This is a genomic window from Methylobacterium sp. D53M (assembly GCF_053345625.1).
In genome coordinates, this window is sequence record NZ_JBKFAL010000029.1 from 1 (window position 1) to 56,922 (window position 56,922).

49 protein-coding genes (1 of these 49 only partly in view) are annotated in these 56,922 nt (G+C 71.2%); 29 read left to right on the forward strand and 20 right to left on the reverse strand.

The genetic code is table 11. The features are described from left to right. Positions 1-179 precede the first annotated feature (179 nt). The 3 genes from ACLBYG_RS26910 (at position 180) to ACLBYG_RS26920 (ending at position 3,704) form a co-directional block, all read left to right on the forward strand. Positions 180-1,166 carry an NAD(P)H-binding protein gene (locus ACLBYG_RS26910; RefSeq protein ID WP_447683522.1) on the forward strand — a complete coding sequence of 329 codons (987 nt, stop codon included), beginning with the start codon at positions 180-182 and terminating at the stop codon, positions 1,164-1,166. 314 nt (positions 1,167-1,480) lie between these two features. Beyond that, on the forward strand, positions 1,481-2,104 hold the full coding sequence (locus ACLBYG_RS26915) for a glutathione S-transferase family protein (RefSeq protein WP_447683489.1): 624 nt from the start codon (positions 1,481-1,483) through the stop codon (positions 2,102-2,104). Positions 2,105-2,693: 589 nt separating this feature from the next. Then, a complete protein-coding gene (locus tag ACLBYG_RS26920) occupies positions 2,694-3,704 on the forward strand; it encodes a glycosyltransferase (RefSeq protein WP_447683490.1) in 1,011 nt (336 codons plus the stop codon). A 323-nt stretch (positions 3,705-4,027) separates the two neighbouring features. Here ACLBYG_RS26920 and gcvA read toward each other — a convergent pair whose 3' ends face one another. Next, the gene (gene gcvA, locus ACLBYG_RS26925; RefSeq protein WP_447683491.1) at positions 4,028-4,918 is read right to left on the reverse strand and encodes a transcriptional regulator GcvA; all 891 of its coding nucleotides are present in this window, start codon (positions 4,916-4,918) and stop codon (positions 4,028-4,030) included. A 95-nt stretch (positions 4,919-5,013) separates the two neighbouring features. Here gcvA and ACLBYG_RS26930 point away from each other — a divergent pair, with 95 nt between their 5' ends. Beyond that, positions 5,014-5,970, forward strand: a complete 957-nt coding sequence (locus ACLBYG_RS26930; RefSeq protein ID WP_447683492.1) for a zinc-dependent alcohol dehydrogenase family protein — start codon at positions 5,014-5,016, stop codon at positions 5,968-5,970. Positions 5,971-6,378: 408 nt separating this feature from the next. Here ACLBYG_RS26930 and ACLBYG_RS26935 read toward each other — a convergent pair whose 3' ends face one another. After that, positions 6,379-6,543, reverse strand: coding sequence for a hypothetical protein (locus ACLBYG_RS26935; RefSeq protein ID WP_165923078.1), 165 nt, complete (start codon positions 6,541-6,543; stop codon positions 6,379-6,381). Positions 6,544-6,801: 258 nt separating this feature from the next. On the opposite strand from ACLBYG_RS26935, the gene ACLBYG_RS26940 reads away from it, so the two are divergent. Continuing rightward, the gene (locus tag ACLBYG_RS26940; RefSeq protein WP_056527789.1) at positions 6,802-7,929 is read left to right on the forward strand and encodes a Gfo/Idh/MocA family protein; all 1,128 of its coding nucleotides are present in this window, start codon (positions 6,802-6,804) and stop codon (positions 7,927-7,929) included. Positions 7,930-7,931: 2 nt separating this feature from the next. After that, complete coding sequence (locus tag ACLBYG_RS26945; protein ID WP_447683493.1) at positions 7,932-9,014, forward strand: Gfo/Idh/MocA family protein; 1,083 nt, start codon at positions 7,932-7,934, stop codon at positions 9,012-9,014. An 80-nt stretch (positions 9,015-9,094) separates the two neighbouring features. Here the strand turns inward: ACLBYG_RS26945 and ACLBYG_RS26950 are convergent, their stop codons facing one another. Next, entirely contained in the window at positions 9,095-9,238 is a 144-nt protein-coding gene (locus ACLBYG_RS26950) for a hypothetical protein (protein WP_020095037.1), read from the reverse strand. A gap of 570 nt (positions 9,239-9,808) precedes the next feature. On the opposite strand from ACLBYG_RS26950, the gene ACLBYG_RS26955 reads away from it, so the two are divergent. Continuing rightward, entirely contained in the window at positions 9,809-10,240 is a 432-nt protein-coding gene (locus ACLBYG_RS26955; RefSeq protein WP_447683494.1) for a helix-turn-helix domain-containing protein, read from the forward strand. Between the two features lie 166 nt (positions 10,241-10,406). Beyond that, positions 10,407-12,014 carry a putative bifunctional diguanylate cyclase/phosphodiesterase gene (locus ACLBYG_RS26960; protein ID WP_447683495.1) on the forward strand — a complete coding sequence of 536 codons (1,608 nt, stop codon included), beginning with the start codon at positions 10,407-10,409 and terminating at the stop codon, positions 12,012-12,014. Between the two features lie 37 nt (positions 12,015-12,051). Here ACLBYG_RS26960 and ACLBYG_RS26965 read toward each other — a convergent pair whose 3' ends face one another. After that, positions 12,052-12,954, reverse strand: coding sequence for an MBL fold metallo-hydrolase (locus ACLBYG_RS26965; RefSeq protein WP_447683496.1), 903 nt, complete (start codon positions 12,952-12,954; stop codon positions 12,052-12,054). Between the two features lie 243 nt (positions 12,955-13,197). On the opposite strand from ACLBYG_RS26965, the gene ACLBYG_RS26970 reads away from it, so the two are divergent. From ACLBYG_RS26970 to ACLBYG_RS26985, 4 genes are all read left to right on the forward strand, one after another. Then, positions 13,198-13,863, forward strand: a complete 666-nt coding sequence (locus ACLBYG_RS26970; protein ID WP_020095041.1) for an SCO family protein — start codon at positions 13,198-13,200, stop codon at positions 13,861-13,863. Between the two features lie 87 nt (positions 13,864-13,950). Continuing rightward, entirely contained in the window at positions 13,951-15,540 is a 1,590-nt protein-coding gene (locus tag ACLBYG_RS26975; protein ID WP_447683497.1) for a glucan biosynthesis protein, read from the forward strand. Between the two features lie 92 nt (positions 15,541-15,632). Further along, positions 15,633-15,863, forward strand: coding sequence for a hypothetical protein (locus ACLBYG_RS26980; protein WP_091976355.1), 231 nt, complete (start codon positions 15,633-15,635; stop codon positions 15,861-15,863). A 4-nt stretch (positions 15,864-15,867) separates the two neighbouring features. Beyond that, the gene (locus ACLBYG_RS26985; protein WP_447683498.1) at positions 15,868-16,233 is read left to right on the forward strand and encodes a hypothetical protein; all 366 of its coding nucleotides are present in this window, start codon (positions 15,868-15,870) and stop codon (positions 16,231-16,233) included. Positions 16,234-16,242: 9 nt separating this feature from the next. Here the strand turns inward: ACLBYG_RS26985 and ACLBYG_RS26990 are convergent, their stop codons facing one another. Continuing rightward, positions 16,243-16,509: a DUF6894 family protein gene (locus tag ACLBYG_RS26990; protein ID WP_447683499.1), complete on the reverse strand. Its 267-nt coding sequence runs from the start codon at positions 16,507-16,509 to the stop codon at positions 16,243-16,245. A 368-nt stretch (positions 16,510-16,877) separates the two neighbouring features. On the opposite strand from ACLBYG_RS26990, the gene ACLBYG_RS26995 reads away from it, so the two are divergent. Beyond that, positions 16,878-17,231, forward strand: coding sequence for a DUF6894 family protein (locus ACLBYG_RS26995; protein WP_447683500.1), 354 nt, complete (start codon positions 16,878-16,880; stop codon positions 17,229-17,231). On the opposite strand, the gene ACLBYG_RS27000 is transcribed toward ACLBYG_RS26995, so the two are convergent. Then, positions 17,213-17,932, reverse strand: coding sequence for a Crp/Fnr family transcriptional regulator (locus tag ACLBYG_RS27000; protein WP_447683501.1), 720 nt, complete (start codon positions 17,930-17,932; stop codon positions 17,213-17,215). The genes ACLBYG_RS26995 and ACLBYG_RS27000 overlap by 19 nt on opposite strands. A gap of 449 nt (positions 17,933-18,381) precedes the next feature. On the opposite strand from ACLBYG_RS27000, the gene rpoN reads away from it, so the two are divergent. The 4 genes from rpoN to ACLBYG_RS27020 all read left to right on the forward strand — a co-directional run bounded on the left by rpoN (position 18,382) and on the right by ACLBYG_RS27020 (position 24,701). Next, positions 18,382-19,956, forward strand: coding sequence for an RNA polymerase factor sigma-54 (gene rpoN, locus ACLBYG_RS27005; protein ID WP_447683502.1), 1,575 nt, complete (start codon positions 18,382-18,384; stop codon positions 19,954-19,956). A gap of 75 nt (positions 19,957-20,031) precedes the next feature. Next, a complete protein-coding gene (gene glmU / locus ACLBYG_RS27010; protein WP_447683503.1) occupies positions 20,032-21,408 on the forward strand; it encodes a bifunctional UDP-N-acetylglucosamine diphosphorylase/glucosamine-1-phosphate N-acetyltransferase GlmU in 1,377 nt (458 codons plus the stop codon). A gap of 146 nt (positions 21,409-21,554) precedes the next feature. After that, on the forward strand, positions 21,555-23,381 hold the full coding sequence (glmS, locus tag ACLBYG_RS27015; protein ID WP_056527748.1) for a glutamine--fructose-6-phosphate transaminase (isomerizing): 1,827 nt from the start codon (positions 21,555-21,557) through the stop codon (positions 23,379-23,381). A gap of 168 nt (positions 23,382-23,549) precedes the next feature. Further along, positions 23,550-24,701, forward strand: coding sequence for a M20 family metallopeptidase (locus ACLBYG_RS27020; protein WP_447683504.1), 1,152 nt, complete (start codon positions 23,550-23,552; stop codon positions 24,699-24,701). Positions 24,702-24,705: 4 nt separating this feature from the next. Here ACLBYG_RS27020 and ACLBYG_RS27025 read toward each other — a convergent pair whose 3' ends face one another. Then, positions 24,706-25,701 (reverse strand): aldo/keto reductase, encoded by a 996-nt coding sequence (locus tag ACLBYG_RS27025; RefSeq protein ID WP_427509035.1) that lies wholly within the window; start codon positions 25,699-25,701, stop codon positions 24,706-24,708. Between the two features lie 93 nt (positions 25,702-25,794). Here ACLBYG_RS27025 and ACLBYG_RS27030 point away from each other — a divergent pair, with 93 nt between their 5' ends. Beyond that, positions 25,795-26,682, forward strand: coding sequence for a LysR family transcriptional regulator (locus ACLBYG_RS27030; RefSeq protein WP_447683505.1), 888 nt, complete (start codon positions 25,795-25,797; stop codon positions 26,680-26,682). 14 nt (positions 26,683-26,696) lie between these two features. Here ACLBYG_RS27030 and ACLBYG_RS27035 read toward each other — a convergent pair whose 3' ends face one another. The 5 genes from ACLBYG_RS27035 to ACLBYG_RS27055 form a co-directional block, all read right to left on the reverse strand. Then, positions 26,697-27,827, reverse strand: a complete 1,131-nt coding sequence (locus ACLBYG_RS27035) for a serine hydrolase domain-containing protein (protein ID WP_447683506.1) — start codon at positions 27,825-27,827, stop codon at positions 26,697-26,699. A gap of 144 nt (positions 27,828-27,971) precedes the next feature. Beyond that, positions 27,972-28,949, reverse strand: coding sequence for an FAD:protein FMN transferase (locus ACLBYG_RS27040; RefSeq protein ID WP_091676569.1), 978 nt, complete (start codon positions 28,947-28,949; stop codon positions 27,972-27,974). Further along, positions 28,946-31,045 carry a 4Fe-4S binding protein gene (locus ACLBYG_RS27045; RefSeq protein ID WP_447683523.1) on the reverse strand — a complete coding sequence of 700 codons (2,100 nt, stop codon included), beginning with the start codon at positions 31,043-31,045 and terminating at the stop codon, positions 28,946-28,948. The genes ACLBYG_RS27040 and ACLBYG_RS27045 overlap by 4 nt, the downstream gene beginning before the upstream one ends. A 317-nt stretch (positions 31,046-31,362) precedes the next feature. After that, a complete protein-coding gene (locus ACLBYG_RS27050) occupies positions 31,363-32,370 on the reverse strand; it encodes a YVTN family beta-propeller repeat protein (RefSeq protein ID WP_447683507.1) in 1,008 nt (335 codons plus the stop codon). After that, entirely contained in the window at positions 32,367-33,620 is a 1,254-nt protein-coding gene (locus ACLBYG_RS27055; RefSeq protein ID WP_447683508.1) for an ABC transporter substrate-binding protein, read from the reverse strand. Before ACLBYG_RS27055 ends, ACLBYG_RS27050 begins: the two co-directional genes overlap by 4 nt. Positions 33,621-33,837: 217 nt before the next feature. Here ACLBYG_RS27055 and pedF point away from each other — a divergent pair, with 217 nt between their 5' ends. The 9 genes from pedF (at position 33,838) to ACLBYG_RS27100 (ending at position 41,995) form a co-directional block, all read left to right on the forward strand. After that, complete coding sequence (gene pedF, locus ACLBYG_RS27060) at positions 33,838-34,266, forward strand: cytochrome c-550 PedF (RefSeq protein ID WP_244526752.1); 429 nt, start codon at positions 33,838-33,840, stop codon at positions 34,264-34,266. After that, complete coding sequence (locus tag ACLBYG_RS27065; RefSeq protein WP_447683509.1) at positions 34,256-35,116, forward strand: substrate-binding periplasmic protein; 861 nt, start codon at positions 34,256-34,258, stop codon at positions 35,114-35,116. Before pedF ends, ACLBYG_RS27065 begins: the two co-directional genes overlap by 11 nt. A gap of 347 nt (positions 35,117-35,463) precedes the next feature. Next, positions 35,464-37,233, forward strand: coding sequence for a PQQ-dependent methanol/ethanol family dehydrogenase (locus tag ACLBYG_RS27070; RefSeq protein ID WP_056527719.1), 1,770 nt, complete (start codon positions 35,464-35,466; stop codon positions 37,231-37,233). 174 nt (positions 37,234-37,407) lie between these two features. Beyond that, entirely contained in the window at positions 37,408-38,067 is a 660-nt protein-coding gene (locus ACLBYG_RS27075) for a response regulator (protein ID WP_091676553.1), read from the forward strand. Between the two features lie 258 nt (positions 38,068-38,325). After that, complete coding sequence (locus ACLBYG_RS27080; protein WP_280141651.1) at positions 38,326-38,457, forward strand: hypothetical protein; 132 nt, start codon at positions 38,326-38,328, stop codon at positions 38,455-38,457. Continuing rightward, a complete protein-coding gene (locus ACLBYG_RS27085) occupies positions 38,454-40,502 on the forward strand; it encodes an FUSC family protein (protein ID WP_447683510.1) in 2,049 nt (682 codons plus the stop codon). Before ACLBYG_RS27080 ends, ACLBYG_RS27085 begins: the two co-directional genes overlap by 4 nt. Continuing rightward, complete coding sequence (locus tag ACLBYG_RS27090) at positions 40,499-40,708, forward strand: DUF1656 domain-containing protein (RefSeq protein ID WP_026605231.1); 210 nt, start codon at positions 40,499-40,501, stop codon at positions 40,706-40,708. Before ACLBYG_RS27085 ends, ACLBYG_RS27090 begins: the two co-directional genes overlap by 4 nt. Continuing rightward, positions 40,705-41,631 (forward strand): efflux RND transporter periplasmic adaptor subunit, encoded by a 927-nt coding sequence (locus ACLBYG_RS27095; protein ID WP_447683511.1) that lies wholly within the window; start codon positions 40,705-40,707, stop codon positions 41,629-41,631. The genes ACLBYG_RS27090 and ACLBYG_RS27095 overlap by 4 nt, the downstream gene beginning before the upstream one ends. Before the next feature lie 73 nt (positions 41,632-41,704). Then, positions 41,705-41,995, forward strand: a complete 291-nt coding sequence (locus ACLBYG_RS27100) for a hypothetical protein (protein WP_427509022.1) — start codon at positions 41,705-41,707, stop codon at positions 41,993-41,995. Between the two features lie 82 nt (positions 41,996-42,077). Here ACLBYG_RS27100 and ACLBYG_RS27105 read toward each other — a convergent pair whose 3' ends face one another. The 6 genes from ACLBYG_RS27105 to ACLBYG_RS27130 form a co-directional block, all read right to left on the reverse strand. Continuing rightward, entirely contained in the window at positions 42,078-43,550 is a 1,473-nt protein-coding gene (locus ACLBYG_RS27105) for an NAD-dependent succinate-semialdehyde dehydrogenase (protein ID WP_447683512.1), read from the reverse strand. Next, positions 43,543-45,555: an acyl CoA:acetate/3-ketoacid CoA transferase gene (locus ACLBYG_RS27110; RefSeq protein WP_447683513.1), complete on the reverse strand. Its 2,013-nt coding sequence runs from the start codon at positions 45,553-45,555 to the stop codon at positions 43,543-43,545. Before ACLBYG_RS27110 ends, ACLBYG_RS27105 begins: the two co-directional genes overlap by 8 nt. A 363-nt stretch (positions 45,556-45,918) precedes the next feature. Beyond that, positions 45,919-47,049, reverse strand: coding sequence for a class III poly(R)-hydroxyalkanoic acid synthase subunit PhaC (gene phaC / locus ACLBYG_RS27115; protein WP_447683514.1), 1,131 nt, complete (start codon positions 47,047-47,049; stop codon positions 45,919-45,921). Beyond that, positions 47,042-47,872 (reverse strand): poly(R)-hydroxyalkanoic acid synthase subunit PhaE, encoded by an 831-nt coding sequence (locus ACLBYG_RS27120; RefSeq protein WP_447683515.1) that lies wholly within the window; start codon positions 47,870-47,872, stop codon positions 47,042-47,044. Before ACLBYG_RS27120 ends, phaC begins: the two co-directional genes overlap by 8 nt. A gap of 151 nt (positions 47,873-48,023) precedes the next feature. Beyond that, positions 48,024-49,199 carry an iron-containing alcohol dehydrogenase gene (locus tag ACLBYG_RS27125; RefSeq protein ID WP_447683516.1) on the reverse strand — a complete coding sequence of 392 codons (1,176 nt, stop codon included), beginning with the start codon at positions 49,197-49,199 and terminating at the stop codon, positions 48,024-48,026. Between the two features lie 43 nt (positions 49,200-49,242). Further along, a complete protein-coding gene (locus ACLBYG_RS27130) occupies positions 49,243-50,895 on the reverse strand; it encodes an acetolactate synthase large subunit (protein ID WP_020095074.1) in 1,653 nt (550 codons plus the stop codon). Positions 50,896-51,159: 264 nt separating this feature from the next. Here ACLBYG_RS27130 and ACLBYG_RS27135 point away from each other — a divergent pair, with 264 nt between their 5' ends. Continuing rightward, complete coding sequence (locus ACLBYG_RS27135; RefSeq protein ID WP_447683517.1) at positions 51,160-52,647, forward strand: DUF2252 domain-containing protein; 1,488 nt, start codon at positions 51,160-51,162, stop codon at positions 52,645-52,647. A 174-nt stretch (positions 52,648-52,821) separates the two neighbouring features. On the opposite strand, the gene ACLBYG_RS27140 is transcribed toward ACLBYG_RS27135, so the two are convergent. Then, complete coding sequence (locus tag ACLBYG_RS27140; protein ID WP_056527693.1) at positions 52,822-53,760, reverse strand: LysR family transcriptional regulator; 939 nt, start codon at positions 53,758-53,760, stop codon at positions 52,822-52,824. Positions 53,761-54,694: 934 nt separating this feature from the next. After that, positions 54,695-56,338 carry a GMC oxidoreductase gene (locus tag ACLBYG_RS27145; RefSeq protein ID WP_447683518.1) on the reverse strand — a complete coding sequence of 548 codons (1,644 nt, stop codon included), beginning with the start codon at positions 56,336-56,338 and terminating at the stop codon, positions 54,695-54,697. Between the two features lie 222 nt (positions 56,339-56,560). Between ACLBYG_RS27145 and ACLBYG_RS27150 the strand changes: the two genes are divergently transcribed. Then, positions 56,561-56,922: the start of an ATP-binding protein gene (locus ACLBYG_RS27150; protein ID WP_447683519.1), read on the forward strand. 1,669 nt of this gene lie beyond the right edge of the window; the window shows 362 of its 2,031 coding nt (coding positions 1-362); its start codon is at positions 56,561-56,563; its stop codon lies off the right edge, out of view.

Here is a 56,922-nt window from a genome sequence, read left to right on the forward strand (position 1 = left end):
AGAGCGGAAGCCACCTCAGGCCAAGGGTCGACACTGGACAGGCGGTCTCGCGCAGCTGAACGTCAAGATTGACGCGGATCATTCTGCGGATCCCGTCGTATCTTCGCTTTCGCCGTTCGACGGGGCAGCGCAAGCGCCGCCGTCGCGCTAGGATGGTTGAACGTCGTGATGAAGCGATCATGAAAGCGGATCGACCGGACGGTGTGAGGCCGCGCCGTGTCCTCTTCCTGGGAGCGACCGGCACAATCGGCCGGGCAACGGTTCGGGCACTGGTCTCGCGCGGCCACGAGGTCGTCTGCCTCGTCAGGCGCCCTGCCGAAACCGCGATCCCGTCAGGCGCTACCGCGCGCATCGTGGATCTGACCGACACGGTGTCGCTGGCGCGCGACGGTGTCCGCGGCGAACGCTTCGACGCCCTGGTGTCGTGCCTCGCCTCGCGCACGGGGCTGCCCGACGATGCCTGGGCGATCGATTACGGCGCGCAGGTCGAGGCCTTGCACGCGGGTCGGACGGCCGGCGTCACGCATGTCGTGCTTCTGTCGGCGATCTGCGTCCAGAAGCCGATCCTCGCTTTTCAGCGCGCCAAGCGCGCCTTCGAGGCAGAGCTGATCGCATCGGGGCTCGACTACACGATCGTTCGGCCCACCGCCTTCTTCAAATCGCTCTCGGGACAGATCGAACGCGTGAAACGCGGCAAGCCATTTCTGGTGTTCGGGGACGGGACCTTGACGGCCTGCAAGCCGATCAGCGACGACGACCTTGGCCGCTATCTCGCGGACTGCCTCGACGATGGGGACCGCCGCAATCGCGTTCTGCCGATCGGCGGCCCGGGCGAGGCGATCACGCCGCGCGCGCAGGGCGAGCGGCTCTTCGCCCTTCTGGGGCGCGAACCGCGCTTCACGCACATTCCGGTCGTGCTGCTGGACGCGATCGTCGCCGTTCTGACGACGATGGGCCGATGGGTACCGGCCCTGGCCGCCAAGGCCGAACTCGCGCGGATCGGGCGCTACTACGCGACGGAGTCCATGCTCGTCCTGGACCCGGCGACCGGGCGATACGATGCCCAGGCCACTCCGTCGACGGGATCGGAGACGCTCTTCGACTACTATGCGCGCGTGGTCCGTGGCGAGGCGGTCGCCGAGCGCGGCGACCACGCGGTGTTCTGACGACGTGCGACAGGAGGTGTCGACTTTTCCGGCAGTTTCACTCCGGAGCAGACCGGCATCTTTCGGCCAGCTTCTGCCGCGGCGCATGGCTCTCCCCAACGTCTTAGATGGATGGTTCCCTGCCCGACCGCATCTGGATTGTGGACGCATCGAAGCGGGCGTAGCCGTGGACATCGCTCGAGATCCTCTCGAGGTCGCTCGCTGCATCCGCTTTGCGCACCTGAGACAAGGGCGGTTAACTCCGCGGGTGGAAGATGCAACCACGCCCTCTGTGGTCGTCTCTTCATCATTCCAGCGTTGGCTAACCCGCTCCCATGATCCGCATTCTCGGCAAGGCCAGTTCGATCAATGTTCGCAAGGTGCTTTGGACCTGTGCCGAGATCGGATTGGATTACGATCGCCAGGACTACGGCAGCGATTTCCAAGCAACGGATACCCCGGAATTTCTGGCTCGCAACCCGAACGGCCTCGTGCCCGTGATTGAAGACGCGGCAGGGGCCTTGTGGGAGTCAAATACGATCTGCCGCTACCTCGCTGCGAGCGCCACTCGGACGGATCTGCTCCCTGCTGACCCACGTGGACGCGCTCTGGTTGAACAATGGATGGACTGGCAAGCGACCGAGTTGAACGCGTCTTGGCGGGCGGCTTTCCTCGGCCTCGTTCGTCGTGATCCGGCCTACGCCGATCCAGACCGGATAGTGGCGGGGGTCGAGGCCTGGAACGCGAATATGGGGATCCTTGACCACCATCTCTCCTCAACCGGAGCTTATGTGACCGGAGGAGCCTTCACGTTGGCGGATGTCGTTCTCGGCTTGTCCGTAAACCGTTGGCGCATGACGCCAATGGAGCGCCCGAGCTATCCCGCCGTCTCGGCCTATCATGATCGCCTTCTCGCTCGATCCGGCTACCGAGACCACGGGGCGAATGGGATTCCTTAGTGGGATGCCAACCGCGCCTTCAATCCGAGGTTGCTGGACGATCGATAAGTGGCGGCTTTCGGCAGGCAACGACCGCTCTCCGAACGCCTGGGTTGGGTAGCTTGCGAGTCGGCAACGTGGCGTGGATTCCCGCCGGTCAGCTTCGGCGTCGCAGATCTGTCGGAGCGCACGCCGTCATCCGGCCGCGTCGATATCCCTTCCGGCCCCCGGCGGGTACAGGTCAATGATCGGAACGTGCAGAACAAGAACTTCATTAGCGCTCTTGCTTTTTGTGGCGAAGGCTATAGACAGTACCGACGACTAAGATGATAAATCAACAGCCTCCGCGTCGGCGCAAAGCGCCACTCTCGAGTTCAAGAAAGACGTTCTTGGTCGGCATCTTACCAAGAGAATGGAGCAAAATATCTGCTTCGGCCGCCACAGCTCCGTTCATTTATTTGCATCCAAGTCCGTTCGATTAAGACTGTGGCCCCAAATGAATACGCGCTCACTCGATAGCAAGAACTCGAGAGGCCACCCGTGACCGAGAGATGGTCTGATTGTTGCTCCGACCGCAGAAGATAGCAATCCGTTTCGTCAGGACATCATCATGCGATATGAACATGGTGTTTCTGTTGTTCTTGCCACGCATAACGGATCGAGATTTATCCGCGAACAGCTCGAAACTCTCGTCGGACAAACAGTACATCCTCTTGAGATCATCGTTTCCGACGACGCATCTACGGATAACACGCTGGAAATTGTCCGAAATTTCTCTTGCGGCAGCGCAATCGAGTTCAAAATCCATGAGAACGTGCCCGCGCTCGGCTTTCGAAGCAATTTCTTGAGAGCCGCTCGGTTGGCGCGTGGAAAATTCGTCGCCTTCTGCGATCAGGACGATATCTGGGACACGAAGAAGATCGAGTTTTGCTCGCCCTATCTGGACGATCGCAGCGTCTCGATGATCGCCCATACGGCCATCACTATCGACTCCAGCAATCGCGAGCTTGGCGTCTTTCGGCAAGGCATTCATCGTACCGGCCTCAGAAAACCGCTCACCTACGATCCGTGGTTGACGTTCTTCGGATTTTCGATCGTCTTTCGACGGGAACTCTTGGATCTGTGGGATGTCGATGACCGTTTTATCGATTTCATTGTCCCCAGCGAGATGATCGCTCACGACCGTTGGGTAATGTTCCTGGCGCAAGTCGTCGGTCAGACCGTCGAGATCGATGTACCCCTGGTCCGCTATCGGCAGCACGCCCATAATCTGTTCGGACACGGTGAGCGCGAGCGGAGCGCGGGTCGGAGGACGGTAGCTGGGGGCTTGGATCCCTACAGGGAAGCCACGACCGCCATGATCGATATCGTCGAACGGCTTCCGGAAGCGACGGCTGAGCATTTTCCACTCTTCGATCGGGCAAGGGCGGCCGCTTTCTTTCGCAGCGCGCTTGACCAGCTCGAGAAGCGCGAAGCGATCTATCGAACTGAGACGCGCCTAGAGGCGCTCCAGGGCCTGTCGGCACGTGTCGCCGGCGGAACCTATCGGGCGGTTCACAACGGCCGTCCACGATGGCGATCGATCGCGAAAGATCTCAGATTCGCACTCCTTCGTCGTTGACTGCCTTGACGGGCTTGCAACAGGCCCCGTCGAACGTCTTCATGCAAGCCTTTACGACACAGCATCGCCTGTCCTTCCGACTTAAGCTTCGGTTTTACCGGACACTGGATTTAGGCTTGCTATGCCGCCGAGATTTACCGGCGATCGGCGAAAATTTCGCTCCACGACGAGCACTGCGATCGAGCGGGGAGTTTGGGCCAACGCTTCGGACGGTCGCCGCATCATTGTCGAGATGCCGGGTCCCGCCCCGAACAAAGATTGCCGAACCGCCGGCGGATGGCCGCTCGCGAACCTTCATACAGACCTCGCCACATGGTCCCGCGTCAACGGATGGCTGCGTTGCGCAGCCAGTCGATCAGCACCCCGATGCGTCCCGCCTGGGCCGGATGTCGCGGGTGGACGACCCAGTAGGGGTGCGCGTCGAGGACGGGCCCGAAGGGTTGAATCAGCGTGCCGCTCGCCAGGTCGTCGGCGGTCAGTACGACCGAGACCAGCGCTATACCCTGACCGGCGATCGCGGCCTGGATGACGTGGCCTTCGTCGCTGAAGCGAATGCCCGCACCGCCATCGATATCGGTGATCCCGGCCTTCCGCAGCCAAGCCGGCCAGGTCGGCGTCTCGTCGGTCAGGTCGGGCCACTCGAAGTGCAGCAGGGGGTGGCGGGCCAGATCGCTCTTGGATCGAATGGCGAGACGCGGACTGCAAGCGGGTGCGACTCGGTCGACCACCAGCCTGTGCGCGTCGAGGCCGGGATAGGGACCGGGCCCGTATCGGACGGCGACGTCCACGCCGTCGCGGGCGAAGTCGAGCAGGCTGTCGGACGCGTGCAGTCGCAGATCGCAATCGGGATGCGCGGCCCGGAAGTCGGCAAGCCGAGGCACGAGCCACTTCGCGACGAAGGCGGTCGGGGCCGAGAGCGTGAGAACGCCGGCCGCGTGCCGGCCGCGGATCTCTTCGATGGCTCGGGCGAACGCGTCGAAACCGTCGCGCAGCACGGGCAGCAGAACGGTGCCCTCAACGGTCAGCCGGACCCGGCGCGTCTCGCGGTGGAAGAGACGCAGCCCCAGGGTCTGCTCGAGAAGCCGGATCTGATGACTGATGGCGGTCGCCGTGACACCCAGCTCGTCGGCGGCAGCGCGGAAGCTCAGGCGGCGCCCGGCCGCCTCGAAGGCCCGGAGCGCCGCGAGCGGGGGAAGCGATCTCCGCATCGTCATGGCTGAACGTAGCTCATCGACCCCTTGAGGAGAACGCGTTCGTCATCCCGCAGCCCGGCTGACACAAGGTTGGCCGGTCAGGACGGGAGGCTCTCTTGAAGGCGATGGTGTTGACGAAGTTCGGGGGGCCGGACAGCTTCGAGCTCCGGGAGCTGCCGGACCCTCGGCCGGGACCCCGGCAGGTCCGCGTGGCCGTGCATGCCACGTCGATCAACCCGCTCGACTGCCAGATCCGCCGCGGCGACTACGCCGATCAGGTCGCGCTGCCGGCCATCATCGGGCACGACGTGTCCGGCGTCGTCGACCAGGTCGGATCCGACGTGACCGAGTTCCGCGCGGGGGATGAGGTCTATTACACGCCGCGGATCTTCGACGGTCCGGGATCGTACGCCGAGTACCACGTGGCGGATGCCGGCATCGTCGCGCGCAAGCCGGTCAACCTCACCCATTCCGAGGCCGCGAGCGTCAGCCTCGTCGGCGTGACCGTCTGGGAAGGGCTGGTCGAGCGGGCCCGATTGCAGGTCACAGAGACCGTCCTCGTCCACGGCGGTGCCGGGGGCGTCGGGGCGATCGCCGTCCAGGTCGCGAAGGCCATTGGGGCACGGGTCCTGGCGACGGCGCGCGGCAGCGACGTGGCGCGCGTCGAGCGGCTCGGCGCCTCCGCCGTCATCGATTTCGAGCGCGAGGACTATGTGGACGCCGTCGATCGCCTGACCGAGGGCAGGGGCGTCGACGTCGTCCTGGACACGATCGGCCGCGACACGCTCGCGCGCTCCCCACGCATCCTCCGCGAGGACGGGCGCGTCGTCACCCTGGTCGACACCGCGACGCCTCAGAACCTCATCGGCGCCTGGGGCCGGAACGCCACCTACCACTTCGTCTTCTCGCGCCAGGACGGCCGCAAGCTCGACGCCGTAACGCGCCTCCTCGAGCGCGGCCTCGTGGTGCCGCGAGTCGGCCTGGAGTTTCCCCTCGACGAGGTCGCCAGCGCCCACGCGCGCTCCGAGGAGGGTCGGCTCGGAGGCAAGATCGTGCTCCGGGTGAGATCGTGAGGCGGCCGGACCTCGATCGCTGTCCCTGACCTGACACCGGCAGCGTCCGGCGCCGCGAAGGGAAGCGGCTCACCTGAGATCGAACCCGCGGAAACGGTGATGTCGCACCGTGGCAAGCCCGACCGGTCGGCGGGTCGAGCGGCACCCGGAGGCACGCGATCCTGCCGTCGACGACCTCGGTTACGTCGGTTCCGGTGACCGCGACCGGCCCGATCCCGACCCGCCTTCCATCGCAGGGATCCCAGGCGGTGGTGCCCGACGGCTACGTCGACCGGGGTGAACCGGTTGAGGGTCAGGGATCCTCGCGCGACCTGGGCACGACGGATCTTCCCGGCGGGAACCCGATCCGACCGCGAACTTAAAGATCTGAGACGCCGGACACTCCGCCGGTGCCGGTCGAATGCCGACCTACGCGCGCCCGAAGTGACGGAGCACGAGGGGCTCGGTCCGGGTAAGCTTGAGGCCGCGCGGCTGCGAGCGGCCGCTCCGGCCGGCGACGACGGCCAGGCCGACGAGGCCGACCGATCCTGTCAAAGCCACGGCCACACACCACCAGAAGGCGACATCGAGCATGGCTGTCCACGGGGCTCCGGTTGCACCGGAACTGTCGGACCGTACGGTAAACGGAGCGTTAAACGCGCGTTCGACCGAACAGTGTCAGCGCCTGCGGCCCGAGCGCCGTGTACTGCCGAGACATGGGCGCCGAATTCGGGCTCCGGAGAGCGTCGCTGAGCTCTCGGCGCGTCGATCCTACGCCCAATTGATGAAGGCGCGGAACGGAGCGCTGCCGCTACGACCCGAATCCGGTGCGGATGACCTTCAGGGACAGAGATGCAGATCGGGATCGTCGGCTGCGGTTACGTCGCCGACTTCTACATGACGACCCTCGTGAACCACCCCGAACTGCGCCTCGCCGGCGTCTACGACCGGGACCCGGAGCGGCGCGCCGTCTTCTGCCGTCACTACAACGCCCGCGCCTTCGACAGCCTCGAGGCCCTGCTCGCCGAGCCGGAGATCGGCCTCATCCTGAACCTGACCAATCCGCACAGTCACTACGTCGTGACCAAGGCCGCCCTGGAGGCCGGCAAGCACGTCTACTCCGAGAAGCCGCTCGCCATGGAGTACGCCCAGGCCGAAGCGCTGGTGGAACTCGCCGAGGCGAAGGGCCTCTCGCTGAGCGGCGCGCCCGCGAGCATCCTGGGCGAGGCGGGCGCGACCGTGCGGGAGGCCGTCGCGTCCGGCCAGGTCGGGTCGGTCCGGCTCGTCTACGCCGAACTGGAGGACGGGCCGGTGTTCCGGGAGCCGGTGCATGAATGGCGGAGCGTGACCGGCGCCCCCTGGCCGGCCGAGGACGAGTACCGGGTCGGCTGCACCCTGGAGCACGCCGGCTACTACCTGACCTGGATGAGCCTGATGTTCGGCCCGGTCGAGCGCATGACCGCCTTCGCGTCGCGCCTGTACCCGGACAAGGGCACCGGCCAGCCCCCGGACTCGGTCGCCAACGACTTCTCGACGGCGTGCCTGGAGTTCCGATCCGGCGTCGTCGCGCGGATCACCTGCGGCCTCGTCGCGCCGCAGGACCGATCCCTGCACATCATCGGCGACCGGGGCGTCCTGACCGTGACCGATTCGTGGGCCAGCCAGGGCCCGGTCTATCTCCGTTCGCCGAGCGGCGAGGCGCCCGGGCGGCTCGGCCGGCTGCTGCACCGGATCCAGCGCTACCTGCCCGGGCGGATCTTCCTCGGTCGGAAGCTGCCGACTCCCCGCTTCGGCGGCAAGCTGCCCAGCTACCCGTCGCAGATGGATTTCGCCCGCGGACCCGCGGCCCAGGCCGCGGCGATCCGGGCAGGCGTTCCGGCGCCGCTCCCGGCGCGGTTCGTGCTGCACATCACCGAGATCGCGCTCGCCATGCAGAATGCCGGCGGCGGCGCCGTGATCCAGCTGAGATCCAGGTTCTAGCCATGGCACAGACCGTCTCGTGGGGCGTCCTCGGCACCGGGGTCATCGCCCAGCGCTTCGTCAGCGACCTTCTCGGGCGGCCGGACGCGCGCCTCACCGCCGTCGGGGCGCGGAGCACCGGGAGCGCCCAGGCCTTCGCCGCGGCCTTCCCCCAGGCGTCCGGCGCGCCGGCCGCCGTCGCCGGCGTCGAGGCCCTGGCCGCGCGGCCGGATATCGACGTCGTCTACATCGCCACGCCCAACAGCGACCACATGGACAGCGCGCTGGCCTGCATCGAGGCCGGCAAGTCGGTCCTGATCGAGAAGCCGATCGCGCTCTCGGGCGGGCAGGCGCGGCGCATCGCGGAGGCGGCGCGGCGGAAGGGCGTCTTCTGCATGGAGGCGATGTGGATGCGCTTCACGCCCGGCGTCGTGCGGGCCAAGGCGATGCTGGAGGCGGGCGAGATCGGCGATCCCCTGCATCTCGACGCCCGCCTGTTCTTCCCCCGCGCGCCGAACCCGCCCGGACGGACGGACGTTCCGGCCGAAGGCGGGGTGATCCTCGATCTCGGAGTCTACCCCGTGTCGCTGGCGCTCCACCTGTTCGGCGCACCCACCGAGGTCTCGGGCGTCGGCCTCGATCGGGGCGGTGCGGCGCCGCAGCAGGCCGCGCTCGCGCTCGGCTGGAACGCCAGGACCGCGACCCTGAGCTGCGGCTCGACCGGAGAGGCCGACAACGCCGCCGTGATCGTCGGCACGCGCGGCCGCATCCACCTGCACCGGCAGTTCCTGTGCCCGCCCTTCCTCACGCGCGTGCGCACCGCGGCCGCGCCGGCGCCCGCCGACCGTGCCCCGCCGCGCCGCCAGGCCATCGGCCGACTGGCCTTCGCGAAACGCCTCCTGCAGCCGCTGGACTTCCGCCGCGTCGCGCTGATCCCGACGCCGTACCTCGGGTTCGGGCTGCGGCATCAGATCGACGAGGTGCATCGCTGCCTGCTCGCCGGCGCCCGCGAGAGCCCGATCATGCCGCTCGCGGACAGCATCCGCACCCTCGACATCCTTGATCGCGTCCGCGCCCGGCCGCAGCCGCTTGAGGCCGTCGCCTAGGAGGGGTGTCCGGACCGGGCGCCCGTCCCGAGCGGATGATCCGTCCGGGCAGGTCGCGGCGCCGTTCCCGGCGGTCGAGGTCAGGTCGTCTTCGTCGCCTTGGCGGGAGGCAGCCTGCGCAGAATCCGCGCGATATGCGCGCGCAGGGCCGACGTCTCGGATCCCGGCCCGGCCTGCCCGGCGGGTTCGGCTGGCTCCTGGAGGGTGACGAGAAGGTCGGTCATCGACGAGGGCGCTGTGATGGGAGCCCGACTCTACCGTCGAGCCTGGCCGGTGAATACATCATTTCATAGATTTTCTCGACCGGGACTTAAAGTGTTTAGGCCGGCGATAGACGCGGCCCGATGTCGGAAACAGGGGTGCGTGTCCCGCCGGCCGCGACATTCGCGCCGGTGAATTGCATCGCCGATGTCTTGATGGAGACCCGCGGCCGCAGTCCCACCACAATGCCGGCCGCATCACATATCCGTCACCGTCCGCCACGACGATCGGAGGCCTCGGTACTTTACCACCCCTTCGACCGATCTCCGATGTATCGTCGCGCACGGCGACTGAGAGGCTGCCGTAGCCGGCGAAGACAGGCGCAGGAGGGAAACCGTCTGTGCGCTGCGTGACGGATACAGTTGACCATTGCGGTTTCACCGTCCCTGGGCGTACAACCAACAGCCAAGCCATGCGTCCAGTGCAACTAGGAATTGCGCAACTTATTGGTGCGCTAAGCAGTTTTCGGTTGTGTTTTTTTCCGCGACTCTGGGTAAGTGCCACTCATCCAGCATGCTGAAGGTTTCCGTTCGATGTCGTCCTCCCCGAAGCCCAAGTCCGCCACCGAGACCGATCGCTCGATCGGCGGCCGCATCGCGGCGCTCCGCGTGGCACAGGGCCTGAGCCAGACCGATCTCGGTCAGGCCATCGGCGTCAGCTTCCAGCAGGTTCAGAAGTACGAGAAGGGGCGCAACCGCATCGGCGCAGGGCGTCTTCAGGCCATCGCCGACCTGCTGAGGGTGCCGGTGGACACGTTCTTCGCGGATCCGCGGGACAACGGCGGCGGACGCGTCGGACCCGCGGCCCTGTTCGAGGATCCGAAGGTCATGGAACTCGTCCTGGCCTTCACCAGCATCACCGACGAGACGACCCGCGGCGGGATCCTGTCGATCGTCAAGGCCGCCGCCACCCTCCAGGAGAGCCGCGCGGCCGCGCAGCGTCCGAACGCCGTCGACGAGGCGTGACGGCGCGGCCCTGTCCATCTCTTCCCGCGACGGGACATACCGGCGCCCCCGAGCCGCGCGCAGCGTGGCGGCGCGATTTAATCCAAATTAAACCAAGACAAAGACCCGTAAAGATGTAGAGAAGCTGCCGCGTCCGGAGCTGATCTACAGCGCATGAGCGGACGGCATGCTTCGCTCTGACGTTGGAAACCGGGTCCTGACCATGCCGATCGAGACGTCGAGAGCCTGGGGCCGCGGCGAGCTGTACGAGACCCTGTGCCTCCTCGTGATCGGCGTCGGGATCTGGTTCGTCGGCGTCACGCTCGGGACCTTCGCGTATCTGAACAGCGTCGTCGCCACCTACAACCTCACGGACCTGCTGCTGCTCGCCGCCTGCATGGGCGTGGCGCAGTGGGGCGCCAGCATCCGCAAATCGATCATCCTCCGGCGGCTCATGCTCGAGCGCGCTGCCGCCGCCGCACAGGCCGAGGCGATCGCCCGGCACGACGGGTTGACCGGTCTGGCGAACCGTCGCCGCTTCATCGACACCGTGGAGCGAGCGCACGCGCCGGGCGCCGCGGACGCGGCGGTGCTCCTCATCGACCTCGACCGGTTCAAGCCGGTCAACGACCTCTACGGCCACGCGGCCGGGAACGCGGTCCTGTGCGCCGTGGCCGAGCGTCTCCAGCAGCTCGTGCCGTCGGGCGGCCTGGCGGCCCGTCTGGGCGGCGACGAGTTCGCCATGCTGGTCCCGCTCCGCTACGAGAGCGAGGCGCTGCGGCGCCTCGCCCAGGCGGTCATCGCGCGCATCGCCGAGCCGGTGACGTGGAACCAGAACGACCTGAAGGTCGGGGCCACGGTCGGCGTCGCCGCGGTGTCGGCCGAGCACGGGGACGCCGACGCGATCCTGCACGCGGCCGACCTCGCCATGTACCAGGGCAAGAAGGACGGGCGCGGCAATGTCCGCTTCTTCCGCAGCGCCATGGACGCGGAGCTGCGCGCCCGCGCCCGCATGGAGACGGAACTTCGCCTCGCCATCGAGACGGGCGCGATTGAGCCCTTCTACCAGCCGGTGGTGTCGCTCCCCGAGAAGGAGATCGTCGGGGTCGAGGTCCTGGCGCGCTGGCGCCACCCGACGCGCGGGGTGGTGGGCCCGAGCGAGTTCATCCCGGTGGCCGAGGAGACCGGGATGATCGCGGATCTCAGCTACAGCCTGATCCGCCGCGCCTGCCTGGATGCCCGGGCCTGGCCGCCGCACCTGATCCTCGCGGTGAACATCGCCCCGCAGCAGTTCCAGGACGCGTGGCTCGCCCAGCGCATCCTCGGGATCCTGACCGAGACCGGCTTCCCGCCGCAGCGCCTGGAGGTCGAGATCACCGAGAGCGCCCTGATCCAGGACCTGGAGGCGACCCGGACGACCCTGCTGTCGCTGCGCGAACTCGGCGTGCGCATCGCGCTGGACGATTTCGGAACCGGCTATTCCAGCCTGTACCACCTGCGCGAACTGAAGTTCGACAAGCTGAAGATCGACCGCAGCTACGTCGACGCCATCACGATGAGCGACGAGCGGGCGAAGCTCGTCGACGCCATCATCAAGCTCGGGGCGAGCCTCGGCCTCTCCACCACCGCCGAGGGGATCGAGACCGACGCCAGCCTCGACTGGCTCTCCGAACAGGGCTGCCATTTCGGCCAGGGCTACCTGTTCGGCCACGCCATGCCGAAGGCCGAGATGGACGGCGTGCTCGCCGCCGCGCGATCCCCGGCCCCGTTCCAGGATCTCGCGCGGGCCTCGTGAGGCGCGGGATTCCGCCCGCGCGGCCGCATCGCGCCGGTCAGCGCGGCGCCCTGTAGGCGGAGCCGTCGGCGGCCCCGAGCGGGTTCTCCACGAACCGGCCCGTCTCCGGCACCGCGACCCGGTCGAAATCCGCCGCCAGGGCGTCGAGGGCGCGGCGCATCTCGGCGCCCTGGAGCGGCCGGCCGTGTCCGGTGATAACCCGCTCCGGGGCGAGCGCGGCGAGCGCCCGCACCGACGCGCGCGCCGCCGGCCAGTCGATCGTCAGGTACATCGGCGGCCCGTGCAACTCCGGCGCCTGCGTCGCGACCGCGTAGGCGGATTCCTGCGCCGTGGTGATGAAGGCGTCGCCCGCGATCAGCGTCCGGTCGGATTCGCGCCAGAGCGAGACGTGGCCCGGCGCGTGGCCGGGCGTGTGGATCCAGCGCCAGCCGGGCAGGGGCGGCACCGAACCGTCCTCCGGCAGGAGGCGGAGCCGCCCGGAGACGTCGACCGGGCTCGTCGGGAACAGCGGCGACAGACGGCCGAGGAGTCCGCCGCCGACGCTCGGATCCGGCGTCGGGTAGGCGGCGCTGCCGTCGAGATAGGGCCGCTCCAGGGCGTGCACGTAGACCGGGACGTCCCAGTCCTCCGCGAGGTCCTCCAGGACGCCGACATGGTCGAAATGGCCGTGGGTCAGGACGATCGCGGCCGGCCGGGCGCCTTCGCCGAAGCGGGCCCGGGCCGCGGCCTCGATCCCGCGCTTGGCGCCGATCACGCCGGCATCGATCAGGACCCAGCCCCGGTCGCCCGCGCCGGGGGGCCCCACGAACACGACGTTGACCAGGACGTGGCGCTGATAGGCGACGTCGTCGGCGATGGCGTGGGTGGCGTCGTCCCGCTCGGCGTCGCGGCGGGGATCGTCGGCCCGGGCCTGCGGGTCGACGGGGATCTGCTGGGCCATCTGGGGCGGCTCCCGTGCACGGTCGCGGAGGGGACGGTCGGGCCCGCGGCCCGGGTGTCCCGGCGCCGGATGGCGCGAGCGCCCGTACCCTGGCCAACCGGCCGCTCCCGGGCGTGTTCCTGACGTCGTCGCCTCTCCAGGTCCGGCCCCGCACGGGGCGCCGCGGCCTCACACCTGTCGACACGGACCCCATATTGGCGGCATCGATACCGGCCACCCCGACGCGCCGTCGCAGGTCACAGCATGGCACCGAGCCCTCTCGCCCTCATCGCCTCCGCCGCCCTCGTCGCCGTGATCGCCACCGGCACCGGGGCGATCGTCCTCCAGCAGGGATCGCGGTTCAGCCATTCCCGGAAGGTCGGCGGCCCGTTCACGATGGCGGATCTCGACGGCCGCCCGGTGACCCAGGCCGATCTCCGCGGCAAGCCGTCCGTCCTGTTCTTCGGCTTCACCCACTGCCCGGATGTCTGCCCGACCACGCTCGCGACCCTGGCGTCGGCCCTCGGCCGAATGGGCCGCGACGCGGACCGCCTCAACGTCGTCTTCGTCACCCTCGACCCGGAGCGGGACACGCCCGACACCCTGCGGGCGTACCTGGCCTCGTTCGACCCGCGGATCCGCGGCTTCGTCGGCACGCCGCAGCAGGTCGCCCGCATGGCCGATGCCTACCACGTCGCCTACAAGCGCGTGCCGACTAAGGACGGCGACTACACGATGGAGCATTCCGCCACCGTGGCGCTGTTCGACAGGACCGGCCGCATGGTCGGCGAGATCGGCTACGGCGAGGACGAGGCCAACACCTTCGCGAAGCTGATCACCCTGGCGCTGCCGGGGCAGTGCCCGCCGGGGGGCGGCGCCAACCTCTGGACGACCGACGGCAGCACCGGCAACTGCGGTCCGCGGAGCTGAGCCGCGGCCGGGAAATTGCGCCGCCGCGCCGGCGTGGCTAGAGGGCGGCGCGGGTCGCGAGGCCCGACCGAATCCGGGGGTTCCAGCTTGATCACGCGCCGCGTCCTGACCGCCATCGGGCTCCTCGCCCTCGCGCCGTATCCCGGCCTCGCCCGGGCCGCCGGCGGCGGGCCGCGCCTCGCACCGCCCGAGCCCATGGACCTCGACCGGCTGAAGGATCTCGCCCGGACGCTGCGCGACCGGCCCTACGCGCCGCCCCCGGAGGCGCCCGCCTCGGCGGCCCTCGACGCCCTGACCTACGGGCCGCTCCAGGAGATCCGCTACCCGCCGGGCCACGCCCTGTTCGCCGACAGCCCGTACCCGGTGACCTTCTTCCACCTCGGCAACTTCTTCCGCCATCCCGTGAAGGTCTACGCCCTGGAGGGCGGGCAGGCCCACGAGGTGCTCTACAGCCACGACCTGTTCACCTACCCGCCGGGCAACCCGGCCAAGGACGTTCCGGACGGGGCGGGCTTCGCGGGGTTCCGGTTCCAGAAGGCGCCCGCCGGGCAGCCGGGCGACGACGGCGACTGGCTGGCCTTCCTGGGCGCGTCGTACTTCCGCGCCGCCGGGGACGGAGCCCAGTACGGGGCCTCGGCCCGGGGCATCGCGATCGACACGGCGCCCGGGCCCGGGAAGACCGAGGAGTTCCCGGTCTTCACGCGCTTCTACGTCAGCCCGGCCGCGGACGGCGCCGTGACCGTGCTGGCGCTCCTCGAGGGCCGGAGCCTCACCGGCGCCTACCGCTTCGTCGCCCGGAAGGAGCCGCACGTCGTCATCGACGTCGCCTGCACGGTCTACATGCGCAAGGCGGTCGAGCGGTTCGGCATGGCGCCCCTGACCTCGATGCTGTGGTACTCGGAGGGCATGAGCCGCTTCCTCGCGAGCGACTGGCGGCCCGAGGTGCACGATTCCGACGGGCTGCTGATGCAGACCGGCGCCGGCGAGCTGATCTGGCGGCCGCTCAACAACCCGCCCCGCCTCAGCGTCAGCGTCTTCGCGGACCGGTCGCCGAAGGGCTTCGGCCTGCTCCAGCGCGACCGCGCCTACGAGAACTACATCGACGACGGCTTCGAGGAGAACCGTCCCGACATCTGGGTCGAGCCGCAGGGCGACTGGGGCCGCGGCAGCGTCCAGCTCGTGGAGATCCCGACCCATCAGGAGACCGACGACAACATCGTCGCTCTCTGGGTGCCGGACGACGCGCCGCAGGCCGGGTCGGACCGCAGCTTCGCCTACCGGCTGCGCTGGACCGTCAAGGAGCCGGTCGCCACCGACCTCGCCCGGTGCGTCGCGACCCGGGCCACCAAGGCCGCGTGGCTCGCGGATGCCGACAGACGCCCGAGCCGGGCCAACCTCGTGCGGCAGTTCGTGCTGGAATTCGAGGGCGCGGCCCTGTCGGGCCTCGATCCCGAGAAGGCCACGGTCGCGCTCACCCTGTCGCGCGGCAGCGTCGAGGAAGTCGGCGCCACCTGGGCGCCCTACGGCAAGCCGAGCCCCTGGCGGGTCTTTCTCAAGGTCTACGCCGAGGGTCCGGATCCGGTGGAGATGCGTCTGCAGCTGAGATCCGGGGATCGGCTGCTGTCCGAGACCTGGGCCTACCAGTACTACCCGCAGGCACCCGGCACGGTGCTGTGAGCGGCACTGCCGCCGGATCTCGGGTCACCCGGACAGGTCCGGCGCCGGGCGGGCGCGACCCGGCCCGGGCCATCGTCGTATCGGAGACCGCCATGACCGGCGAGACACCGCCCGGCCCGCACCTCCCGGAGGTGCTGACGCGGCTCCTCAAGGCGCCCCGGGCGGCGATCTGGCCGACTCCGGAGGACCGGAATCGCCTGCGGCCCGGCCGGTCAAGACCGCGGCAACCGAGCCGCGCCGTCCTGGGTGTCTGGATCTGGGCGATCCTCTACAACGTTCTCGGCTTCGCGATCCTCGCGGCCCTGTGGTGGACGATGCGCTGACCCGATGAGCCGACACGCCCTGATCCCCGGCCGAGCGCTTCTCGCGGCAATCCTCCTGCTCGGCCTCGCCCCCTCCGCGGCGCAGAGCCAGGGGGACGCGCTCAATGCCGACGACGGAACCGGGGCGGTCAAAGTCTGCTCGCCCGTGGCGATGCCGCGCTGGCGGTCCATGACCCCGGTGCCGAAGACCTGGACCTTCCTGGACTGCATGGGCTTCGCGGGCGAGATGGGCGCGACCCACTTCCAGCTCGGCTGCCTCTTCGCCAACGTCACGCCCCACGCCCAGAAATACGCCTGGGGCGCGATGGTGCCGATCGAGAAGTCGGCCATGGCCAAGGCGCAGCCGCCGATCCCCAATTGCGGCTGGTAGGGCCCGCGCTCAGCCGTCGGCGGGCTGCCAGTCCAGGTCGAGGGTGAGGCGGGCGCGGAAGACCGTGCTGCCGGTCGCGTCGCGGACCCGCGCCTCCAGCACCAGGCCCGCATCTCCGGGGGCCGGCCGGTCCGCCCGGACGCGGAGCCGGTCATGCACGGCCTCGATCAGGGCCTCGGTCGCGGACAGACACGCCTCGTGACGATCGGCGAAGGGCAGCCCCTCTTCGTCGAGGGACAGGCCGCGGTCGTCGGTGAAATCGGTGAAGTAGCGCATGGCGCAGAACCTCACGGCCAGCTGAGGAGCGTGCGCCGCGACCTGAGCGGTGTCGTTAACCTGTGTGTGGGCGCCGCACGGCCTCGCGCGACGGGCCGCCGGATCCTCGTGCCGCGGCGACCGCGCGGAGAACGCGGCCGCGCGGGCCGCGATCCACCCGCCCTCAGAAAAATGTATGAGTGTGGACAGACGCCGCGCGTGCGGCCGGACTGATCCGGCCCCGAACCCTCTGCACGAAAGTACGATATGGCCGGCGCGGTCGGCCCGGTACCCGTCGGTGCGCGAACTGCCGCAGCCGCCCTCGCGCGGGTTGCCCTTGCGCGGGCCGCCCGTCTGGGCGGACACTCGGCGGCCGGTCCCCGCGCGGCGTGGTTCGCGCCGATCCGACACGCCGCTCAGGCCCGCGACGCCGTTCCCGATGGCGCGGCACGCGGTCTTCGACGGGCGCCCCGAAGGCCCCGCTGGCCGATCCTCGAAGGGGATGTGATCTGCCCCGCTTCTTCCTCAACGTCCGGCGGCACGGCGCGCTGATCGCCGATCGGGAGGGCGACGAGCTGCCCGATCGGACGGCGGCCGAGCACCTCGCGCGCGACATCCTGCGCGAGATGCGCCGGCTGCCGCACGTCTACGGCGCGCCGCGCGGCTGGCGCGCCGACACCTTCGTGATCACCGACGAGGCCGGCGCGGTGGTGGCCGAAGTCCCCTACGCCAGCGTGCTCTGAGGCCGCCGCAGCGGGCCGATCAGGCGCTCGTACTCGGCCTCGGCCGGGCCGTAGGTCTGGCCGGCGGCCTCCTCCAGGCGGGTGCGGCTCAGGACCCGGATGCGGCCGCGCCGGGCGCGGATCAGGCCGGCGCCCTCCAGGGTGTGGATCGCGACCGTGACGGTCGGGCGGCGCACGCCGAGCATGATCGACAGGAACTCGTGCGTCACCGACAGGTCGTCGCCGTCCTGCCGGTCGTGGTACATGAGGAGCCACCGCGCGAGCCGCTCCTCGGCGGGCGCGCCCGCGTTGGCGATCGCGGTCTGGGCGACCTGGACCAGGAAGGTCTGGACGTAGCGCAGCAGCAGGTTGCGCAGCGACGGGCTGGATTTCAGCGCGTCGCGCAGGACCGGCACGGAGATCCTGCGCCCCCGGCCGGCGACCTGCATGAAGATCTGGTACGGGATCGTGTCGGTTCCGAGCAGCAGCGCCGGCGCGGCCATGCCGTCGCGTCCGAACAGGCCGATCTCGATGCGGCCGCCCTCTGCGAGGGTCGACACCACCGAGCACAGGCCGGTGTCGATGAAGACCGCGTGCGGGATCGCGGCGGCCGGCTCGACGAGCACTTTGCCGAGGGGCAGGTCGATCGCCTCCAGATGAGGCCCGAGCAGTGCGCCGTCCGCCTCGGATAGGGCGGCCAGAAGGCGGTTCTGATGCGGCATCGGCAAACGCGTACGCAGAGATCGATCGCCGCGCTCCGACTCTCGTGCGGGAACCGCGGCGCATCCCCGAGCCATGCTCGGATCACCACGCAATAGCGAGCGGATATTGCATCTAGCAGGGGAAGCGTCTGCAATCAGACAAAGCTTTAGGGACGGATTTCGGATGTCCTGGCAACCGCGCGCGGATTAATGCGCAAACCTTCCTTTAAGATCTGCCCGCAGACTGCCGGGTGCCGGATCGCGATGTGATCGGGATGTGATGGGGGTGCGGCGAGTCCCGAAGCGCCGAGCACTTGCCACGAGCACTTGCCAACAGCGGCGTGCACGGTCGCGCTTTGACGCGCGGGTCGGATCGCGTTACAGAAAGTGCGACGGAGCAAGCAAGAACCATGCCGTGAGCAGCGTGGCTCCGGCTGGCGAACCGCGCCGGAAGGGCATCGGGGCCTCGCATGAGTTTGGTGCAACGGCTGGAAGTGCGTCAGGGCCAGGCCCTGGTGATGACGCCGCAGCTTCTGCAGGCGATCAAGCTTCTCCAACTCTCGCACCTCGATCTCTCGGCCTACGTCGAGGCCGAGCTGGAACGCAACCCGCTGCTGGAGCGCGCCGAGCCGGACCTGCCGGGTGCGGGCGAATCCGCCGAATCGGGCAGCCATGCCGAGGAGGCGGGGACCGACGGCTTCGACGCGCCGGAGCCCGACTCGTGGCTCTCGGCCGACCTCAACCCGAGCCGCGGCGAGATCGAGAGCGACTTCGACACGCGCCTCGACAACGTCTTTCCCGACGAGAGCCCCGTCCAGGCGCGCGAGGCGGGCGGGGGCGACATGCTCTCGCTGACGCCGCCGCCCTACGGCAGCACCGGCGGCAGCTTCGACGCCGAGGCGCCCGATTTCGAGGCGACCCTCACGGCCGAGACCTCGCTGCGCGAGCACCTCGCGGGCCAGCTCGACCTCGCGACCCGGGAGCCGGCCGAACGGCTGATCGGCGGCTTCCTGATCGACGCCGTCGACGAGGCTGGCTACCTGCGCGAGACGGTGGAGGGCGTGGCCGAGCGGCTCGGCGCCGACCCGGCCCTCGTCGGCCGGATGCTGGCGCTGGTCCAGACCTTCGACCCGCCCGGGATCGCGGCCCGCGACCTCGCCGAGTGCCTCGCTATCCAGTTGCGCGAGCGCGACCGGTTCGACCCGGCGATGCAGGCGCTGGTCTCGCGGCTGGACCTCGTGGCCAAGCGCGATTTCGCGGCCCTGCGCCGGCTCTGCGGCGTCGACGACGAGGATCTCGTCGACATGCTGGGCGAGATCCGCCGCCTGGATCCGAAGCCCGGCCGGGCCTTCGGGTCGAGCGCCGTCGAGGTCCTCGTCCCGGACGTGTTCGTGCGCGCCGCGCCGGACGGCTCCTGGCTGGTCGAGCTGAACAGCGAGGCGCTGCCCCGGGTCCTGGTGAACCAGAGCTACTACGCCCGCGTCTCGCGCAACGCCGCCGCGGAGGGCGACAAGGCCTTCCTGTCGGAGGCGCTGCAGAACGCCAACTGGTTGACCCGCTCGCTGGAGCAGCGCGCCCGCACCATCCTGAAGGTCGCCACCGAGATCGTCCGCCAGCAGGACGGGTTCTTCGTCCACGGCGTCACCCACCTGCGGCCGCTGAACCTCAAGACCGTGGCCGAGGCGATCGGCATGCACGAATCGACCGTCTCGCGGGTCACCTCCAACAAGGCCATCGGCACGAGCCGCGGGACCCTGGAGATGAAGTACTTCTTCACCGCCGCGATACCCGGGGCGGCCGGCGCCGCCGCACACTCCTCCGAGGCGGTGCGCCACCGCATCAAGCAGCTCGTCGACGGCGAGACGCCGGACGACGTGCTGTCCGACGACGCCCTGGTGCAGAAGCTGCGCGGGGAGGGCGTCGACATTGCCCGGCGCACGGTGGCGAAGTACCGGGAATCCCTGCGGATCCCGAGCTCGATCGAGCGCCGCCGGGAGCGCTTCGCCCACGGTTCGGGCCAGCACGTCGCCCTGGCGCTGCGCTGATCGGCCCGGACGGGGTTGCGCCGGGCGCCCGTCCGGCCCATCCGTCTCGGCCCTCGATCGATGCCTGGACCTGCGATGACCCCGACCGGAACGCCCTCGCGCAGCCTCACCGCCATCGTGCTCGCGGCCGGGAAGGGCACGCGGATGCGCTCGGACCTGCCGAAGGTGCTGCACCGGATCGCCGGGCGCAGCATGCTCGGCCACGTCCTGGCCGCCGTCCAGGCGGCGGGCGCGGGCCGGATCGCCGTGGTGGCCGAGCCCGGCCGCGACGACGTCGCCGCCGAGATCGCGCGGGCCGCCCCCGGCGCCCGAGTCTTCCCGCAGGCCGAGCGCCTCGGCACCGCCCACGCGGTGCTCGCCGCCCGGGAGATCCTGGCCGACCCCGACGACGACGTGGTGATCGCCTTCGGCGACACGCCGCTCGTCTCGGCCGACACCTTCCTGCGTCTCCGCGCGCCCCTGGCCGACGGCGCCGCGGTGGCCGTGCTGGCCTTCGAGACGGCGACACCCTCCGGCTACGGGCGGGTGCTGACCGAGGGCGACCGCGTGCTCGCCATCCGCGAGGAGAAGGACGCGAGCGCGGCCGAGCGGGCCGTGACCCTGTGCAATGCCGGGCTGATGGCGCTCGCCGGACGGCACGCCCTGGCCCTGCTCACCCGCATCGGCAACGACAACGCCGCCGGCGAGTACTACCTGCCCGACGCGGTGGCGCTCGCCGTCGCCGACGGGCTGCCCGTCACGGTCGTGCCGGTGGACGAGGCCGAGGCGCAGGGCGTCAACGACCGGGTGCAGCTCAGCGTCGCGGAGGCCGCGATCCAGGCGCAGCTGCGCCGCAGCGCCATGCTGGGGGGCGCCACGCTGATCGCCCCCGAGACGGTGTTCCTCAGCCACGACACGGTGCTGGGGCGCGACGTGATCGTGGAGCCCAACGTGGTGTTCGGCCCCGGCGTGCGGGTCGCGGAGGGCTGCACCGTGCGGGCCTTCGCGCATCTCACCGAGACCAGCCTGGAGGCGGGCGTGAAGATCGGGCCGTTCGTGCGGCTGCGCGGCCACGCCGTGCTGGAGGCCGGCGCGGAGCTCGGCAATTTCGTCGAGCTGAAGAACGCCCGGATGGGTGCCGGCGCCAAGGCCGCGCACCTCACCTATCTCGGCGACGCGGAGGTCGGCGCCAAGGCCAATATCGGCGCCGGCACGATCACCTGCAATTACGACGGCGTGCTGAAGCACCGGACCACGATCGGCGCGGGCGCGTTCATCGGCTCGAACTCGGCCCTGGTCGCCCCCGTCTCGGTGGGGGAGGGGGCCTACGTCGCCTCCGGCTCGGTGATCACCGACGACGTGCCGGCCGACGCCATGGCGGTGGCCCGGGGCCGGCAGGCGGTGAAGCCGGGCTGGGCCAGGGAGAAGCGCGCGGCGCTGCAGGCCGAGAAGGCGCGTCGCGGCAAGGCGTGAAGCCCGGCACGCCGCGCGGGCGGGGCTGGCCCTGCGCCGTGCCGATCCGGTAGAAGTCCCGCTCGGCCCCGCACGGCGCGGGGCGGCCCGGACCTTGCGCACGACCTGCGCGCGGCCATCCGGGCGCGACAGCGAGAGACACTCCTATGTGCGGCATCGTCGGCATCGTCGGGCGCGACGCGGTGGCGGGGCAGGTGATCGAGGCCCTGCGGCGGCTCGAGTACCGCGGCTACGATTCCGCCGGCATCGCGACCCTGGAGCACGGCCGGCTGGCGCGGCGCCGGGCCTCGGGCAAGCTGGTCAACCTGGAGGCCAGGCTCGCCCAGGAGCCGCTCACCGGCACGATCGGCATCGGCCACACCCGCTGGGCCACCCACGGCCGGCCCAACGAGACCAACGCCCACCCGCACGCCACCAAGCGCCTGGCCGTCGTGCACAACGGCATCATCGAGAATTTCCGCGAGCTCAAGCAGGAGCTGGAGGCCGACGGCGTCGTCTTCGAGACCGAGACCGACACCGAGGTCGTCGCCCAGCTCGTCAGCCGCAACATGGACCGGCAGATGGGGCCGGTGGAGGCCGTGGCCGCCGCCCTGCCGCGGCTGCGCGGCGCCTTCGCGCTGGGCTTCCTCTTCTCCGGGGAGGAGAACCTGCTGATCGGGGCCCGCCACGGCGCGCCGCTGGCCATCGGCTTCGGCGAGGGCGAGACCTACCTGGGCTCCGACGCCCTGGCGCTCGCCCCGTTCACCGACGCCATCACGTATCTCGACGAGGGCGACTGGGCGATCCTGTCCCGGGGCGGCGCCGAGATCCGCGACGCGTCGGGCGCCACGGTCGAGCGCGCCCGGCAGACGATCGCCACCCAGGCCTACCGGATCGACAAGGGCGAGTACCGCCACTTCATGGCCAAGGAGATCCACGAGCAGCCCGAGGTGGTGGGCCGCACGCTCGCCCACTACGTCGATATGGCGCAGGGGCGGGTGGCGCTGCCCGAGGCGCTGCCCTTCGACTTCGCCAAGCTCAGCCGCGTCTACATCACCGCCTGCGGCACGGCCTACTATGCGGGCCTCGTCGCCAGGTACTGGTTCGAGCAGGTGGCGCGCCTGCCGGTGGAGATCGACGTCGCCTCCGAGGCCCGCTACCGCGAGGCGCCGCTGGAGAAGGACGGGCTGACGCTGGTCATCTCGCAGTCGGGCGAGACCGCCGACACCCTGGCTTCCCTGCGCTACGCGAAGTCCCAGGGCCAGCACACGCTGAGCGTGGTCAACGTGCCGACCTCGACGATCGCGCGGGAATCCTCCGTGGTGATGCCGACGCTGGCCGGGCCGGAGATCGGCGTCGCCTCCACCAAGGCGTTCTCGTGCCAGCTCACCGTGCTGCTCTGCCTCGCCATCGCGGCGGGCCGCGCCCGCGGCACCCTCGACGCGGCGGGCGAGCGGCGGCTGATCGACGGCCTGATCAAGGCGCCGGGCCTGATGGCCGAGGCGCTCACCCACGAGGCGGCGATCGAGGGTCTGGCCCGGGAGGTCGCGAAGGCGCGGGACGTGCTCTATCTCGGCCGCGGCACCAGCTACCCGATGGCGCTGGAAGGCGCGCTGAAGCTCAAGGAGATCAGCTACATCCACGCCGAGGGCTACGCGGCGGGCGAGCTGAAGCACGGGCCGATCGCGCTGATCGACGAGAGCGTGCCGGTGATCGTGATCGCGCCGCACGACGCGGTGTTTGAGAAGACCGTCTCGAACATGCAGGAGGTGGCCGCCCGCGGCGGGCGCATCGTGCTGATCGGCGACGCCAAGGGCGCGGCCGAGCACGGGCTCGACACGCTCGCGACCTTCACCATGCCGGCGCTCGACCCGACGGTGGCGCCGATCGTGTACGCGGTGCCGATCCAGCTGCTCGCCTACCACACGGCGGTGTTCATGGGGAAAGACGTCGACCAGCCCCGCAATCTCGCCAAGTCGGTCACTGTGGAATAGCCGCCGCCGATCGCACCCACGTCCGGTTCGGAAGCGGCGCCGTCTTTGCGAGCGGAGCGAAGCAATCCAGTCCGCGCTATGCTGCCAGAGGTTGCGCGACGCTGGGTTGCTTCGCTGCGCTCGCAAAGACGGTCTGCGCAATCCTGCTGACCCCGGTACGAGGCCTCCATGACCGCCCATGACACCGACGTCCTCCGCTGGCTCGACGGGCAGGAGGGCGCGATGCTGGCGCTCCTCGAGGAGCTCGTGAACATCGATTCCGGCTCCTACGACAAGCCGGGGGTCGACGCGGTCGGCATCCGCATCGCGGAGTTCCTCGCCGGCCACGGCATCCCGGTCACCACGATCCCGGTGGACGGCTACGGCGACGCGCTGAAGGCGAGCGTGGCCGGATCGGGCGGCGGCAACCGGCCGGTCGTGCTCATGGGCCACCGCGACACCGTCTTCCCGAAGGGGGAGCCGGCCCGCCGGCCGTTCCGGGTCGCCGACGGCCGCGCCTACGGGCCGGGCGTCGCCGACATGAAGGCGGGCCTCGTGATGAACGCCTTCGTTCTGGCCGCCTATCACCGCGCCGGCGGCGCGCCGGTGCCGCTCGTCGGCCTGTTCACCAGCGACGAGGAGATCGGCTCGCCGGCCTGCCGGCCGATCATCGAGGAGACCGCCCGGGGCGCCCGCGCGGTGCTGAATTCCGAGCCGGGGCGGCCGACCGGCAACGTCGTCACCGGCCGCAAGGGCGGGGTGTTCATGCACCTCGAGGTGCTCGGCAGGGCGGCCCATTCCGGCGGCAACTACGCCGACGGGCGCAGCGCCATCCTGGAGCTCGCCCACAAGACCGTCGCGCTCCACGCGATCACCGATCTCGCGCGCGGCATCACGGTGAATGTCGGCCTGGTCTCCGGCGGCCAGTCGGTGAACACCGTGGCGCCCCGGGTGACCTGCGAGATCGACCTGCGCTACGTGACCCCGCCCGACCGCGAGGCCGCCATGGACCGGATCGCCGCGATCGTAGCCGGATCGACGGTGCCGGACACGACCGCGCATCTCACCATCAAGGGCGAGTTCCTGCCGCTCGTGCAGGACGAGGCCTCGCGGGCCCTGTTCGAGACCTACGCAAGGGTGAGCGCGGAGGGCGGCAACCCCGTCACCGGCGAGTTCGCAGGCGGCTGCGCCGATTCGGGCTTCACCGCCAGCGTCGGGTGCCCCACGCTCTGCGCCGTGGGCCCGGTGGGCGGCAAGGCCCACTCGCCCGAGGAGTACCTGGAGGTGGGAAGCCTCGTGCCGCGGGCGCGCGCGGTGGCCGAGACCATCGCGGCGCTCTGACGGCTCAGAGACCGACCATCGCCAGCCCGGCCGCGCCGTAGCGGTCGCCGGTCACCGCCTCGGCGGGCATCGCGTCCGCGATGGCCCGCAGGTCGGTCTCGGCCAGGACGAGACCGGCCGCCGCCGCGTTCTCCTCGAGGTTCCGGATCTTGCGGGCGCCCGGGATCGGCACGATGAAGTCGCCCTGGTTCAGCACCCAGGCGATGGCGAGCTGGGCCGGCGTGACGCCCTTGTCGCGCGCCAGGGCGGCGAGCGTGTCGAGCAGCCGCTGGTTGGCCGCGAGGTTCTCCGCCGCGAAGCGCGGCATCGTGCGGCGGTAATCGTCGGCGGCGAGGCTGTCGCGGTCGCGGATCGCGCCGGTCAGGAGTCCGCGCCCCAGGGGGCTGTACGGCACGAAGCCGATCCCGAGTTCGCGGCAGGTCGGCAGCACCTCGGCCTCGGGATCGCGGCTCCAGAGGGAGTACTCGCTCTGCACGGCGGCGATGGGGTGGACCGCGTGGGCCCGCCGGATCGTGGCCGCGCCGGCCTCGGACAGGCCGAGCGCCCGGACCTTGCCGGCCCGCACGAGATCGGCCATGGCGCCGACCGTGTCCTCGATCGGCACCGCCGGGTCCACCCGGTGCTGGTAGAACAGGTCGATGACGTCGACGCCGAGGCGCCGGAGCGAGGCGTCGCAGACCGCCCGGACGTGCTCGGGCCGGCTGTCGACGCCGATGATCCGGTCGGGACCCTGGCCGGTCTCGGAGATCTTGAAGCCGAACTTGGTGGCGATGATCACCCGGTCGCGGACCGGCGCCAGGGCCTTGCCCACCAGCTTCTCGTTCTCGAAGGGGCCGTACATCTCGGCCGTGTCGAAGAGGGTGATGCCGAGGTCGACGGCGCGTCGCAGCGTGGCGGTGGCCTCGCCCTCGGGCTGGCCGCCATAGGCGTAGCTCATGCCCATGCAGCCGAGGCCGAGGGCGGAGACGGTGAGTTCGGTTCCGAGTCGGCGATGATCCATGCGGGCCTCCCGTGATGCGGGCCGGACTTCGCACGGGGCGCCGGCGGCGATAATCCGTGACCTGCGGCGCAGGCTGTTCTATGCAGCTCAACAGTGAGACGCGCCGACCTCCCCGCCCTGTCGCTCTTCGCCGCGGTCGCGGCGCGCCGGAGTTTCCGCGGCGCCGCGCGCGATCTCGGGCTCTCGGTCTCTGCGGTGAGCCACGCGATCAACGGCCTGGAGGCGAGCCTCGGCGTGCGCCTCCTCGCGCGGACGACCCGCAGCGTCGCCCCAACCGAGGCGGGCCAGCGCCTGCTCGACGGTCTCGAGCCCGCCCTCGCGGCGATCGCCGACGCGGTCGAGGTGGCGACCGCCGCGGAGCGCCGGCTCACCGGGAGGCTGCGGATCTCGGTGCCGCGGTCGGCCGCCGAGATGCTGCTGGTGCCGCTCGCCGTCGCATTCACCCGCGCGCATCCGGGCGTCGAGATCGAGATCCGCGCGCAGGACGGCTTCCGCGACATCGTCGCCGAGGGGTTCGATGCCGGCGTCCGCTTCGCCGAGAGCCTGGACCAGGACATGATCGCGGTGCCGCTCGGCCCGCCGCAGCGCGGCGCGATCGTCGCCGCGCCGGACTATCTCGCCCGCCACGGGACGCCCGCGGACCCGCAGGACCTGCACCGGCATGTCTGCGTCCGGCGCCGCTTCCCGAGCGGCGGCCTCTACCTCTGGGAACTCGAGAAGGACGGGATCGCCCAGTCGATCCCGGTCACCGGCACCCTCGTCCTCGACGATGACGGGCTGGTGGCCGAAGCGGCGCGCGGCGGCGCCGGCCTCGCCTACCTCTTCGAGGCGCAGGTGGCGGCCGACATCGCGGCCGGCCGCCTGATCCGGGTCCTCGACGCGTGGTGCCCGCCCTTCCCGGGCTTCTTCCTCTACTACCCGAGCCGCCGCCAGATGCGGCCGGTCCTCCGGAGCTTCGTCGATCACGTCCGGGGCCGCTAGCGCCGCCGGCCCGCCTACGGGCGCAGGGCCGCCACGAGGCGCAGCAGGAAGCCGTCGAGGGCCGCCTTGTCGATCCAGCGCAGGACCGCGACGAGGTCGTGCTCGGGATCGCACCAGATCACGTTGTTGCCCGCCCCGAGGGCGCTGAAGGCCGAGGCCGGCAGCTGCGGCTTGGCGGCCGCGCCGCGGTTCAGCCACCAGAGATAGCCGTAGCTGTCCAGCGTCGGGGACGGCGTCAGCATGGCGCGGATCCAGCGCTCCGAGAGGAGCTGCCGCCCGTTCCAGGCGCCGCCGCGGGCGACGAGGAGACCGAAGCGGGCGTGGTCGTCGGCCCCGATGAACAGGCCGCCGCCCCAGTGGCCGCCGCCGGGGACCGACTGGACCCGCGCGCCGTCGACCGCGACCCAGGCCGTGTCGTAGCCGTGCCACGCCCAGTCGCGGGAGGCGCCGATCGGATCCATGATCCGCTCGCGGAGCACGTCCGGAAGGGCCTGGCCGAAGCGGCGCATCAGGCAGTACGATAGCAGGTTCACCCGGACGTCGTTGTACTCGTAGTAGGTGCCGGGGCGCCGCAGCGCCCGCGCCTGGCCCTTGCGGCTGTTGTCGGCGCTCGGGCCGATCTGCCGGAAATGATCGACCTGATCGGACTTGCCGAACAGGGTCCCCTGCCACTCGCTCGACTGCTGCAGGAGGTGGCGCCACGTGATCGCGCCGTTGTGCGGGCCGTCGAGGAGCGGGTCGGGTACGCTGTCGCGCACCGGCGCGTCGACATCGGGGATCAGGCCGTCGTCGTGGGCGAGGCCGGCCAGCACCGCAAGGTAGCTCTTGGCGATCGAGAAGGTCATGTCCGGGCGGGCCGTGTCGCCCCAGGCGGCGGCGCGCCGGCCGCCCTTCAGGATCACGCCCGCCGGGCCGCCGCGCGGGCGCACCGGCCCGTCGACGGCGCTCCAGGGCCCCGTCTCGTTCCACTCGACGATCCCGACGTAGCGCCCGTCGGGATAGTACAGGCTGCGCGGCCACGCGCTCTCGTGGGCCTGCGCGAACGCCACCGCGTCCGCGAGCCGCCCGGCATCGAGCCCCGCCGCACCCGGGTCCTGCTCCGCCCAGTCATCCGCCGGCCAGTACGGCCCGGTCGCCTCCGTCACGCGCGTTCTCCTGACAATCCTCTCCGGTCCGGGCGCATGCAGGGCCTGCGCCGCGGATCGGACCCTCCGTAGAGCCATCGGCTCCGCGAGGGCAGGGCGCGCGCCGCGGTTCGGGCCTCGCCCCTCGCGACGGGGCCGGATGTGTCAGCCCTTCCCGGTGAAGCGCACGGCGCAGCCCGGACGGGCCGCGACGAGGTCCGCGCCGCGCGCGCGGCCCAGGACCATGCAGGCGGTCGACAGCCCGTCGGCGACGAGCCCCGTCGGCGCGGTGACCGTCACCGACGACAGGCCGCGCGGCGACCGGCCGGTGGCCGGGTCGAAGATGTGGTGGTCGGTGCGGTCGTCCGAGAAGCTCATGTTGTAGTCGCCCGAGGTCGCGGCGAAGCCGGTGAACGGGGCGATGACGGCGGCGATGTCGCCGGGATGGCGGGGATCGGCCAGCCCGAGGCGCCAGGGCGTGCCGTCCGGATGCGCGCCGGCAGCACCGAACTCGCCGGTATCCACGAAGGCGTCGTCGATGCCGCGCGCCCGGAAAGCCGCCATGACCTGGTCGGCCGCGTAGCCCTGGATCAAGGCGTTCAGCGTCAGGGCCGTCCCGGGCTCCAGGACGATCCGGTCCGTCGCGACCCGCACGCGCCGCCAGCCGACCCGCGACAGGGCCCCCCGCAGGGCCTCCGCCCCGGGGCGCTCGCCGCGGGCGGCCGCGCCGGCCCAGACCGGCCAGAGCGGCTGGACGGTCGGGTCGAAGGCGCCGCCGGTCTCGGCCGCGAGGGCGAGGGCGAAGCGCAGCAGGGCGAGCAGGTGCGGGTCGGGCGCCTCGAGGGACCCGTCCCGGTTGAGGCGGGCCAGGGCGCTGTCGGCCCGGAACAGGCTGGCGGCCGCCTCCACGGCGCGCATCGCCGCGAACCCGTCGTCGAGCGCAGACTCGACCGCGGACGGGTCGGGCCCGGCGGCGGTCAGGGCCACGGTGGTGCCGAAGGCGAGGCCGGCGCGGGTGCGCAGCGCCAGCCCGCGCGACGCCGCGGCGGCGCGGAACGCCGCGACGCCGCCGAGCGCGGCCAGCCCCGCGGCCCCGACGAGGAGCCGGCGCCGGGCCGGCGCGAAGGGCGGCGGCGCGCTCATCCGACGGTCACCGGCCGGGGCGCGGCGCGGCGGCCCCGCTTGCGCGCCACGACCTGCGGCACGCACTGCCCGGGATCGTGGATGATCGTCACGCACTCCATGCACTGGAAGCACTCGGCGTAGTCGACCCGGCCGGAGGGCGCGATGGCGCCGTAGCGGCAGCGAACCTTGCAGAGCTGGCACGGCGAGCCGCACTCCGCCCGGCGCGGGATCCAGTCGAGGACGCGGACCCGCCCGAGGAGGGCGAGGGCGGCGCCGAGCGGGCACAGGTAGCGGCAGAAGCCCTTGTAGACGAGCAGGTTGAGCACCAGCAGCCCGGCCGCGTAGGCGACGAACGGCCACGCCCGGACGAAGTACAGGGTGATGGCGGTCTTGAACGGCTCGACCTCTGAGACGCTGTCGGCGAGGGGCGACCCCGCGGCGGCGGCACCGAGGATGCAGGCCAGCACGACGTATTTCAGCGACCGCAGCGCCCGGTCGAGGCCGGGGGGCACCGCGACCGGGCGTATGCGCAGCGGCCGGGCGAGCAGCGCGACAAGTTCCTGCAGCGCGCCGAAGGGGCAGAGCCAGCCGCAGAACGTGCCGCGCCCCCAGGCGACCAGGGCGGCCAGCGCGAAGGCCCAGAGCACCAGCGAGGGCGGGTCGTAGAGCAGGAAGGCGAGGTCGTGGGTCACGGTGGCGGCCCGCACGAGGCCGACGAGGGTCACGATCGAGAGTTGCGCCTGCGCGTACCAGCCGACGAAGCCGAGGGTCAGCGCCAGGAAGCCGAGGCGGAAGAGGGTGAAGCGGCGCTGGTCCGCCACCAGCCCGCGCTGGCGGCTCAGGACCGGCACCAGCACCGCGAGCATCAGCCCGATCAGCGCGAGTTCGGGCGCCCGGGCCCGCCAGGGGTCGGTCCAGCTCGGCCCGTCATCGGGCCGGACCCGCGTGAACAGGTCGGCGGGCAGGGCGGTCTCGACCGTGAAGGTCCGGGCGATCTTCTCCGACAGGATCTGCCCGCGCTCGCGGACGATCGTCTCGGTCAGCACCCAGGGCGCGGACGGGTCGAAGCCGGCGGCCTGGTCGATCCGCAGGATCGTCCAGGGGCCGGGCGGCAGCCCCTCGGCGAGGCCGGCGTCGCGGCGCTCCACCGCCATGTCGCGGGCGTTCACGATCAGGCCGGCCTGGCCGATCGCCAGCCGGTCGGGGACGGCGCCCAGCACGAACCGGTCGCCGACCGGGTTCTCGGGCGCGTCCTCCGGCCCGGCGCTGACGACCATCACGGCGTGGTTTCCGGGACCGAGCTCGCGCATCAGCGCGTCGTAGCGCGCCGACCCCAGCAGGTTGCGGCCGATCGAGGGCGGGTCCAGGGCGGCGACGTAGAGGTCGGTCAGCACGGCGTCGGCCGGACCCTCGGACGGATCGGCCACGCCGGTACCCCGGAAGGCCGCGGCGGCGTCCGCGTTCGTGACCGTCAACCGCCGAACCCAGCCCCGGGCAAGAAGCTCGGCCAGGGTCAGGGGCTCGTAGAGGTCGAGCTTCGCCTCGACCTTCAGGCCGACATTGGCCGCCCCGAAGCCGAGCTTCGCGCGGGCGACCGCCAGCGCCGAGGCCAGGATCGACTGGTTAATCACCCGGGTCGAGGCGGTGGCCATGGAGATGCCGTCGACGGTGGTCTGCGGCGCGGCGCCGGCGGCCCGCGCGTTGGGCCGCCCGACCCGGATCGCCTGCCGGGCCGACAGGCCGGCATACTGCTCGACGAAGGCGAGGAGCGGCTCCGGGCCGAGCCCCTCGAGGAAGACCGGCTCGTGGTGCGCGAGCACCGTCACGTCCCGGAAGGTCCCGTCGGGGGCGAGCGCGATCAACAGGTCGGGGGGCGTGCCCCCGAAGCCCGGGATCGGTGCGAGGTCGACGGATTCGAACGCGTAGGCGAAGACCTCGTAGGACCCGGCCTGCTGCTTCAGGATCGGCCAGACCGGGAGCCTGTCGTCCTTCTCGCCGACCACCAGCGGGGGCGGGAAGTGGCGTTCGACGCCCGCGCGATCGAGCTGGCCGGCTCGGGCCGGGAGGGTCGGCAGGAGCAGGGCGAGAAGGAGCAGCGCGGCGCGCAGGAGCAGGCTCGCGCCCCGGGCCAGGGCGGTGCGCGGCGCGGGCGGCCTGGGAGACGCTGCGCTCCGCAGCGGCCGCGCCTTATCCCTCCCTCCGCCCCTGGCCGCGTCGGTCACCCATCCGGACCGAGCACGGACGCCGGCGACAGTGCGCGACCGGGCCCCTGTCCCGTTCGGGAGAGGGACAGGGTGAGGGATCGGGACGTCGAGGATGGAGCACGCTGTCGACGTGCGGGCCGGGAGAGCCTGTCCCGGATGCCGCACGTCCCTCACCTTGTCCCGCTTCCGAACGGAACAGGGGACCCGCGCTCCGGACTGCGGACGAGTCACGGCACCGCACCGGCGGCGCGCCCGTCCGTCGCCTGCGCCGAAGGCATCGGCCGCGCCGCCGCGCCCCAGGGAAAGCGGCCGACCTTCACGGTCTTGATCGGCCGGAACGTCGCGGCGTCGATCACCGTCACGTCGCCGGAGACGCCGTTGGTGGTGAAGAGCCGCGTGCCCGCGGCGTTGAGCGCGAGCTGCCAGACCCGGCGGCCGACCAGGATGTAGCTCTCCACCCGGTAGGTCGCGGTATCCACCACGGCGACCCGGTCGGACGGCCCCAGCGCCACGAAGGCGTGGCGCCCGTCCTTGGCCATCTGGATGCCCACCGGCTGGATCCGGTCGGCCGCGATCCCCTTCACGGCGAACTCGATCGTCGCGATCACCGCGCGGGTGGCGACGTCGATCACCGACACGGTGCCGCCGATTTCCGAGGACGCCCACAGCCGGGACCCGTCGGCCGTGAAGGCGGCGAAGCGCGGTCGCTGCCCGACCGGCGTCGCGTCCACGGCCGCGAGGGTCTGCGTGTCGATCCAGTGGACCATGTTGGTCGTCTCGGAGGTCGTGACGGCCGTGCGCCCGTCCGGGCTGACCGCGACGCCCTCCGGCTCGATGCCGACGTCGATCTGCGCCAGAACCTTGCGCGTCTGCGCGTCCACCACCGTGGTGGTGGCGTTCTCCTCGTTGGCGATGAACAGGGTGCGCCCGTCCGGCGCCAGGGCGAACTGCTCCGGATCCTCGCCCGAGGGCAGGTCGTGCCGGACCTGCCCGGTCTCCGGGTCGATCACCTGCACGGCGTCGGAATCGCTGGCGCAGACGTAGAGCGACCGCCCGTCGCGCGAGAAGGTCAGCCCGCGGGGCCGACGGCCGACCGGGAAGGTGCGCAGCACCTCCAGGCTGTCGCCGTCGATCACTGAGACGGTGTTGTCGCGCTCGTTCGAGACGAAGATCTCCTCGGCCCGCGCGGGGCCCGCGAGGCAGAGCAGCAGCGCGAGGGCGGCGAGCCGGGTCATTCTGACGTCCCCGAGAAGGCGCGGCAGGCACTCTCGGGCGCGTCGAGGCCGAGCGTGTCGAGTTCCGTGCGGTGGTGGAGGAAGCCCTCGATCGGCGCCGTCGCGGTGACGGCCCCGGGCCAGAGCAGGAAGACCGGCTGGCGCAGCTGCCCGTCCCAGGCGCGGAAGCTCAGGGGGCGGCCCTTGAAGCCGCCGATCTCGAAGCCGGGCGCCGTCAGGGCGGCGCGGACCGTCGCGGGGTCGGTGCTGCGCGCCTTCACGGCCGCCTCGCCGACGACGTGCACCGCCATCCAGCCGGCCCAGTCGACGGGCCGCATGGCGCGGCCGGCGAGCTTCCGGAACCGCCCCTGGAGCTGGACGGCGGCCCAGGCCTCGACGGGCCGACCCCAGGCGGCCGGCGCGAGGCCCTGCGTGCCGACGAGGGGCCGGGGCGAGGCGGTGTTGTAGTTGAGGCTCGCGCCGAACGCGCCGGCCTCGTCGGCCACCGCGACCACGTCGTGCTCGGGCCCGCGGGTCGGCAGGGCGAACTCGCGCAGGGCCGTGTCGCGGACGTCGCCCCCCTGCGGGTCGTAGCGCGTCTCGGCGACGATCCGCGCGCCGAACTTCCTCGCGCTGCTCCGCAACGCCTCGGCGAAGAGCGCGTCGCCTGGCGCCGGCCCGGTCACCAGCAGGATCCGGGACCAGCGCTTGAACGCCAGGAACTGCACCAGCGCGTCGGACAGCATGGCGCGGGACGGCAGGACGTGGAGCAGGTTCCTTCGGCAATCGGCGTCGCGCAGGCGCGTGTCCGGGGCGCCGATGTTGAGGAGCACGCTGCCCTTCGCCTCCGGCAGGTCGGCCAGGGCGAGGACGTCGGCGGCCGGGGCGTTGAGCACCACGAAGCGCCGGTCGGCGAGGTCCCGGAAGGCCTGGCGGATGTCGGCGCCCGGCTCGACGATCGTGGTGCCGAGGTCGAAGCCGAGGCCCAGGAACCGGCCGGTGGCGTTGGAATCGCGCAGGCCGAGTTCCGCGCCCTTGGCGCCCTCGTCGTCGGGGATCGGGTCCTCGTTGTTCAGCGGCGCCGGCCGCTCGACCCGCCGCTCCAGGTAGCGGATCGTCAGGGGCGGGCCTGCCGGCGCGGGCTCGGCCCGCCCCTGCGCGACCGGCGCCAGGGTCGCCATGGCCGCCACGGCCGCCAGCACGACGGCGCGCCGCAGGCCGGCCCATGGCCCGCCGCGCATCCCGGGCCGCCGCGCACCGGAGGACACCATCCCCGCCCGTCTCCTCCAGCCCCGCGGCGCTCGTCTTTGGCCGGGAGTCTAGGAGCCGAGTTGCGCTCTCCGATATTAGACCAAGGTGCACAAACCGGGTTTGATGCAGTGCAACACAAGTCGTCGATGGCGCTAATCTGGCCGATCCGTACCAAAGCATAATGGGTCCGCAGCCCGGTACTTGCTAACCGTCGTGCAACGACGACGGGAGGGGCGGATGCGCACGATGAAGACGGCGGCGGGCGGCGTGCTCGCGGCGCTGGGACTGGCGCTGGCGGCCGGCGGCGCCCTCGGGCACGGCGACGTCCAGCCCCAGCCGGTCAACACCGACGGCCTCAAGCCGCTGGGCGCCGAGTGGGTCGCCGAGAACCCCTACAAGGGCGACAAGCACGCCATCGCGATCGGCGCCTCGGGCTTCAACCAGAACTGCGCCCGCTGCCACGGCCTGGAGATGATCTCCGGCGGCCTCGCCCCGGACCTGCGCTACCTGCCGCAGGGCAAGGAGGGCGACGAGTACTTCGTCGAGCGCATGAAGCACGGCGCCGTCATCAACGGCGTGACCAAGATGCCGGCCTTCGAGGGTGTGATCTCGCAGGAGGGCCTGTGGGCGATCCGGAGCTACATCGAGTCGAAGCATGAGGAGTAGCGCGCGGCTCCTCCTCGCCTGCGGCCTGCTCGCGGCCCTCCGGTTCCAGCCGGAGGCGGCCGCGCGCCCACTGGACCAGGTCGTGGCCGACGGCACCCTGCGTGTGGCGGTCTACGGCGACAACGCGCCGTTCTCCGGGGAGGAGACCGGCAGGCCCCGCGGCATCGACGTCGATCTCGCCCGCGCGATCGCCGACAGGCTCAAGGTGAAGCTCGACCTGCGCGTGGTCGACGCCGGCGAGAACGTCGACGGCGACCTACGCCTGACCCTGTGGCGCGGCGACCTCGCCGGCACGCCGCTCGCCGACCTGATGCTGCACGTGCCGACCGACCGGCAGCTCGCCCTGCGCAACGAGCAGGTGTTCCTCACCGCACCGTACTTCGAGCAGGAGATCGCCTTCGCGTACCGCAAGGGCGCGCTGGACGGCTTCGACCGCCTCGACGATATTGGCGACCGGAGCGTCGCGCTGGAGGGTACGGGCGCCGCCGACCTGATGCTGCTGACCGCCCAAGGCGGCCGCTTCCGCCCGAACCTGAAGCATTACAGAAGCTTCGAGGAAGCCGCGAAGGCCTACCTCGCCGGCGAGGCGCCGATCCTGGCCGGGAGCCGCGCGGCGATCGAGGCGGCCCTGTCCGCCGCGAAGGCCCCGAAGGACGACAACCCGATCGCCACGGTCCCGTCGACGGGGCTGGTGAAAACGCGCTGGGAGATCGGCGGCGCGGTGAGGACCGATTCCCGCGACCTCGCCTACGCGGTCGGGGACGCGATCACGGCACTGAACGCGGAGGGTCGGCTCAGGGCGATCTGCGAGAGCTACGGCGTCACCTACGCGCCGCCGAAAGGGTATTGAGCGCATCCGTCATCGCGAGCGCAGCGAAACGATCCAGACAGCGCGCCATCGTGGGATGCTGTGCTGCCCTGGGTCGCCTCGCTGCGCTCGCGATGACGGCAAGAGCGAACATCAGATCTCCCGAACGAGACCTCCCTCGGATTCGCGCCAATCCGAGCGCCGATCTCGACGAATACACTGCATTTGCCGGTCCGCAGAGTGGCCTTATTGGACCAATGGCCAATAAGACTTTCCTGAGAAGCCCGATAGCTTCGTCCTCCAAGGGGGCGCCCCGCGACTCGTGCGGCCCGCGTCGAAACCCGGATGCCCCGGCCACACGGACCGGGGCCGACCACGGAGGACACGTCATGAGAATGCGGACCCGGTTCCTCGCCGCGGTGGGCGTCGCCGCCCTCGTGGCGGGCGGCGCCCTGCCGGCCATGGCCCAGGGGGTCACCGAGCAGGACATCATCAACGACGCCAAGACGCCCGGCGACGTGGTCACCTACGGCCTCGGCCCGCAGGCCCAGCGCTTCAGCCCGCTGAAGACGCTCAACCGCGACAACATCAAGGGCCTCGTCCCGGCCTGGTCGTTCTCGTTCGGCGGCGAGAAGCAGCGCGGCCAGGAGAGCCAGGCGCTGGTCAAGGACGGCATCATCTACGTCACGGGCTCGTACTCGCGCATGTACGCGATCGATTCCCGCAGCGGCGAGAAGAAGTGGGAGTACGACGCCCGCCTGCCGGAGGGCATCCTGCCCTGCTGCGACGTGGTGAACCGCGGCGCCGCGCTCTACAAGGACAACGTCTACTTCGGCACGCTCGACGCCAAGCTCGTCGCGCTCAACACCAAGACCGGCAAGGTCGTCTGGCGGAAGGAGATCGACGACTTCAAGGCCGGCTACAGCTACACGGCCGCCCCGATCATCGTGAAGGGCAAGATCATCACCGGCGTGTCGGGCGGCGAGTTCGGCGTGATCGGGCGCATCGAGGCCCGCGACGCCGAGACCGGCGAGGTCGTGTGGAAGCGCCCCGTCATCGAGGGCCACATGGGCGAGCTCAACGGCAAGCCCTCGACCATGACCGGCAAGGTCAATGAGAGCTGGCCCGGCGACATGTGGAAGTTCGGCGGCGGCGCCACGTGGCTCGGCGGCACCTACGATCCCGAGACCAATCTGATCTACTTCGGCACCGGCAACCCCGGCCCTTGGAACTCCTGGCTCCGGCCGGGCGACAACAAGTGGACCTCCTCGCGACTCGCCCTCAACCCCGACAACGGCGAGATCGTCTGGGGCTTCCAGACCACCCCGCACGACGGCTGGGACTTCGACGGCGTCAACGAGTTCGTGCCGTTCGACCTGAACAAGGGCGGCAAGACCATCAAGGCCGGCGCCACCGCCGACCGCAACGGCTTCTTCTACGTCCTCGACCGGACCAACGGGAAGTTCATCTCGGCGACGCCGTTCGTCGAGAAGATCAACTGGGCCAAGGGCATCGATGAGAACGGCCGCCCGATCTACAACGAGGAGAACCGCCCCGGCGACCCGAGCAAGGCGACCGGCGACGACAAGAAGGGCAAGTCGGTCTTCGCGGTGCCGAGCTTCCTCGGCGGCAAGAACTGGATGCCGATCGGCTACAGCCCCGACACCAAGCTGTTCTACGTGCCCTCCAACGAGTGGGGCATGGATATCTGGAACGAGCCGGTGAACTACAAGAAGGGTGCCGCCTACCTCGGCGCCGGCTTCACCATCAAGCCGGTCTTCGACGACCATATCGGCTCGCTCAAGGCGATCGACCCGGCCTCCGGCAAGGTCGTGTGGGAGTACAAGAACAAGGCCCCGCTCTGGGCCGGCGTGCTCACCACCGCGGGCAACCTCGTCTTCACCGGCACACCGGAGGGCTTCCTGAAGGCCTTCGACGCCAAGACCGGCGAGGAGGTCTGGAAGTTCCAGGTCGGGACCGGCGTGGTCTCCTCGCCGATCACCTGGGAGCAGGACGGCGAGCAGTGGGTCGGCGTCGCGGCCGGCTGGGGCGGCGCGGTGCCGCTCTGGGGCGGCGAGGTCGCCAAGTCGACGGCCGGCATCAACCAGGGCGGCAGCTTCTGGGCGTTCAAGCTGCCGAAGACGGTGGCGTCGCGCTGAGGGCCCGCAACCGAAAGCGTGCCGGTCCCCGCGGGCCGGCACGCCCAGGTCCCGGGGCCGGGCTGTCGTCTCAACACCCGCTTGCGCCCCGGGGCCGCATCGATCACCTTCGGACCTCCCGCCCGCGTATTCGGCGGATCCTGTGAGGATCTCGAGCGAAGGACCGAGGTCTCCGTGCATCTCCTGATCGTCGATGACCACCCGCTGTTCCGCGACGCCCTGGCGGCCACGATCCGCCTCGCAAACCCGGACGCGGTGCTGCACGAGGCCGACGGGATCGAGGCGGCCTGCGCGGTGCTGGCCGCGAACCGCGGCATCGACCTGACGCTCCTCGACCTGTCGATGCGGGGCGTCACCGGCTTCGACGGGCTGATCACGATCCGGGCGAGCTTCCCGCGCATCCCGATCCTGATCGTCTCCGGCCACGAGGATCCGCGCATCGTCCGCGAGGCCCTGCAGCACGGGGCGGCGGGCTTCGTCCCCAAGGCCATGGACAAGGCGACGCTCACCCGGGCGATCACCGAGGTGATGAGCGGGGCGCTGTTCCTGCCGCCGGGGCTCGCCGAGGCCGGCGCGCCCGCGCCCCGGTCCAAGAAGGCGCCGCTGGCCGAGCGCCTCGCCCGGCTGACGCCGCAGCAATTGCGGGTCCTGATGATGATCCGTCAGGGCAAGCTCAACAAGCAGATCGCCCACGAGCTCCAGGTCGGCGACTCGACCGTGAAGGCGCACGTCTCGGAGATCCTGCGCAAGCTCGAGGTCATCAGCCGCACGCAGATCGTGATCGACACGGCGTCCCTCGACTTCGATCAGATCCACAACAGCCACTCGGCCTGACGACGCGATTGCGGGATCCAGCCTGCGGCTCGGGGATCGCCGCGACCGCGGCTGCGCGTTCGGACCCGCCCCGTGAAGCGACCGGCTCATATGCGCCTGCCGCAGAACAAACCCAAGTTATGGGTCAACTCATTCATCTGACGCAGCCCTGACCCCCTCGCGACATCCCTCAATCGAGATCGATATGAGGCTATCTATCGGCGTGCGAGCCGATTGATCCGGTGACCTCGCCGGCTCCTCGCGACGGTGGATCAGGTTGTGACCGGCATCGATGGTCCGACGACGCGCGGGCGACTGCAGCAGATCGACACCCACGCCCTCCTGACCACCGGCCGCCACCGGCGCCGCGCCGCCGTCGGGGCCGCGCGCGAGCCGGAGCCGGTGCCGTGACCCTCCCCGGATGGCGCGACTGGGCCTTCGCGCTGAAGACCTACGCGGCGGCGATGCTCGCCCTCTACCTCGCGCTCTGGATCGACCTGCCGCGGCCCTACTGGGCCCTCGGCACCGTCTACATCACCAGCCAGGTCCTCTCCGGCGCGACGCGCGCGAAGGCCGCGTACCGGGTCTGCGGCACCGTGCTCGGCGCGGCGGTCAGCGTCGTGCTGGTGCCGAACCTCGTGAACGCGCCGCTCCTGCTGAGCCTCGCGGTGGCGCTCTGGGTCGCGCTCTGCCTCTACGTCTCCCTCCTCGACCGGACCCCCGCGAGCTACCTGCCGATGCTCGCCGGCTACACGGCGGCGCTGATCGGTTTCCCCGCCGTCGCCGATCCCGGGGCGATCTTCGACACGGCGGTGGCGCGGGCCGAGGAGATCTCCCTCGGCATCGTCTGCGCCAGCCTCGCCGCCACGCTGATCCTGCCGCAATCGGCGGCCCCGCTCATCGTCGGACGGCTGAACGACTGGTCGGCGGAGGCCCGGGCCTGGATCCGGAGCGCCCTCGCGGCCGCCCGCGCGCCGGAGACCGTTGGGCCGAGCCAGGGCCGGCGCCTGCGCCTCGCCTCGGACGCGATCGGCCTCGACGCCCTCGGCCTCGCCCTGCGCAACGAGGCGACGGGCGCGGAGCGCGCCGCCGAGGCCTTCGCGCCCCTCCGTCAGCACATGCTGATGGTCCTGCCGATCGTCGCCGCCGTGGCGGACCGCGTCGCCGCCCTCGAGCAAGCCGGCGCGGTTCCGGCGCGGGTCCGGGCCTTCCTGTCTGACCTCGCCGTCTGGCTCGCCGACGAGGTCGACGATCCGGATCGCGCCGCGCGGCTGCGCGACCGGATCGACGGGTTCGAGCCCGCCCTCGGCCGGGCGCCGGACTGGAACACGCTCCTCCTCGCGAGCCTCGCGGCGCGCCTGCGCGACGTCATCGACCTGCGCCAGGATCTGCGGGCACTGCGCGGCCACCTCGCGGCCGGCACCGCGCCCCGCGCGCCGCTCGCCTTCGCCTACACGGCCCGCGTCCGGTCGATCCGCCACCGGGACCACGGGCTGGCCGCGTTCTCGGCCTTCGGGGTGTTCGCGGGCCTGCTCGCCTGCTGCACCATCTGGATCGCCACCGGCTGGCCGGACGGCTCCGCGGCGCCGATGATGGGCGCGGTCGCCTGCTGCCTGTTCGCCGCGCAGGACGATCCCGCGCCGCAGATCCTGAGCTTCGCCAACTCGGCGATCGTCGGCGCCCTCGGCGCGGGCCTCTACCTGTTCGCCGTGCTGCCGCTCGCCACCTCCTTCGAGATGCTGGCCCTCGCGCTCGCGCCGGCCCTGATCCTGTGCGGCCTGATGATGACGCAGCCGCGCACCGCCCCGATGGGCATGGGCGCGGCGCTGAACGGCGCGACCCTGCTGGCCCTCCAGAACGGCTACAGCGGGGACTTCGCGCCCTTCGCCAACGGGGTGATCGCCTCGGTGGTGGGCATGTGGATCGCCGCCGCGGTGACCCGGGTGATCCGCTCGGTCGGCGCCGGCTGGAGCGCGCGGCGGCTGATCGGGATCAACCGGCGCAGCCTCGCGGCCGCCGCGGACGGGCGCGGCACCGGCCACGGGCTCGAACTCGCGGCCCTCATGCTCGACCGCGTCGGCCTGATCGCGCCGCGGCTGGCGAGCCTGCCCGCGGACACGTCCGCCTCCGTGGGCGACCTGCTGGCCGATGTCCGGGTGGGCATCAACCTCGTGGAGGTCCGCCGGGTGCGCCGGCGGCTGACGGGCCCGGCCCGCAACACCGTCGACCGGGTCCTCGCGCTGGCGGCGCGCCAGCTGCGCGGCCGGACCGACCGGCCGGACGCGGCGCTGCTCGCGGCGCTGGACGAGGCGCTCGACGCCGTCGCGGGCGCGGCCCCGTCGCCGGAGCGGCGCGCCGCCCTGATCGGCCTCACCGGCCTGCGCCGCGGGCTCTTCGCCGACGCGCCGGCCTACCGGGCGGCGCCAGCCCTGGACCACCGGGAGATGGCGGCATGATGGGCGAGATCGACCTCTGCGGCGTGTTCGTGCCGGGCCTCGCTCTCTGGATGGCGCTGGCCTTCGCCCTCGGCCTGCCGCTGCGCCGCCTGCTCGCGGCGACCGGCCTCTACCGCCTCGTCTGGCACCGACCGCTCTTCGACCTCGCCCTCTACGTCGTCCTGCTCGGCGGCGTCGTGACCCTCGCCCACCGGACCCTGCCATGACCGCCCTGTTCTCCGCCCTCGGCCGCCTCCTGGTCACCCTCGGCATGGTCGCCGCGGCGCTGATCGTCGGCCTCGGCCTGTGGGACTATCACATGGACGCCCCCTGGACCCGGGACGGGCGCGTGCGCGCCGACGTGGTGGCGGTGGCCCCCGACGTCTCCGGCCTCGTCACCGAGGTGCTGGTGGAGGACAATCAGGTCGTGCGGAAGGGCGACATCCTGTTCCGGATCGATCCGGACCGGTTCCGCCTGGGGCTGCGGCAGGCGGAGGCGATGGTGGAGGGCCGCAAGGCGACCGCCGAGCAGGAGGCGGCCGACTACGCCCGCTACAGCAGGCTCTCCGACGCGGCGGTGTCGCAGCAGCGGGTCGAAGCCGCCAAGGCGGCCGACCTGTCGGCGCGGGCCGCCTACGAGCAGGGCCTGGCGGATCGCGACCTCGCCAAGCTCAACCTGGAGCGCTCGGCGGTGCGCGCCCCGGTCAACGGCCGGATCACCAACATGGAGCTGCGGCCGGGCGCCTACGTCACCACCGGACGCGGCGTCATGGCGCTGATCGACAGCGACACCGTCCGGGTCGAGGGCTACTTCGAGGAGACGAAGCTGCCGCGGATCCGCGTCGGCGCGCCCGTGACCGTCGAGCTCATGGGTGAGGACGGGGCGCTCCGCGGCCACGTCGCCAGCATCGCCGGCGGCATCGGCGAGACCGGCCGCAGCGACGCCTCCAACCTGCTCGCGAACGTGAACCCGACCTTCTCGTGGGTGCGCCTCGCCCAGCGCATCCCGGTGCGGATCAGCCTCGACGGCGGCACGGCGGATCCGCGGCTGGTGAGCGGCCGGACCGCGACGGTCTCGATCGCGCCGGCGGCCGGCGGGGAACCCCTGCGCTGGCCCTGGACGGCGTGGCGCGAGGCGCGCGTCCGCTGAAGGCGCGACCGAACCATCCGGGCGCGCCCGGGTTGGCCTCACACCACAGCCCAACGACCTGTCAGGAGGCCCCATGTCGAAGACGATCCTCGCCCTCGCCACGTCCGTCGTTCTCGCCACGTCCGGCGCGGCGCTGGCCCAGGCGCCGCAGACCGGCGGCGCCAACCAGGGCAACGTCAACAAGTCCGGCGCGGTGGGCGGCACCGGGACGGGGGCCGGGTCCATGGAGAGCACCGGCTCCACCGGCGCCGGCATGGCGCCCGGCACCAGCGGCGGCCCGCGGGTCAGCACGCCCGGCGCCCCCGCCGGCAGCAGCTCGGGCAACGGCGCCACGGGCAGCGGCGCTGCGCCGAGCGGGAAGTAGGCCCCGCCGGTTCTCCCTCCCGCCTGCGCGGGGGGAGGGAGATCCCGTCAGGTCCCGATCCGGACCGGTGTGTGCCCCGGCCCTACGCGCCGAGGCCGCCCACGCACAGGTACTTGGTGTTCAGGTAATCCTCGATGCCCTGGTACGAGCCCTCGCGGCCGAGGCCGGATTCCTTCACGCCGCCGAAGGGCGCCACCTCGGTGGTGATGATACCCTCGTTGATCCCGACCATGCCGTATTCCAGCGCCTCCGCGACCCGGAAGGTCCGGCCGAGGTCGCGGGTGTAGAAGTAGCAGGCGAGCCCGTACTCGGTGTCGTTGGCCATGCGGATCGCCTCCGCCTCGTCGCGGAAGCGGAACAGCGGCGCCAGCGGCCCGAACGTCTCCTCCCGGGCCACCGCCATGGCGGGGGTGGCGCCGGTGATCACCGTCGGCTCGAAGAACTGGCCGCCCAGCGCGTGGCGGTGGCCGCCCGCCACCACCCGGCCGCCCTTCTCGACGGCGTCGCGGATATGGGCCTCGGTCTTCTCCACGGCCGCCATGTCGATCAGCGGCCCCTGGGCGACGCCGTCCTCGACGCCGTTGCCGACCTTCAGGCGGTTGGCCGCCTCGGCCATCTTCTCCGCGAAGGCGTCGTAGATCCCGTCCTGCACCAGGAACCGGTTGGTGCAGATGCAGGTCTGGCCGGAATTGCGGTACTTGGCGAGCATCGCGCCCGCCACCGCCTTGTCGAGGTCGGCGTCGTCGAACACGATGAAGGGCGCGTTGCCGCCGAGCTCCATCGATACCTTCTTCACCGTGTGGGCGGCCTGCTCCAGCAGCACCTTGCCAACCTCGGTGGAGCCCGTGAACGTGATCTTCTTGACGAGCGGGTTGCCGGTCATCTCGGCGCCGATCGCCCGGGCCGAGCCGGTGAGGATCGAGACCGTGCCGGCCGGGAAGCCGGCGCGCTCGCACAGCACGCCCCAGGCGAGGCCCGAGAGCGGCGTCTGCGAGGCGGGCTTGATCACGATCGGGCAGCCGGCGGCCAGAGCCGGGGCGATCTTGCGGGCGATCATCGAGGACGGGAAGTTCCACGGCGTGATCGCCGCCACAACGCCGACCGGCTCCTTGGTGACGAGGATCTTGCGGTCGCCCCAGGGGGAGGGGACCACGTCGCCGTAGACGCGGCGCGCCTCTTCCGCGAACCACAGCACGTAGGCCGCCGACATGGCGACCTCGCCGCGGGACTCGGTCAGCGACTTGCCCTGCTCGGCGGTGAGGATCTGCGCGAGATCCTCCTGATGCTCGGTCACGAGCGCCGCGAGCTTGCGCAGCAGCACGGCGCGCTCGTTGGCGGTCTTGGCGCGCCACGCCGGGTAGGCCTCGTGCGCCGCCTTGATCGCCTGCCGGGTCTCGTCGGCGCCGGCATTCGGCACCTTGGCGATCAGCGCGCCGGTCGCCGGGTTGGTGACGTCGATGCTGCCGGAACCGGCCTTCGACCATGCGCCGCCGATCAGGCAGGCATCGACCAGCAGGGCGCGGTCCTTCAGGGAGGGGATCTCGAACTCAGGCATCCAACGGTTCCTTCGGCGGCCGCGGCATGTCGGGCTGGGACATGCCGGGCCGCGGCTTGAGAGGCACGCTCTGGGCCGTATTCCTCGCCTGCGCCTCGGCTTTTGTCTCGAAGACATGGGGAGCCAGGTCACGGCTCGCCAACGAGGCGCCGAGTTTCAATCGCAAGAACGCGCTCGTGGTATACCGGGACGCGGTCTCGTAATAGCGGTTTTCGAGATAGGCGATCGCCGAGAAGTAGGCGTCGCTCACCGTCGGGTCGATCTCGAACCCGTCGTAATTGGCGATCAGGTGGACCTTGCGGCCGATCTCCTGGCAGGCGCGCTCGTATTCGCGGCGCACCAGCTCGACGTCGTCGATGGTCCGGACCTGGAAGCCCTCGAGGTTCGAGAACAGGATGTTGCGCTCCGGGTCGTAGCTGATCCGCTCCGACAGCGAGAGGCCCAGCAGCCAGGGTTCCAGCGCCATCACGGACTCGCGGAACAGGCGCGGATCCATCGGCTGCGGATCCTGCACGATCGGGGTGAAGCCCATCTGGCCGAGGATGTCGCGCGCGATGTCGATGCCCGGCGCGACCTCGACCAGCTCCATGCCGGCCCGCGTCCGGCGGAACACGCAGCGCTCGGTCACGTAGAGCACCGGCTGGCCGCGCTCGGCCGCGTAGGCCCCCGAGAAGGTCACCTGCTCGACCGCGGCGATGAATTTCCGCGAGCGGCCCTCGCTGAGGATCCGGATGCCGCCGTCCTCCACCGCCACCTTGAGGCCGTCGGCCGTGAAGGTGCCGGCGAAGACGAGGCTCTTGGCGTTCTGCGAAATGTTGATGAACCCGCCCGCGCCCGCGAGCTTCTTGCCGAACCGGCTGACGTTGACGTTGCCCTCGGCGTCGCACTGGGCGAGGCCCAGGCAGGCGAGATCGAGGCCGCCGCCGTCGTAGAAGTCGAATTGCTGGTTCTGGTGCAGCACGGCGGCCGGGTTGAGGGCGGCGCCGAAATCCAGCCCACCCTGCGGCAGGCCGCCGATCACGCCGGGCTCGGCGGTGAGCGTCAGGTATTTCAGCACCCGCTCCTCGGCGGCGACCGCCGCGACGCCCTCGGGCATGCCGATGCCGAGATTGACCACGCCGCCCGGCGGCAGCTCGAAGGCGCAGCGCCGGGCGATGACCTTGCGGATATCGAGCGCCATCGGGGCGATCCGATCGAGCGGCACGCGCTGGCGGCCCGTGAAGGCGTGGTTGTAGGGCGTGCCGTAGGTCTGGCGGTGGTTCTCGGGACTGCTCAGGACCACGCAATCGACCAGCACGCCGGGCACCTGCACCTCGCGCGGGTTGAGCGAGCCGGCCTCGGCGAGCCGCTCGACCTGGGCGATCACGAAGCCGCCCGAGTTCTTCGCCGCCATGGCGGCGGCGAGGTTGTCGAGGGTGAGCGCCTCGCGCTCCATGGTGATGTTGCCGGCGGGGTCGGCCGTGGTGCCGCGGACCAGCGCGACGTTGACCGGGAAGGCCTTGTAGTGGAGCCAGGATTCGCCGCCGAGCTCGACCACGCTGACGAGGTCTTCCTTCGTGACGGCGTTGAGCTTGCCGCCCTCCAGACGGGGGTCGACGAAGGTGCGTAACCCCACTTTGGTGATGTGGCCCGGCGTGTGGGCGGCGATCTCGCGGTAGAGGTGCGAGACCACGCCGAGCGGCAGGTTGTAGGCCTCGATCTCGCCCGCCACCGCCATGGCGCCGAGCTTCGGCACGAGCGCCCAGTGGCCGCCGACGACGCGGCGGACGAGGCCCGGGATCGCGAGCTTGTTGAGGCCGCGCTCCTTGCCGTCGCCGGGGGCGGCCGCGAACATCAGGCCGATCCCGTGCGGGCCGTTGCCGGATTCGAAGCGGCGGGCGAGCGCCAGGATCAGCTCGTCGGGCGTGCCGATCCCGACGAAGCCCGAGACCGCGACCATGTCGCCGTCCTGCAGGATGGCGGCGGCCTCATCGGCGCTGACGATCTTGTTCTTCAGGCTGCCCATCGGGTGGTCCTCGGCGCCCGGGATGCGGTTCGCCCCCCGCGCAGGGAGGCTATGATGTCCGCCGGACTGGATCGATCGCTGGCATTGGTGACAGACCGCGACACGCCCCCTCTCCCGTGCGGGAGAGGGTCGGGGTGAGGGACGAGAAGCTTCAGGATGGAGCGCGCCGTCGATGCGCGTGCATGGCGCGGCTTCTCCGGACGAACCTGATCCCTCACCCTGTCCCTCTCCCGCACGGGAGAGGGAACCCGCGCTCGATCCTGCCGCCACGGCGCCGCGCACGATGTGCGTATCCAGTGGCCGTCCCGGCAGACGTGGGCGGGGAGGGGCGTCGCGCTCATCGAGGACTGTCGGGCAGACATCCTACCCCCGCTTGCCGAGCCAGTCGGCGATGCCGGAGCCCAGCAGCTTCTGTGCCTTGCCGCCGACGAAGACGCCGACATGGCCGCCGGGCAGACCCATCTCGGTGTAGTCGGTGGTGCCGATCCTGTCCTTCAGCGCCTGCGAGGTGGCCGGCGGGATGATGTGGTCGTCCTGGGCGAAGACGTTCAGCACCGGGCAGGTGATGGCCTTCAGGTCCACCCGCCGGCCGCCGAGCTCGAAGGCGCTCTCGACCAGCTTGTTGTCTTGGTAGAGGTCCTTCAGCCACTGCTTGGCGGCCTCGCCGGGATGGTCCGGCCGGTCGGCGATCCACTTCTCCATGCGGAGGAAGTTCAGGAACTTCTTCTTGTCGTCGAGGGCGTCGAGCAGGTCGAGGTTGTATTTCGTCATGGTGCGCATCGGCGTCATCATCGAGAACACCGAGCCCATGAAGGCGCCGGGCAGCGACCCCTGCGCCTCGATCAGCCGGTCGACATCCTCGGGCGTGAGCGACCGGGTCCAGACGTTGATGAAGCCGTGGCCGGCCCGGTTCTCCCGCGTGTCGGCGTGGAAATCGATCGGCGTGATGGTCAGCACCATCGCGTTGACGGTCTCGGGGTAGAGCGCCGCGTAGCAGGTGGTGAAGACGCCGCCCTCGCAGATGCCGAGCAGGCTGATCCTCTCCCGCCCGGCCGCCTCCTGGATGAAGGCGACGCACTCGGCGAGGTAGCCGTCCACGTAATCGTCGATGGTGACGTAGCGGTCGGCCCGGCTGGGATTGCCCCAGTCGACCACGTAGAGGTCGAGGCCGAGATTCAGCAGGTTGCGGACGAGCGAGCGGTCCTCCTGAAGGTCGGCCATCGTGTAGCGGCCGATCAGGCCGTAGACGATCAGCACCGGCGGCAGGCCCTTGCTCTCAGCGAGCGGCCGGTAGCGGTAGAGGCTGACCTTGTCCTGGCTCCAGACCAGGTCCTTCGGCGTGGTGGCGATCTCGACATCGGCGTCGCTGACATCGGCGAACAGCCTGGCGCCCTCGCTGATGCGGCGGCCGAGGGTGCCGACCTCGGCCAGCAACGCGGCCGGGGTGAGATTCAGCGGGGCGGCCGGCCCCTTCGGCTTCTCCTGATCAGCCATGGGCGTCCTCCCCGACCCGTGAACCGCCGGCTCTCGCGGTCTTCCCGGCCTGCCGACGCTCGCGGCGGAGCGCCCGGACCTCCCGGCGCAGCTCGGTCAGGCTCTTGTGGACGTCGTCGAGCTCGGCCCGGGTCGGCTGGCCGTAGAACTCGGACAGGAACGCCGCGACGTCCTGCTGGGCGAGCCGGAGGTCCGTGGAGGCCCGCAGGACCGCCCGCTGCGAGCCCAGGAACGCGTCGGAGCGCTGGACCTCCAGGAGGACCGCGTTGGCGGTCTCGATCCACCCGCTCATCATGTCCCGGGCCGAGGCGAAGCTCTCGCCGCGCTCGGCGCGGGCATTGGCCTCCTGGGCGAAGGTCCCGGCTGCCCGCGTCCAGGCCTGCAGCATCACGGCCTGATGCTCGCTCTGCGCCCGCCGCAGGCTCGCCCAGGCGGTGAACAGCGCCGCGTAGCGCCGCTCGGTCTGCCACAGGTCGGCGAGCTGCGGGCCCTCGGCCATGCGGGTCAGGGCGGCGTCGAACTCGGCCGAGCCGCCGAGCCAGGCCTGCGGATCGAAGATCCGGGCGAGCACCGCTCCGGCCGTCGGGTCCGGCGCGCCGGGGCCGCCCTGGAGCGAGCGCGTCAGCGTCTGCGAGAGGGCGCTGGCGGCGGTCCAGGCCTCGGTCAGCTTGGCCTGCGCCGCGGCGAGATCCGCGAGGTCGCCGCCCGGGAAGGCCGGCCAGCCGAACCCGGGCGCGGACTGCCCGGCGCCCGGGGTGAAGAAGCCCGCACCGGCCCGCGTCCAGAACTCGCTCATCGCCCGGAACGCGTCGAACTGGTCCATGCTGGCGTCTCTCCTCACAGCCCCGAGGCTGAAACCGTCGCCCCCGTCCCCGCGAGCGGAGCGAAGCAATCCAGCAGCGCCACGCTCGGCGAGGTCGCGCCGCCCTGGGTCGCTTCGCTGCGCTCGCGATGACGGAGCCGGCGACCCGCGCTCACGCGGCCGGTCGCGCTTCCCCGAGGGCTTCCGCGTAGATCGCGAAGGCGTCGTCGTAGGTGACCTCGCGCGGGTTGTTCACGAGGAGCCGCGTCTGCTTCATCGCATCGGTGGCCATGCGCTCCAGGTCCTGCCGGGCGACGCCGACCTCGGCGAGCGAGGCCGGAACCTTGCAGTCGCGGCAGATCGCGTCGAGGCTCTCCACGAAGCGCTTGGCGGCCTCGGGCCGCGGCAGGTCGGCGGCCGCGGGGTCGAGGATCGGAGCGAGCTCAGCGTAGAGCGCCTCCGCGTGCGAGAGGTTGAAGCGCATCACCCCCATCAGCACCAGGGCGTTCGAGAGCCCGTGCGGCACGTGGAAGATCGCGCCGACCGGGTAGGCGAGGGCGTGCACCGCCGCCACCGGCGCGTTGGCGAAGGCCATGCCGGCCAGCATCGAGCCGAGCAGCATGCCGGAGCGCGCCTCGAGGTTCTTCCCGTCCGTGCAGGCGGTCCGGATGTTGGCCGAGAGCAGCGCCAGGGCCTGCTTGGCGAGCTGGTCGGAGATCGGGTTCTTCTTGTTCTTGCTGGTGAAGGCCTCGATGGCGTGGACCATGGCGTCGATGCCGGTCGCCGCGGTGACGTGCGACGGCAGGCCCAGCGTCAGCTCCGGGTCGAGCACCGCCCAGTCGGGCAGGAGCTTCGGCGCGACGACGCCCTTCTTCTCGGTGGTCGGCGTCGTGACGATCGAGATCGGCGTCACCTCCGAGCCGGTGCCGGCCGTGGTCGGCACCAGGATCAGCGGCAGGCGGTCGCCCTTGGCGAGGCCGACGCCGTAGATCGCGTCGAGCGGCTCGTCGGACTTGGCGAGGTAGGCCACGAGCTTGGCGGTATCGAGGGCCGAGCCGCCGCCGATCGACAGGACGAGGTCGGTCCCGAGCTCCCGGGCGCGCTTGGCCGCCGCCTCGATCACCGTCGAGGGCGGGTCGGCGACCACGTCCTCGTAGACGTCGAGGGTGACGCCGGCTTCCGCCAGTGCCGCCTCGGCGGCCTGGGTGAGGCCGGCGCTGCGCACGCCCTTGTCGGTGACGAGGAGGACGCGCTTGGCCCCGAAGCTGCCGACGATCTCGGGCAGCTTCTTCGCGGCGCCGGCCTCGAACAGCACGTTCGGCGTGGTCTGGAAGGTGAACGGGTTCATCGCGCTGCCCTGTCTTGCGTGCCGACCATCTGCGAAACCGGCCTCACTCGGCCGGCTCGAAATCCTTCACCTTGGCGCGCAGCTCGTCGACCAGCACGCGGGTGTTCTCCGAGTAGTCGATCGGCACCGCCACGAGGTGCACCCCGCCCGCCGCGAAGGCCCGGTCCAGCGTCGGCACGAGGTCGTTGACCGACTCGACCCGGTGGCCGGTCGCCCCGTACGACTTGGCGTAGAGGACGAAGTCCGGGTTGCTGAAGGTCATGCCGTAATCGGCGAACTTGTCGACCGCCTGCTTCCAGCGGATCATCCCGTAGGCCGAGTCGTCGAGCACCAGCACCACGAGGTTGAGCTTCAGCCGGACGGCGGTCTCCATCTCCTGGCTGTTCATCATGAACCCGCCGTCGCCGCACACGGCCATCACGCGCCGCTTCGGGTAGAGCATCGCCGCCATCATGGCCGAGGGCAGGCCCGCGCCCATCGTGGCCAGCGCGTTGTCGAGGAGCAGCGTGTTGGCGACGTAGGTGCGGTAGTTCCGGGCGAACCAGATCTTGTACATGCCGTTGTCGAGGCACACGATCCCGTCCTCCGGGATCACCCGGCGCACGTCGCGCACGAGGCGCTGCGGCGTCACCGGGAAGCGGTCCTCGCCGGCCCGGTCGGCGATGTGGCCGAGGATGTGCTCGCGCAGGTGCAGCAGCGCGCCCGCGTTCGGGAGCTTGCCGTCGAGCTTGTCGGCCAGGAGCTTCAGCGTCGGGCCGAGGTCGCCCACCACCTCGGCATCCGGATAGTACACCTGCTCGACGTTGGCCGGCATGTAGCCGATGTGGACGACCTTCTGGTCGGCCTGGCCCATGAAGAAGGGCGGCTTCTCGATCGTGTCGTGGCCGATGGCGATGATCAGGTCGGCCTTGTCGATCGCCTCGTGGACGTAGTCGCGCTCGGATAGGGCCGCGGTGCCCATGTAGAGGTCGGTCCCGCCCGCGACGGTGCCCTTGCCCATCTGGGTGGTGAAGAACGGGATGCCGGTGCGCTGCACGAAGCCCCCGAGCTCGCCGGTGGCGCGGGGGCGGCTCGCGGCGGCGCCCAGCATGATCAGCGGGCGCTTGGCCTTCAGGATCATGTCCGCGGCGCGCGCGATGGCGGTCGGGTGCGCGACCGGGATGTCGATCGGGTGCGAGGGGACGAGGTCGGCCTCGGCCTCCTCGGAGGCGATGTCCTCGGGCAGCTCCAGCAGCACCGGGCCGGGCCGCTCCTCGGTGGCGACCCGGAAGGCGTCGCGCACGATGGTGGGGATCGAGGAGGCCGAGACGATCTGCCGGGCCATCTTGGTGATCGGCTTCATCGACGAGATCACGTCGACGATCTGGAACTTGGCTTGGCGCGAGGACAGGATGCCCTTCTGGCCGGTGATGATGATCATCGGCATGGCGCCGAGATGGGCGTAGGCCGCGCCGGTGGAGAAGTTCAGGGCGCCCGGGCCGAGGGTCGAGAGGCAGACGCCGGGGCGGCCGGTGAGTCGGCCGTGGGTGGCGGCCATGAAGGACGCCGCCTGCTCGTGGCGGGTCAGGACCAGCTCGATCTTGGAGTTGCGCAGAGATTCGACGACGTCGAGGTTCTCCTCCCCGGGAATCCCGAAGATGCGGTCGACGCCCTCGTTCTCGAGGGCCGCGACGAGGAGATCTGAACCTTTGGGCATGCGACGTCTCGCTGATGTAACGGTGTTCCCCGGCCGTCCGGGTCGATTCCGGCACTGTGATCGCGAGGCCGTGAACGACACGAGAGGGAGGAACACCCCCCGAATACTCGGTTCGTTAGAGGGCCCCCCTGTAGGGTGGTCAAGGGCCGTCCGGGCCCGTGACGTCACAGAGCCGGCCGGATGCTAACGTGCGGTCCGCCGCCCCGGCTTCGGGCCGGTCGAGCGCACCGGCGGGGCCGACCCGGCTGCCGCGATGGGACAGCGATGGATCGCATCGAGAGCGACAAGACCGTGCCGCCGGGGGACCGGGAGGCGGATGCCCCGGCCGTGGACTCGGTGCTGGCACCGGTCGCCGATTTCCCGCGGATCGACCTCCGCGCGGGCGTCGAGGCCTGGGACAAGCGGCGCAGGGCCGGCAAGCGGCTGCGCGCCGAGGTGCCCCACGCGGGCCAGGCCGCGCTGGCTTCCGATCCCGACCGGCCCGACCCGGTCGCCCTGATCGAGGCCGCCCACGCGGGCCGCCAGCCGCACCTGATCCCGCTGCGGGTCGCCCGGATGGCGAGCTCGCCCTTCGCGTTCCTGCGCGGGGCCGCGCACGTCATGGCCTGGGACCTGTCGCGCGGGCCGCGCAGCGGCATCGACGTCGTGATGAACGGCGACGCGCACACCGACAATTTCGGCCTGTTCGGCACGCCGCAGCGCGACATCGTCCTCGACCTCAACGATTTCGACGAGGTCACGATCGGCCCGTGGGAGTGGGACCTCAAGCGCCTCGCGGCCGGGCTGGCGGTCGCCACGGACGACGCCGGCGTGCCGGCGGCCGAGCGGCGCGCGGCCGTCATGGAGGCGGTCTCCGGCTACCAGCACACGATGCGGCGCCTCGCGCCGCAGGGCTCCCTCGACGTCTGGTACCAGACGACCCGCGCCGACGGCCCGCACATCGCCGGGCTGCAGATGAACGCGGAGGCCCGGGCCGTGGTCCGCCGGGCGGTTGACAAGGCGCGGCGTCGCAACAACCGCAGCCTGCTCGCCCAGGTGGCCGAGCGGCGCACCGACGGCACCTGGCAATTGCAGACCGACGCGCCGATCCTGACGCCCGTGGACGCGGCGACCCGCGAGGGCGTCGTCACCGGCCTGGAGCGCTACGCCGAGACCCTGCCGCGGGAGCGGCGCTTCATGCTCGATCGCTACCACGTGGTCGACGTCGCCCACCGCGTCGTCGGCGTCGGCAGCGTCGGGACCCGGGCCTACGTCGCCCTGCTGTTCGGCAATTCCGACGCCGACGCGCTCTTCCTGCAGGTCAAGGAGGCGGTCCGACCGGCGCACGCGCCGTACCTGCCGGGCGTGCCGGCGCCGTTCTCCGGGCACGAGGGCGAGCGGGTGATCTACGGCCAGCGCCTGCTCCAGGCGGTGGGCGACCCGCTGCTCGGCTGGACCAGCATCGCGGGCCGCCCGTTCTACGTGCGCCAGATGAAGAACCTGAAGGGCGCGATCCCGCTGGCGCGGATGTCCGGCGCGCCGCTCCTGACCTTCTCGTACGCCTACGGGACGCTGCTGGCGCGCGCCCACGCGCGGACCGGCGACGCGGCGGCGATCGCCGGCTATTGCGGCAGCGGCAAGCACCACGACCTGAGCGGGGCGATCGCCGACTGGGCCGCGGCCTACGCGGAGCGCAATGCGGCCGACTTCGCCCTTTTCCGCGCGGCGATCGCGCGCGGCCGCCTGGAGGCCGCAGCGGATCCGTGCCTGTGACGGTGCGGTCTGCTCGCGGCCGGTCGATGCCGTCCGCACGTCCGTCCTCGCGAGCGGAGCGAAGCGATCCAGATCGCGCGACGCCGGCCAGCCTCGCGCTGTCCTGGGTCACTTCGCTCCGCTCGTGAGGACGGCACGGAATGCGTCGACCGTCGCGTTCAAGCGGAAAGCGTATCAGATGATGCCCGGCGCCGGCGGCTCGTGGGCCAGCCGGACCAGGAGGTCCCGCAGCCAGCGGTGGGCCGGGTCGTGGTCGTAGGAGGCGTGCCACAGCATCGACACGGGCACGTCGTCGAGGGGCACCGGCACGGGGCTGACGCTCAGCGCCAGGGCGCTGGCGAAGGAGGTGGCGAGCCGGGCGTGCATCGTGGCGATCACCGGCGCCGCGCGGACCATGAACGGGACCACGAGGAAGCGCGGGGTCGTCACCGCCAGGGTGCGCGAGCGCCCGATCAGCGCGAGGGCGTCGTCGACGACCCCGTGGGCGGTCTCGCGCAGGGACGTCAGCACGTGGGGGAAGCGCAGGTAATCGTCGAGCCCGATCGGCGGCTCCAGGCCGATCAGGGCGGCGTTGAACAGCACCACGTAGCTGTCCCGGTAGAGGAGGCGCTGCTTGTGGTGGAGCTGCCCCTCCGAGAACAGGCCGATGGCGAGGTCGACCCGGTCGGCGTCGAGCTCGTCGAGGATGCGGGTCCGGTCGACGGAGCGCAGCAGCAGCCGGATGCCGGGCGCGTCCCGGCGGAGCTGCGCGATCAGCCGCGGCCCGAGCAGCGCCTCGACGCTGTCGGGCAGGCTCACCGTGAAGGTGCGCGCGACGGTGGCCGGGTCGAACCGCTCCTCCCGGTGCACCAGCGCCTGCACCTGCCGGAGGGTGGCGCGCAGCGGCTCGGCGATCTTCAGGGCGCGGGGCGTCGGCCGCATCCCGTCCGGCGCCCGGGTCAGGAGCTCGTCGTCGAACAAGCGGCGCAGGCGGGCGAGGCTCGAGCTCATCGCCGACTGGCCGATCCCGACCCGTGCGGCGGCCCGCGTGACGCTGCGCTCGTCGAGCAGCGCGTCGAGGGCGACCAGCAGGTTCAGGTCGATCCGGCTGAGATCGATATGGTCGATGGCCACGGGCGTCGCGTTCGGTGGAGGATCGGAGTGCCGACATAGCAGATGCGACGGCTTGCCCGTCATCCCGAAGTCGCGCCGCGGCGTCCCGGAGTGACGGCAGGGCTCGGCCCATGTGACGGTGCCAGCGGCCGATGGTTTCTCGGCACCGACGTCCATGCGAGCGGAGCGAAGCGAGCCAGCAGCGCGACCTTGCCGATGTTGCGCCGCCCTGGGTCGCTTCGCTGCGCTCGCGATGACGGAGAGGGGCGTCGACCGGGGCGCGCGGCTCAGTTTGCCTTGACAATGTTCCTATTTTGTGCTTCCTGACCGCACCTGTCCGCGGCGGCCCGGGAGCGATCCCGGGGCGTCCTTCGGGGGCCCGCCCGGTGGCTGACCGGTCGGGTCCGGGGACGGGGCGGCGCCCGCGTCGGTGGCTCTCAGCCGCCATCGCCCCGGGCGACGGACCGGTGCGGGGCGTGCCTCGGATGCGGGCGTGAGACCGGGCGGCACTGTGCCCGGCGGGGTGAGGAAATGCCCCCGCGCCGACCCGCCTCTGGGCCGACCCTGAGCGACCTGCGGACCCGCCCACTACGAGGCGGGGGACGGCTGGAAGGCCACGGCGCCGATGCGGGTTCCGGAGGTGCGGGCACGGCGTGCGCGCACCTCGACAGAGACCGCTAACGGGGAGTCGCAGGACCGGGACGTCGGAGACGCCGCGACGAGACAGACGGCACCGGCCGGGGACCATGCCCGGCCGATGCCGCGGGGCGCCGCGGGGATCGGATCCCGCGCGTACTTGGCCGACACCTGGGTTCCCGCGGCGTCCCGCGTCCCTCGTGCTCGCCTCCCGGGCCATGCCCCCGGCGCCAGTCGGCGCGCGGGGACGATCACGCGTGTCCGGTGCCGGCACCTCGGGACGAGCCGGGGAGAGCGGTGTTCCGCGCCCCGCCGCTCCTCAGGCCGGCAGCGGCTCCCGCGGCTCGGTGTGGTCGAAGAGCCGGGGCGGCGCGATCGTGTCCTCGGCGCCCATCCGCGCCACGAGATGGTCGGCAACCCGCAGGGCGTTGGCGATGATCGTCAGCGTCGGGTTCACGGCGCCGATCGACGGGAAGAAGCTGGCATCGGTCACGTAGAGGTTGTCCAGCTCGTGCGCCTTGCAGTTGGTGTCGAGCACCGACGTCCTCGGATCCGCGCCGAACCGCAGGGTCCCCGCCTGGTGGGCCGTCCCGCCGATCGGGACGTTCTTGCCCAGGTAGAGCGAGCGGTCGAACAGGTGCGGGTGGATGTCGGTGAAGCTGCAGATCTCGCGCAGCTTGTGCCGGAGCCGCTTGTGCGCCTCGACGTTCGTCTCGGTGAGGTCGAGATGGACCTTGCCGTCCTTGTAGAAGATCCGGTTCTGCGGCAGCGGCACGTCCTCGGAAGTCAGCCAGAAGTCGACGGAGTGCTTGGCGATCCAGTCGAACGGCTTGTCGGGGAACCATTGCAGGAAGCCGGGCAGGCCCTCGCCGTGGATCTGGGCGCCGTCCGACTTGCCGACCATCTGGATGTGGCCGAGCGGGAAGTCCCAGCCGTCCTTCGGGTCCGGATCGCCGAAGTAGAAGTCGTTGAGGCCGAGCGTCTTCTGGAACCGGGTCGGGTTCGGGACCTTCGAGATCGCCAGCACCGTCGAGTTGTTGTGGCGCATGTAGTTGCGCCCGACCTGATCCGACCCGTTGGCGAGGCCGCTCGGGTGGCGGTCGCTGGCCGAGCGCAGCAGCAGCAGCGCCGAGGAGAGGGCGCCGCAGGCCACCACCACGATGTCGGCCGAGGCCTCGAACGGCGCGCCGTCCCGGTTCCCGACGACGCCCGTGACGGTGCGGCCGGAGGCGTCGGTGACGAGGCGCTCGATGTAGGTGCGGGTGAGCAGCGTCAGGTTCGGGCAGTCGCGCAGGGCAGGGTCGACCACCATGGTCTGCGCGTCCGACTTGCCGTTGGTGGGGCAGGGGAAGCCGTCGAACGACTCGCACTTGATGCAGGGCGAGGTCGGCACCGCGCGGCCGTCCTTCTCCACCAGCCGCACGCCCACCGGCAGGTGGAACGGGTGGTGGCCCGCCCGTTTCAGGTTGTCGAACAGCTCCTGGATCCGCGGCTCGTGCGCCACCGGCGGATGGGCGTAGGGCTTCGTCGACCAGGGCTCGGTCGGGTCCTCGCCGCGCAGGCCGTGGACGTGGAACAGCTCCTCGGCCGCCTGATAGTACGGCTCGAAGACGTCGTATCCGACGGGCCAGGCCGGCGCGACGCCGTCCTGGTGGCGGATCTCGGCGAAGTCCCTCTCGCGGAGGCGGAAGAGGATCGAGCCGTAGAACTTCGAGTTTCCGCCGACGTAGTAGTGCAGGCCGGGGTGGAAGCTCTTGCCGTCGGACGAGTACCACGTCTCCTTGGCCTGGTAGTAGCCGTCGACGATCACCGCCTGACTGTCCCAGTTCCGCGGCTCGCGCAGCAGGTAGTCGCCGCGCTCGATCAGCAGGATGCGCTTGCCGGTCTGGGCGAGGCGCCACGCCATCGTGCCGCCGCCGGGACCGGACCCGACAATGATGACGTCGTAGTGCTCACCGGGCATGTACCGTCTCCGTCCGGACCTGCGTCCTGGCAGGCAACTCGCGAGCCGCTTCTCGGATCACCGCACGGTACCGTTGATCCCGCGCCGCGTCGCGGACTCCGCCGCGGATTCCGCCGCGGACTCCGCGAAGTCCGCAACCGGCGGTTAAGGGCCTTTCCCAACGCCGCCTTCAGCTTCGGCTGCGATCCTGCGGCGGACCGGCCCGATGCCGGGGAGGCCGGAATGATCGACACGCTGGCGCCTGTCCTGGCGCTCCTGACCGCGGCCGCACTGGCCTTCGCCCTCTGGCGCCGGCTCGGAACGCGGCGCGCCGAGCGCGAGGCCGAGCGGCTGCAGGACCGCCTCTGGCGGATCAGCGAGAGCGAGGACCGCTACCGCGCCCTGGTGGCCGCCACCACCGAGATCATCGTCCAGCGGGATGCCCGCGGGCGCATCACCTACGCCAACGAGGATTTCGCCCGCCTCCTCGGCCGCGAGCCGATCGCGCTGATCGGCTCCCAGGACGATCTCGAGATCCTCGACCGGAACGCCGTGGAGATCGGGCCGGACGGGGTCCGCCGCCTGGAGGCGCAGGTCCGGACGGC

Bases quoted from the DNA above. Each gene is read 5' to 3' on its own strand.
- ACLBYG_RS26910 (WP_447683522.1), top strand. From the start codon at position 180: ATGAAAGCGGATCGACCGGACGGTGTGAGGCCGCGCCGTGTCCTCTTC.
- ACLBYG_RS26915 (WP_447683489.1), top strand. From the start codon at position 1,481: ATGATCCGCATTCTCGGCAAGGCCAGTTCGATCAATGTTCGCAAGGTG.
- ACLBYG_RS26920 (WP_447683490.1), top strand. From the start codon at position 2,694: ATGCGATATGAACATGGTGTTTCTGTTGTTCTTGCCACGCATAACGGA.
- gcvA (WP_447683491.1), bottom strand. From the start codon at position 4,918: ATGACGATGCGGAGATCGCTTCCCCCGCTCGCGGCGCTCCGGGCCTTC.
- ACLBYG_RS26935 (WP_165923078.1), bottom strand. From the start codon at position 6,543: ATGCTCGATGTCGCCTTCTGGTGGTGTGTGGCCGTGGCTTTGACAGGA.
- ACLBYG_RS26940 (WP_056527789.1), top strand. From the start codon at position 6,802: ATGCAGATCGGGATCGTCGGCTGCGGTTACGTCGCCGACTTCTACATG.
- ACLBYG_RS26945 (WP_447683493.1), top strand. From the start codon at position 7,932: ATGGCACAGACCGTCTCGTGGGGCGTCCTCGGCACCGGGGTCATCGCC.
- ACLBYG_RS26950 (WP_020095037.1), bottom strand. From the start codon at position 9,238: ATGACCGACCTTCTCGTCACCCTCCAGGAGCCAGCCGAACCCGCCGGG.
- ACLBYG_RS26955 (WP_447683494.1), top strand. From the start codon at position 9,809: ATGTCGTCCTCCCCGAAGCCCAAGTCCGCCACCGAGACCGATCGCTCG.
- ACLBYG_RS26960 (WP_447683495.1), top strand. From the start codon at position 10,407: ATGCTTCGCTCTGACGTTGGAAACCGGGTCCTGACCATGCCGATCGAG.
- ACLBYG_RS26965 (WP_447683496.1), bottom strand. From the start codon at position 12,954: ATGGCCCAGCAGATCCCCGTCGACCCGCAGGCCCGGGCCGACGATCCC.
- ACLBYG_RS26970 (WP_020095041.1), top strand. From the start codon at position 13,198: ATGGCACCGAGCCCTCTCGCCCTCATCGCCTCCGCCGCCCTCGTCGCC.
- ACLBYG_RS26980 (WP_091976355.1), top strand. From the start codon at position 15,633: ATGACCGGCGAGACACCGCCCGGCCCGCACCTCCCGGAGGTGCTGACG.
- ACLBYG_RS26985 (WP_447683498.1), top strand. From the start codon at position 15,868: ATGAGCCGACACGCCCTGATCCCCGGCCGAGCGCTTCTCGCGGCAATC.
- ACLBYG_RS26990 (WP_447683499.1), bottom strand. From the start codon at position 16,509: ATGCGCTACTTCACCGATTTCACCGACGACCGCGGCCTGTCCCTCGAC.
- ACLBYG_RS27000 (WP_447683501.1), bottom strand. From the start codon at position 17,932: ATGCCGCATCAGAACCGCCTTCTGGCCGCCCTATCCGAGGCGGACGGC.
- rpoN (WP_447683502.1), top strand. From the start codon at position 18,382: ATGAGTTTGGTGCAACGGCTGGAAGTGCGTCAGGGCCAGGCCCTGGTG.
- glmU (WP_447683503.1), top strand. From the start codon at position 20,032: ATGACCCCGACCGGAACGCCCTCGCGCAGCCTCACCGCCATCGTGCTC.
- glmS (WP_056527748.1), top strand. From the start codon at position 21,555: ATGTGCGGCATCGTCGGCATCGTCGGGCGCGACGCGGTGGCGGGGCAG.
- ACLBYG_RS27020 (WP_447683504.1), top strand. From the start codon at position 23,550: ATGACCGCCCATGACACCGACGTCCTCCGCTGGCTCGACGGGCAGGAG.
- ACLBYG_RS27025 (WP_427509035.1), bottom strand. From the start codon at position 25,701: ATGGATCATCGCCGACTCGGAACCGAACTCACCGTCTCCGCCCTCGGC.
- ACLBYG_RS27040 (WP_091676569.1), bottom strand. From the start codon at position 28,949: ATGAGCGCGCCGCCGCCCTTCGCGCCGGCCCGGCGCCGGCTCCTCGTC.
- ACLBYG_RS27050 (WP_447683507.1), bottom strand. From the start codon at position 32,370: ATGACCCGGCTCGCCGCCCTCGCGCTGCTGCTCTGCCTCGCGGGCCCC.
- ACLBYG_RS27055 (WP_447683508.1), bottom strand. From the start codon at position 33,620: ATGGTGTCCTCCGGTGCGCGGCGGCCCGGGATGCGCGGCGGGCCATGG.
- pedF (WP_244526752.1), top strand. From the start codon at position 33,838: ATGCGCACGATGAAGACGGCGGCGGGCGGCGTGCTCGCGGCGCTGGGA.
- ACLBYG_RS27065 (WP_447683509.1), top strand. From the start codon at position 34,256: ATGAGGAGTAGCGCGCGGCTCCTCCTCGCCTGCGGCCTGCTCGCGGCC.
- ACLBYG_RS27070 (WP_056527719.1), top strand. From the start codon at position 35,464: ATGAGAATGCGGACCCGGTTCCTCGCCGCGGTGGGCGTCGCCGCCCTC.
- ACLBYG_RS27090 (WP_026605231.1), top strand. From the start codon at position 40,499: ATGATGGGCGAGATCGACCTCTGCGGCGTGTTCGTGCCGGGCCTCGCT.
- ACLBYG_RS27095 (WP_447683511.1), top strand. From the start codon at position 40,705: ATGACCGCCCTGTTCTCCGCCCTCGGCCGCCTCCTGGTCACCCTCGGC.
- ACLBYG_RS27100 (WP_427509022.1), top strand. From the start codon at position 41,705: ATGTCGAAGACGATCCTCGCCCTCGCCACGTCCGTCGTTCTCGCCACG.
- ACLBYG_RS27105 (WP_447683512.1), bottom strand. From the start codon at position 43,550: ATGCCTGAGTTCGAGATCCCCTCCCTGAAGGACCGCGCCCTGCTGGTC.
- ACLBYG_RS27110 (WP_447683513.1), bottom strand. From the start codon at position 45,555: ATGGGCAGCCTGAAGAACAAGATCGTCAGCGCCGATGAGGCCGCCGCC.
- phaC (WP_447683514.1), bottom strand. From the start codon at position 47,049: ATGGCTGATCAGGAGAAGCCGAAGGGGCCGGCCGCCCCGCTGAATCTC.
- ACLBYG_RS27120 (WP_447683515.1), bottom strand. From the start codon at position 47,872: ATGGACCAGTTCGACGCGTTCCGGGCGATGAGCGAGTTCTGGACGCGG.
- ACLBYG_RS27125 (WP_447683516.1), bottom strand. From the start codon at position 49,199: ATGAACCCGTTCACCTTCCAGACCACGCCGAACGTGCTGTTCGAGGCC.
- ACLBYG_RS27130 (WP_020095074.1), bottom strand. From the start codon at position 50,895: ATGCCCAAAGGTTCAGATCTCCTCGTCGCGGCCCTCGAGAACGAGGGC.
- ACLBYG_RS27135 (WP_447683517.1), top strand. From the start codon at position 51,160: ATGGATCGCATCGAGAGCGACAAGACCGTGCCGCCGGGGGACCGGGAG.
- ACLBYG_RS27145 (WP_447683518.1), bottom strand. From the start codon at position 56,338: ATGCCCGGTGAGCACTACGACGTCATCATTGTCGGGTCCGGTCCCGGC.